The organism is Aerococcus agrisoli (genome assembly GCF_003797145.1).
Classification (GTDB): domain Bacteria; phylum Bacillota; class Bacilli; order Lactobacillales; family Aerococcaceae; genus Aerococcus; species Aerococcus agrisoli.
Genome location: NZ_RKMG01000007.1, coordinates 1 through 57,671 on the forward strand (window position 1 = coordinate 1; position 57,671 = coordinate 57,671).

The window sequence follows — 57,671 nt, forward strand, 5'->3', positions numbered from 1 at the left end:
CCAACACTATTTGTAAAAGAACCATAAACAATTGTATTAAAAGTGAACGTAATTGATGATACCTAAGCCAATCATCAAAATGCTGACAGCCAAGTGTAACTTGCGATGCATGAAGAGAATTGCGACAAACTCGCGCACCCAATTGAGTAAACGTTCCGGAAAATCAGCCCGCGCCCCCACACCCGACATTTGGTATAAGCCCTCCATATTGGCGTATAACTGGCTGCGGTAAAGATGATAAGAAGATGTCACAAAAACCGCTTTGACTGTTTGAATCTGCTTGGTGTTGGCCTTGATAATCTTTTTCGCATAAATAAAATTCTCATGCGTATTAGCAGCCTGACACTCCGTCAGAATCGCATCTTCCGGTACCCCATGTTCAATCAGATACTTAGCCATAATCTTGGCCTCACTGACATCAGAGTGGGTCCCAGTTGATGTACCAGATACAATAATCTTCGGCACCTTTTGATATTGGAACTGTTGACGTCCAATATAATCCAGGGCCATATCCAAACGATTTTCCAGCACCTTCGAAGGCTTGCCGTGCTTAGATAACTGCTCACCTAGAATCAAGACAAAATCCTGTTTCCCCTCATCCTCAAGAAGCGTCAACCGCAGCGTCACCACCATGTAGTTGATAAAAGCGAGAACGAAATAGGTCATGGCGAATTGAAAAATACGGACAATCTCTTGATGGAAAAACCCACCCAAGAGGAAGGTCGCGATATACTGCAGTACCGTCCCGGCGATCAACAGGGAAGCCAAGAGTAACCCAACGGCCAGTTGAAGTTTGGAGCGTTCGACTGAGTACACTTTCAATGCATAAGAAATCATCCCAATCCCGAAAATGAGCGTAAATAGTGGCGCAATTAAGCGCACGGTTTGATCCAACCAGTAAAACACATGTTGGAAAACGGGATGATGATTAAAGGTAGGGTCATTCAAGACCGCAATAAATAAAATGATGAAACCCGCTAGAAATAGAAAGTTATCAATCAAATTTCTAGGCGCGATAAAAAACATCAAGATAGCAATTAGAAATAATACGAGTGCTGCTAAATAAGCTATCATAGGGCCTCCTAGATTTCGTGGTATTTGGCGTAAACTTCTCGCTTGTTGATACCAGTTTGTTTTGCTACCTGTTTGATAGCGTCTTTGGTGGACATGCTTTCATGTGTTTCCCACCATTGTACTTGTTCTTTAATCGGCATATCATCTAAAGCTGCTTGCAAGAGACTTTCATCCGTTGATGGGTCATCGTTGCCGGCAATATAGAAACAGATTTCCCCTTTAATGGTTTTATTTTCGTCAAAATGTGCCACCAAATCAGCGAGGCTACCGCGTGTAATTTCCTCAAATTTCTTAGTCAATTCACGTACGACCACTACTTGTCGGTCAGGGCCGAATGCAGATTGGCAGTCTTCCAGTGTTTGGCCTAAACGGAAGGGTGATTCGTAGAACATCATGGTGTATGGAAAATTCACCAGATTGTCGAGGAATGCCTTTTTCTCAGACTTCTTACGTGGTAGGAAACCGATAAAAGCGAATTGGTCGGTTGATAAACCGGACGCAATCAAACCCGTCAAAGCTGCGTTGGCACCTGGTAGTGGCACAACAGTCAGATTTGCTGCAATGGCCGCTTGCACAAGCTCAAATCCAGGGTCGGAAATGGCTGGCATGCCGGCATCAGAAACTTGGGCAATGTTTTGCCCAGCTTCTAGCATCTCGATGATTTGTGGGATGCGGCTTTGGCTATTGTGTTGGTGATAGGACATTTGCCCTGTCGTGATGTCAAAATGATTGAGCAATTTTTGTGTGTTGCGGGTGTCTTCGGCTAAAATTACGTCCACCGTTTTAAGTGTGTTAACGGCACGGAAGGTCATATCTTCCAAGTTACCGATAGGTGTTGGGACGAGATAAAGCGTTCCCTTTGTCCCTTGGTCTGGACCCGTAAATGAATGTTGAATTTGTAACACACTATCCCTCCTCATCTTGGTTTGTGGTGTCATCCGGCATAAAAGTTAAACTGCCCGCAAGACCCTCATCTACTCGGTCTGTCCAAGCAGTAGGTGGCCATACACGGGCAATGCCTTTATCTCTCAGAAAGTTTTCTTTCTCACGCCGGGTAAATTGTTTGAATCGATATTCAGCTGACATAGCCTTGGACTTACTCGTAAAGGCCTTGCTATAGAGCATGTGGACCGGTCTACGATAATCTGGTTGGGTATATTTAGCACCCTTGCCACTATTGTGGACCGCCTCGCGCTTGGTCGGGTCCGTAGTATAGCCTGTATACAAGGTATTGTCGCTACAAGCTAAGACATAGAAATAATGCAATTTTTCGGGCTTCGTTTCGCCCCGTTTTTTGTCTTGGGCTTGGTCCTTAGTCCCCATAAATCAATCGACTCATTTCCGGTGTATATTCATCGTCGGCTGTTTGCGTGTAAAACGGAGGCAAGACGCGTAGTCCCTTGTCGTGGCCGTCCTTCATAAACTCTAACAAAATAGTTTTGGCTTCCTTACCTGGTTTTGGGTACACAAATTGTAACTTCTTCAAGGTTAAACGGTATTTGTTGCCAAGTACAATCAATTCACTCAAACGTTCTGGTCGATGGACAATATATAATTTCCCTCGATTACGTAATACGAATTGGGCTTGTTGGAAAATATCTTCCGCTGTCATCGCAACTTCGTGTCGTGCTAAGGTTTTCGCATCCAAAAGATTAACCCTAGATTCCTCATAGTGTTTGAAATATGGCGGATTGCAAGTAATCACATCCATAGAATCTTTGGCAAAAGTAGTTTTCACCGTCTTTAGATCCATATTATGGATGGTAATTTGCTCACTTAATCCATTGTGCGCCACAGATCTGGTCGCCATGTCGGCAACTTGTGGTTGAATCTCAATGCCGTGTATATGGGCACGGTCCGTCGTTTTCGCAGATAGCAAGAGTGGAATCACCCCGTTACCCGTGCAAAAATCAGCAATCTGTTTAATCCGACTAGACGATACTTGGGCAAAATTGGCCAACAATATGGCGTCCACTGAGAAAGCAAAGGTCAGGTCGCTTTGAATAATCTCTAAATTTTGCGGAATCAAGGCATCGAACCGCTCGCCGTCCAATAGTGTCACTTGATCCATTAAGCTTTGGCCCCTTCATTTTCACGTTCGCCGTATAAGATATCTAGACAGAACATGCATTGTTCATCATTACCACGACGTTGGCCGTAGGAAATATTACAAATATGGAAGCCATCTTCATAGATGTTCATTAAATTTTGGCGTGCCTTAGACATTACTTGAGGAGTGCCATCGTTGTCATCCTCAGTTACTTGTTTATTCTTGGCACTTAAATGATCATTTAAATCGGTCAACTCTTGCACGCGTTCGCGCAAGTAGAAATTTTCCATCTTTAAATTATGGGAAGAGATTAACAATTTATCCCACTCTGCATTGATCGTATCTAATTTGGCGATCATCGTGTGTAAGTCATTTTTTAATAAAGCTATTTCATCTGCAACTTGGTGTTCATCCACTTACCCACACCCACTTTCTACGCTTATTTGTATACTTCTGGCAAAAATGACGATTGCTTCGTACAACCGCAATATCTGCCCTTTTTCATCCTCAATGATACCACATGATGTGCTATACCGACACGGTAAGATGATTTTTGTTAGGGTCAATTATAGCACACCCGTTCGGTCATTTGGGCATCAATCGCAAGTCAGAAATTCTTTTTTCATCTAGCTATGGTAAAATATAGAATGAAAATATTGTTCACGTAACCTTTATCCAATGTATGACAGGAGTCACGCTCATGAAACCATTTACCTTTGAAGATGCCTTTGTTCTAGCCGACACTTATGATGAAACAGAATTATATTATTTTATCGGTAACAGCAAAGTACCAAGTATGTATAACAACAACAAAATTGTCCTAGATTTTGTACCCAGCGCCGAAGAATTGGATATGCTAGAAGAAAACTTTCTAGACTATGCCTATGACCTAAATCTTTCTTATTACAGCTTCGTCATGCCGATGAACCAATCTCTGAGTCCTGAACTCTTTGCCAGTATCGGTGAAGTGGGCTACCAATTATCTATGACCAAATTGATGGTTCTTGATCCAAAAGACTTTAAGGTTTCAAGCAAAGCAATCGATACTTATGGTGACCGTCTTGTCATCAAGGAAATTGACGAAAGCGATATGCAGGCCTATATCGACTTCAATCAAATCCACGACAAAGCAATCGACGCCGAATTTGCCCAACAAAAACAAAATTACTATCCTTGGTTCTTGAAGGAAGAGAATACCCATGCCCTTGCTGCCTTTGTCGACGGCAAATTGGTTGGTTTATCCGATATCATCCGCCACGCACGTTCATACGAAATCGACAACTTCCAAGTGCTTGAAGCATACCAACGCCAAGGCATCGGTTCCTTACTACAAGCTTGGGTTGTGGAAAAAGCATTGGCTGCCGATAAGATGGTTATCCTGGTCGCCGACGCCGACGATTCCCCTTATGAAATGTATATCAAACAAGGCTACCAAGACATCGGTATGGAAATCGAAATCTCACGTAAAATCGAAGAACCCATTATTGCAGATATCCAAGTCTACCAAGCAGACCCCGTGGCTTATATGTTAGAGAACGGCCTTGATGATGAAGACTACGACGATGAAGATTATGAAGAAGAATAGGATGTGAGAAAAAGCGTTCAGCCCTCAACCAGTGGAAGAATAGTGCCGACGATGACGGTAGTCATCGACAAACTATTCTGAAGTGGGCAGAGGGTTGCTTTTTCGAACTCAACTTCATAGGATGTGAGAAAAAGAGGGCTGCATGGCCCTCTTTTCATTTTGGTTTTTAAGCCATAATTGGATGAGCATTACGCTAGAATAAAATGTTTTGTTTAGCTTTTTGGGGATTGTATTTATCAAAGTTAAAATAACCGCTATTTGAACACTTCAGGGCCCTGAGGTGTTCAAAATGAAAAATTTCGCGTCACACAGAGTGCTGTGTGATTTCTTTTTTTGAAGTCGAATCACACAGACCGTTTTGTGAATCATTTTTTCTCATAAAGGTTCACAGAACCCCTTGAAGTAATCAATTTGGGGTTTTATCCATTTTTATAAATAAAATAATGTACTTTTCGCTTTGTTCATCAAGCACCGAAGGGGGCAGAGGGTTGCTTACTGGAACACATATTCAGAATGTGCGAACATAGACTTGCGCCTTTAGCTAAATAATAGACCTTCTTTCTTTCTACAAATTTAATGATCCTATACTTCATCAGGCAGTCACTTGTTGGTGGCTGTATTTTTTTATCAGTTGGTCACCCTATTATAAAAATCTAGTTGACAACAAAATGACATATTGCTAACCTAATATCATATTGAAATTCCATGAAAGGAGCTATTATGACTGTAAAAGCTGATTTACTCGCATATTTATTAGACCATCCTGGGCATTTCTTTGCGGGACCAGATTTGGCTGACCACTTCCAAGTGAGCCGCAACGCCATTTGGAAAGCTGTGAAGCAACTGGAAACTGACGGTTATGAAATCTTGCGTCACCCCAAAAATGGGTATGCCCTGGCCAAACGCAATCAAGCTGTGGATCCTGAACAAATTCAGCATGGTCTGCAACATGTTTGGCCGGAATTACAGGTCTACTATCAAGAGTCAACGACCTCAACCAATGATTTGGGTCGCAAACACGCAACGGATTTTCCCAATCAACCAGCAATTTTCATTGCCAATGAGCAAACAGCTGGTCGTGGCCGCCGTGGTCGTCCCTTCTATTCTGCACTGACTCAGGGCTTGTATTATTCGCTCGTGATCACGCCACCGGCTAGCGCCGACAATGACTTGATAGCTTCTTTCACCATCGCCTCCGCATCTGCCTATGCCCAAAGTTTGAACAAGTATCTGAGCGATGCCATTCAAATTAAATGGGTCAATGATTTATTTTATGATGGGAAAAAGGTGTCGGGTATTCTAACAGAAGGCACATTTGACCTGGAGAGCCAAACGATTTCCCAACTGGTCATCGGAATTGGGACCAACCTGGCGGGGGACTTTGCCAATGAGAATCCAGAAAATCAACACATTGCCGGGACAATTTTTGGTAAAAGCTTACCAAACAACTTCAATCCAAATGACCTGCTTGTCGATTTCCTAACCACCTTCAAAGAATATTACGACCACTTGGCCGACCGTGCATTCCTAGAGTATTATCGTGCGCAGCTGCTTGGCAAAGGACAGTGGGTGACCTACCAAGAAAACGGTCAAACCTTAACTGGTAAGATTCTCGGTGTGACAGATGCTGGGCATTTACGCATTGAAGATCCGCAAGGTCGTGAAAAGCATTTAATCTCTGGCGAGGTTAGCTTTAGTAGCCAACAATTTATATAACAAAGTGTGACCAAATGCGTATAGATTTTTCTGAAACGCAGTCAAATCTGCATTTGGGAACAGGTTTTAACAGAGTGCGACCAAAGGCGTTGAGGTTCGTCGAAAATTTCGTTGGCCCTAGTGGTTGGCGAGTCATGAGGATAACCACCTACCCGCGCATGTGGGTTTGGTGGGGATTTTATATAGAAAAATTTTTTATTTTTACCAATGGTCAACCGATTACCAAAATAAGGTGACCAATACATCAAAAGGAGCATATTTATGAATACATCTACTACTTATAACTGGGTTTTGGCGGCTTTGATGGCGGTCATCACACTCATCGCATCGTATATCGTCGTGCCATTTGGGGCAATTCCGTTTACCCTACAAACAATGGTTGTTGTGCTAACTGGGTTGTTGTTACCCCGCAAATATGCGGTTGTAGCCATGTTTATTAATGCCATTTTATTATTTGTTTTTAAGGGCGCCTTTATTTACAGTCCTTCATACGGCTTCATCATCGGTTTCATCGTGGCCATGGTATTTGCACGCTCGGCTGGTAGTTTGAAAAATGAGGCATGGCAACAATTCACTTTACGCGCACTGGGTATGAACGCGATTATCTATATTTTCGGATTAGGTTACATGTACCTAGCCTTGAATTTCTTATTGAATACGCCGATAACATGGGCGCAAACTTTCATGTCAGGTATGATCATCTTTATTCCAACTGACATCATCAAAAATGTCGCAGCCATCGCCTTAGCCGTGGCCTTAAACAAACGTATTGCAAAATAATGAAAAAATGCAGGGGGAAAGTAGTCGGTGTGCCGACTTTCCTCCTGCATTTTTATGTACCACTATAAAGTTGAGTTCCAATAAGCAGACCCAACTCCACTTCAGACTATATTGCGCCACACTGCGTGCGTCACTGCTATAGTCTTCCAGTGTTTGGGTCTAAACGCTTATTGTCACATCCTATTTTTTCCAAAAAGCTAAGACTAGATACTCCATCGCCGCTTGAGGGGCTACATTGGCCCGAATCATGCGTTGCGCCTTCCCAACTAGGTGCAAGCCTTTAGTAATCAGGGCCGCATCCAGATGGTTCAGCATGGTTTGATATTTGCCCAAATCATTAGGGAAAACGAGTTTATCCATCAGACTTTGGTCATCTTCGGTAGCCATTTTCAAATACAACAAATCATGGAAATGGAAACCAACCAAGTTCAAGGCCTGAATCATGGATTTTCGACTAGGTTTATCTTTGACCCAATCTGACTGCACCATGGTTAAACCTCGAGGATCGCCCTTCACCATAAGGTCAACCCACTGAATCGATTGCCCAATTTGGATTTGAAAGGTTTCATTATCCGCCAAATTTTTGGCCTCATCAACATCATTGGTCAAATAAGACAAGGTCGTCGCCAAGCTGGCTTTAATCCCTGCTGCCTCAAAAACCTGCTTCACTTGTGCTTTACGCAACTCAGGGAAATGTATCATTTGGCAACGTGACAGAATTGTCGGTAAAATTGCATCCTGATTTGATGTAATCAAGAAGATATGCATATTTTCATACGGTTCTTCGATAAACTTCAAGAGTGAGTTTGCTGCACCCGTCGTCATTTTCTCCGCCTCATGAATCACAAAGATTTGATAGTCACCCTCAGTCGAAGACATCGACATCCGGTGCTTCAATTCACGGACTTGGTCAATCTTGATGGTATTAGATTCTGGTTTTGCCTTCTCTTCAGCCTCTTTTGCTTCTTCGATTTCTGCTTCCGTTTTGAAAATATCGGCCTTATCTTTGCTATTTTCCTTGTCGTCACCTGGTCGGACATGCAAGACATCCGGGTAATCCTCACGCAAAATGCGGACACAGTGATTGCACTCGCCACAAGGTTGTCCCGTTGCACTTGGATTCAGGCAGTTCAAGCCTGCTGCCAAATACGTAGCCATATCCTCTTGACCTGCACCAACCATGCCCTCAAAAATATAGGCGTGGCCTAGACGCTTGTTGGCCACAACCCGGTCCATCATGGCCGTTAAATTGCCTTGCTTTTCAATAATATCAAATGCATCTAAACCCATTGATGGACTCCTTTCTGTCAGTTAAACACTTTATATTAAACGACAATTAAGCGAAAAATTGAGGGAAATGACTTTGCACAATACGCAAAGCTTCATCCTGCATAGCTTCCGGACTTTGTGTCGCATCAATCACTTGAATTCGGTCAGGATACTGTTCACGCAAAACTTGGTAGCCTTGGTGGACACGTTGATGGAAATCAATCGTTTCCACATCCAAACGATTTTGGTCAGCCTCACTACGATTCGCTTGAATACGACGAATCCCCTCTTCAGCTGTAATATCTAAATACAAGGTCAAATCAGGTTGACGACCATCCGTAGCGAATTCATTGATGGCTAAAATACCAGCCTCACCAATCTCGCGACCATAACCTTGATAGGCAATGGAAGAGTCCACAAAACGATCGCACAAAACCAAATGACCCGCCGTTAAAGCAGGTAAAACCGTATGTATCAGATGTTGACGACGACTGGCCGCATACAACAAAGCCTCCGCACGTGGGTCAAGCGCCGTATTGGCTGGATCTAAGATGATGCGGCGAATTTGTTCCGCAATCGGGTCGCCACCCGGTTCACGCGTCAAGACCAAAGGCACCTTTAAACTTGCCTCTAACTTAGCCGTCAAACCATTGATGAGTGTCGTTTTTCCCGCACCATCTGGCCCCTCAACTGTAATAAATTTGCCTAGTAATTGCTCTGAATCCATATCGTCTCCCCTAATTCCTTCCATTTCGGTCCACTCGCTACGCATCTATTGAATATCGCGACGGCCCTCTAAAGCCCGCAATAAAGTCATTTCATCCGCATATTCAATATCACTACCCACAGATAAACCATAAGCAATACGCGTTACCTGAATGCCTGCTGGCTTAATCAAACGTGACAAATACGTCGCCGTAGCCTCACCCTCAGCCGTTGCATTGGTCGCCACGATCACTTCCTCAACCGTCTCTTCCTGCAAACGCACCAACAACGGTTGAATATTCAAGTCCTCTGGCCCCGTACCTTCCATCGGTGACAAGACCCCATGCAGCACATGATACAAACCATGATACTCACGCATACGTTCCATCGACACCACATCACGCACCTGCTCAACCACTAAAATACGCGAACGGTCACGCCCCTCATCCGCACAAATCTCACACGGATCAGACTGCGTAATATTGCCACAAACCGAACAATAACGAAGCTCACGCTTGGCATCCACCAAAGCACTCGCAAACTCTAGCACATCCTTCTCAGGCATATCCAACACAAAGAAAGCCAGCCGCGACGCCGTTTTGGCCCCAATCCCTGGCAACTTACTAAAACTATCAATCAACTTGGCAATTGGTTCTGGATATTGCATCTTAACTCTCCTACCTACTTACGCACTTTATGAAAAATATCCCTACTTACAAAGATACAGACCCCTTCACCAGACTAGACCAGGTCAAGACACCAAGCCTCAAACCCGCCAACTCCTGGTAGCGACAAGAAAAATACCATGCGTAGTCAAACCTACCCATGGTAAAGACGGTCATCTAGATAAGCCTGTAGCCTTGTTTCTATTAAAGACCAGGGATACCTTTTGTATATTTGCCCATGGTGTTTGCTGTTTCAGCATCCACTTTTTCAAGGCCATCATTGACTGCAGCCAACAATAAATCTTGTAACATGTCGACATCTTCTGGGTCAACTGCTTCTGGATTAATATTGATTGCTTTCAAACGACGGTCACCTGTTACAGTCACTTTAATCATGCCTGAAGGTTCTGAACCTTGAAACTCTTTTGTTTCTAAGCTCTTTTGTTCTTTTTCCATCTCTGCTTGTAATTTTTGCATTTTACGCATCATTTGTTGCATATTTGCCATTCCGCCTGCCATATTCGACACTCCTTTTTATTCGTTTTTCATTATATTATTTATAAGTTATTTATTTTAGCTAATCGTCTACTATTGTAACATTTTCTTTGCCAAATAGTGAAACAGCTTGGTCTACTTGATCTTGGCGCATACGTGCCTCTTCATCTTCTAGGCCGTCCGCTAGCATGGCGTCATTAATCGCATCACTATTTTGGCTAAAGGCTTCCGCATCTGTAGCCGAACCCTTGTCAGCTACTGCACCAGCACCATCACCTACTAAATCACCTAAGCCACCATTCTTCATGGCTTTCACGTAAGTTTGGCGTGCTTCTTGCCATTGGTCACTTGTTAAATAGTACATTTTCGTTGGGTGACCCAAACGATTCGACAACATTTGTTCTACTTGACGGCGTAATTCCTCATCATCGTCCACTTTTTTACATAGGACTTCATAATCAAAACGGACAACGAAAGCCGTTGGTGATGCCGCTGCTGGGAAAGTTGCCTTCAACATGGCTGCTTGCATACCAGGTAGACTAACGACTAATTCTTCCCATAAAGACGATACATCATTTAAATCTTTTTTGGTTGCTTGATTCAAGACTTGGAAAATCTTGGTCAAGTTTGGCGTAAAGCCTGTTGAATTTGAACGTTTCATTGGTTTGTTGTTGGTTGCTGGTTTCGCCGCTTGTCCTGAGCCATTTTGTAATTGGCTAGATAAAGTTGCTACCTGCTCTTGAAGATCAGCGATCACCTGACTAATATGTGTTGGGAGTTCATGAGCCACAGGTGCTGCATTGTTGCTTGCAGTATTGCCTGCTGGCGCCATGCTTGCTTTACTAGCGCCGCCCTTTTGACACAACTGTACAGTCGCAACTTCTAGGTAAATGCTTGGTTGGACGGTAAAGCGGATTTCAGCCTGGGTTTCTTTGAAGACGTCCATCATTTGGTACAGCAATTCAAGGTCGATTTCCTTGGCTAGGGCGTAGAAGGCTGTGTCGTAGCGTTGGGTCAAACTTCCGATGGCATCGGTGCCACCACCAATTTCCTTGGCAATCAGTAAATCGCGCACGAAAATGAGTTGCTCTTCAACGAAACGGGCAGCTTCTTGGCCACTATCCAATAATTTGTGTAAGTCGGCTAAAGCGACTGTGGCATCGCCGTCTGACAAGGCCTTGGTGTAGTGAATTAGTTCTTCTTCGGACAAGACACCTGTTACTTGGCGACTTGTTTCCAAGCTAATTGTGCCTTCAGAGAAGGAAATGACTTGGTCTAAGAGTGACAGTGCGTCACGCATACCACCGTTGGCTGCGCGCGCGATAACTGCTAGGGCACCATCTTCATATTGGATGTCGTCTTGTTCCAAAATATAAGCCATCCGTTTTTCGATATCTTGGTGGGAAATACGTTTGAAATCAAAACGTTGGGTCCGGGAAATGATGGTTGCTGGAATCTTATGGATTTCAGTTGTGGCCAAAATAAACAAAACATTTGCTGGCGGTTCTTCCAAAGTCTTCAATAAGGCGTTAAAAGCTCCTGTTGAAAGCATATGGACCTCATCGATAATATAGACTTTATAGGCTGCTTCTGTTGGTGCGTAACGAACATTTTCACGAATGTCGCGCATTTCATCCACACCATTGTTTGACGCCGCATCGATTTCGATAACGTCAGACAAGCTACCTGCATTGATAGCTTTACAGATTTCACATTGATTACATGGTTCACCATCGACTTGATTTGGACAGTTGATAGCTTTAGAGACAATCTTGGCTGCACTTGTTTTCCCAGTACCTCTAGGGCCAGTAAACAAGTATGCATGACTCATTTTGCCGGTTTTGACAGCGTTTTGTAGGGTATGGGCTACGGCTTCTTGCCCTACAATATCCCCAAATGTTTGTGGTCGCCAAACGCGGTATAATGCTTGATAACTCATTGTTGTCTCCTCTCGTTTTTTATTTCATCTCGACCATTATACCATGAATATATGTCATGCTCCATGAGAAGTGGGTCAATCGTAATCGAGAAAAACTGTCAAAAATATGCAGGAAAGTCCTTTTTACACGTGCCTTTCTTGATAAATCATGTATAATGAGTAACGTTACAATAAATTATTCCCGATAGGGTTTGCGAGTACGCAAAGATTCCTTGTAACCATAAAATTTATATTTTGGGGGAAACAAAATGAATAAACGACTATTTACTTCTGAATCAGTCACAGAAGGTCATCCAGATAAGGTCGCTGACCAAATCTCTGATGCGATTCTTGACGCGATTTTAGCACAAGATCCACAAGCACGTGTTGCCTGTGAAACAGCCGTCAATACAGGACTTGTCCTTATTTTCGGGGAAGTCACTACGTCAGCATACGTAGATATCCAAAAAATCGTTCGCGATACAATCCGTCGTATCGGTTACCACTCAGGCCAATTCGGCTTTGATGCGGATTCCGTTGCCGTATTAGTATCTCTAGACGAACAATCACCAGACATTGCACAAGGTGTAGACGACGCTATCGAAACCCGTGAAAACGGCGAAGACAGCAACAAGCTAATCGGTGCCGGTGACCAAGGTATTATGTTTGGTTACGCAACTGATGAAACACCTGAATTTATGCCTGTTGCCATTGCCCTTAGCCACCGTTTATCTCGTCAATTAGCCAAAGTCCGCAAAGACGGTACCATTGACTACTTAGGACCAGATGGAAAAACACAAGTAACAATCGAATATGATGAAAACAATCAACCACAACGTGTGGATACAATTGTTATCTCAACACAACATAAAGCTGGCATTGAGCTTGATCAAATCCGTAAAGATGTGATTGAACATGTCGTAGACCCAATTATTCCAGCTGCTTGGTTAGATGAAAATACGCGTTATTTTATCAACCCAACTGGTAAATTCGTATCTGGTGGTCCAGAAGCCGATTCAGGTTTAACTGGTCGTAAAATTATCGTCGACACTTACGGTGGTGCTGCGCATCATGGTGGTGGTGCCTTCTCAGGTAAAGACGCTACTAAAGTAGACCGTTCTGCTTCTTATGCAGCACGTTACATTGCCAAAAACATCGTTGCTGCTGGTTTAGCCCACAAAGTGGAAATCCAATTAGCATACGCAATTGGTGTTGCGGAACCCGTTTCAATTGCCATCGATACATATGGTACTTCTGAATTAACAGAAGGCGAATTAGTAGCATTGGTTCGCGAAAACTTCGACTTAACGCCAAACGGTATTATCGACATGTTATCCCTACGTCGTCCAATCTTCAGCAAAACTGCTGCATACGGTCACTTCGGCCGCGATGATGAAGACTTCACATGGGAACGTACTGATAAAGTAGACCTATTGAAAAAATAATATTGTATTGAAAAAGAGGGCCTCGGCCCTCTTTTTTTATTACAGGAAAACATCCACCATAAATTAGAAGGATATTCGCAAGCCATCTCGCATTATGCCGAAATATCTTTCATCAGAATATAGTCGACTTGGCGGTCATCGCCAACCATAAAGACATGCTCGCCTCGACGTTGGAAACCATTTTTCGCATAGAATTTTTGCGCATTTTCATTATGCTCCCAGACACCTAGCCAAATATGAGTTAAACCCATTGACTTAGCCGTTTCAATGGCATGGGTCATCAAAAATTGGCCGATACCACGGCGTTTAAAAGCAGGTCGAACGTAAATACGTTCAATTTCTAAACTAGCTTCCTCGAAAGCTTCCGTTTGTGCATCATTCAAGTTCAATTTCAAATAAGCCAATACTTCGCCACTTGTAGCGTCTTTAACAAAGTAAAAGTAACTATCTTCTGTCTGTATTTCTTCTTTTAATTTAGCTGGATCATAGCTAGTTTCAAGATAAACCGCCAAATCTTCCGGCGTATTATATGAGCCAAAGGTATCCGTAAAGGTTTCAATACTAATTGCTCTTAAAGCATCTAAATCCGCTAATGTGACTTGTTCAAGGGTCATATTTTCCATAAACAACCTCTTTTCTGTAATCATTTCGATTTTCGTGAATGAATATAGACTACCTTGTTTGCCCACTATTTACAATAAAAATAGATAAGAAAAAAAGCACCTCATAAGAGATGCTTTCTTTATATATGCCGGCTAAAGGACTTGAACCCTCGACCCTCTGATTACAAATCAGATGCTCTACCAACTGAGCTAAGCCGGCGTATATATTATTCATAAAGAATATGACCCGTGTAGGATTCGAACCTACGACCCACTGATTAAAAGTCAGTTGCTCTACCAACTGAGCTAACGAGTCATGGTGGAGGATGAGGGGTTCGAACCCCCGACATCCTGCTTGTAAGGCAGACGCTCTCCCAGCTGAGCTAATCCTCCATCACGTGTTGCATTTGTTTAAGACAACTATTAAATAATAGCATCTGTTTTCGATACTGTCAATACGATTTCACTAGTTTTTTCGATTTTTTTAAAAAAACACGTATATATATCATGAAGGGAGTGAAATCTATGCTTTATATCTTATATTACACCATTCTCGGCCTCTTATTTGCCTGCTTAGCATCCTTTTTTATGGTCGTTGGCGCGCGTACTGTTCAAAATCAATCATTTATTATGGGCCGTTCTCATTGTGACCATTGTCAAAGACCCATCCCACCCCTAGCCTTGATTCCCATCCTAGGTTATCTACTTTCAAATGGACGCTGTCAAAGCTGCCAGCACAGTATTCCAATTAAGTATCCTATTTGTGAGGCCTACTTCGCCATTTTTAGTCTCATACTCTTTATGACCTTCTCGCTATCGGAATCCGTGTTTTATATCATCTATTTCGCCATACTAACCATCATGGCCGCCAGCGACTGGTCAGATCAATGGATTCCCGACCGTTTTCAAGTCCTGCTTCTCCTCTTTGTGATTGGGCAATTCAGCCTCAATCCCAGTGGCCGTATACTCACACATAGCCTTTTCGCCGTGGGGATATGCCTCTTATTTATCCTGCTCAATTTCCGCTTCACCAACGGCATTGGTGGTGGCGACATCAAAACCATCACCATCTTGGCGCTAGCCCTAGGACCCTATCAAACTGCCTGGTTGCTGTTCGTTGCCACTAGCTTCATTCTCTGCCACATCATCATAGACAAATACCGGGGTCGTCCCCTAGCCAAGGGTTTTCCTTTTTTACCCTACATCTTCTTTGCCTATCCCTTAATCTTCTATATACTATAAGTAACAACACAGAATGCGAGGGACCGACATGCAAATTCAACATACATTTATTCAAGGGAAATTCGACGATCCGACCCAATGCGAGGATGCCATTTTTTATAACGACCACTTTGTCGCGATTATCGACGGGGTCACTGCCAAGTCCGATTATCGTTATGAGGGCTTGAAGACTGGAAAAATAGCGTCCCTGATTATTCAGGACTATCTTGCGACTGTTGACCCGACAGCCAGCATTCAAGAAATCATTCATGGCATCAACACGGCGTTCGAAGACCAATTTTACAATAAAGTGGATTTTCCTTTGGACCGCGTGTCTCATGGTCCCCAAGCTGCCATGATTCTATACAGCAATTTCCATCATAAAATCTACATCATCGGTGATTCGCAAGCCTTGGTAAATGGACAACTCCACACGCAACCTAAGGCTTCTGACGAGATTTTAAGCAACTTCCGGTCTCTGGTCTTGCATATCGACCCAAGCCAGCATGAAGAGGCTAGAGCGGCCATTTTGCCCTATTTGATATCTAGCAACACCTTTGCGAATACCACGGGCACCCGTTTTGGTTATTCGGTCTTAAATGGCCAGGAAATCCCTGATGCCTTAATTAAAGTCATCGATATCAAAGACGGTGACCATATCATCTTTACTTCTGACGGTTATCCCACAATTAAAGAAGATTTTGCAGCGACAGAAGCTTATCTACAACATATCCTAACGAACGATCCCGATTTAATTACAGAATACCTATCCACTAAAGGCCTACAAGAAGGACAAGTATCCTTTGATGACCGGTCTTATATCGAATTTGTCGTGGATTAACTTTATGGACATAATAGCTGAAAAAATATTCTAGAGATTTCGATGTGACCAGAATTATTGTCACATCCTAAAGTCGAGCTCGAAAAAGCAACCCTCTGCCCACTTCAGAATAGCTTGTCGATGACTACCGTCATCGTCATCACAATTCTTCCACCGGTTGAGGGTTGACCGCTTTTTCTCTCATCCTAAAGTTGAGCTCCAATAAGCAGACCCAACTCCACTTCAGACTATTTTGCACCACACTATGTGCGTCACTGCAATAGTCTTCCAGTGTTTGGGTCTAAGCGCTTATTGTCACATCCTATACAAAATTAAAAGCCTTAGGCACGCGGCCTAAGGCTTTTTTCTCGTCTGAATATTCATTAATTACATTACATCATGTGATGGATTAGCTTTCTTTGATACTAGTGTAGTCAATTTGGCTAATGTCATCTTCTTCGGCTTCTTCGCCATAGATTAATTGTTGTGTGTCACCGATTTTTTTCGGTTCCATTTCACGGTAACGAGCCATACCTGTACCTGCAGGGATGATCTTACCAATGATAACATTTTCTTTAAGTCCTAATAGGTGGTCTTCTTTACCACGGATAGCGGCATCAGTTAAGACCTTAGTTGTTTCTTGGAATGATGCAGCAGATAAGAAGCTGTTTGTTTCCAAGGCTGCTTTAGTGATACCTAATAATACTGGACGCGCTGTTGCAGGTAGTTCACCTGAACGGATTGCTTCCGCATTGGCATCAGTAAAGTCAGCTGTATCCATTAATTTACCTGGTAACAAGTCTGTTGAACCTGGATCAAGGACACGTACTTTACGTAACATTTGACGAACCATTACTTCCACGTGTTTATCATTGATGTCTACCCCTTGAGAGCGGTATACACGTTGAACTTCATCTAACATGTAAGTTTCAACAGTTAATGTATTTGTCACACGTAACAAGTCTTTAGGGTCAATTGAACCTTCAGTTAATTGTTGACCACGGTGTACTAAGTCTCCTACTTCAACACTCATACGAGAAGTGTAAGGCACTTTGTATTCACGTGAGTCAGTAATACCTTTAACGAAAACAGTCTTCGTACGGCTTGCTTCATCTTCTTCAATTGCTTCGATTTCTCCGGCAACTTCAGTGATTACAGCACGACCTTTTGGATGACGTGCTTCCACGATTTCTTGGATACGAGGAAGACCTTGAGTGATATCATCACCGGCAACCCCACCAGTATGGAATGTACGCATTGTTAATTGAGTACCAGGTTCACCGATTGATTGAGCGGCGATAGTACCAACTGCTTCCCCTACTTCTACTTCTTGGTTAGTAGAAAGGTCGCGACCATAACAATGTTTACATACACCATGACGTGTATTACATGTAAATGCTGAACGGATAGTAACTTTTTCAACACCTGCATCAACGATACGACGAGCAGTTGCTTCATCCACTAATTGGTTGTGGTGTGCAATGATTTCGCCTGTTTCTGGGTGACGTACTTCTTTTTGTAAGTAACGGCCAGTAACACGTTCTTCAAGTGTTTCAATTACTTCGTTACCATTCTTGATAGCTTCGATATCTAAACCACGGTCAGTACCACAGTCTGCTTCACGAATGATAACATCTTGTGCTACGTCAACTAGACGACGAGTCAAGTAACCTGAATCGGCTGTCTTAAGGGCTGTATCGGTCATACCTTTACGAGCACCGTGAGTAGAGATAAACATTTCTTGAACGGTCAAACCTTCACGGAAGTTTGAAAGGATAGGCAATTCGATGATCTTACCGTTAGGACCGGCCATCAAACCACGCATACCAGCAAGTTGCGTGAAGTTAGAGATGTTACCACGGGCACCTGAGTCTGACATGATGAAGAATGGGTTACTTTCATCAAGTGAGTTCATCAAGGCAATTTGGATTTCATCTTTTACTTTGTTCCATGTATCGATAACTTGGTCGTAACGTTCGTCATCTGTAATCAAACCACGACGGTATTGTTTTGTAATCTTATCAACACGGTCATGACCTTTTTGAATAGATGCCGCTTTAGATTCCAAGTTCGTGATATCTGCGATACCTACGGTGATACCTGAACGAGTAGAGTATTTGAAACCTAAGTCTTTCATCTTGTCTAAGATGATAGAAGTTTCAGTAATCTTAGATAATTTGAATACTTGCGCGATGATACGTGCTAAGTATTTTTTCTTGAATGGTGCAACCATATCTTGACGACTGATGAACTCTTTGACATTTTCACCTGGTTCAAGAATGAACTTATCAGGTAATTGTTCTTCTAAGTTTTCAGTAGATGGTTCATTAATGTATGGGAAGTTTTCTGGCATGATTTCATTGAAGAATAACTTACCAATTGTTGTAACCATTAATTTACCTTTTTGGTTTTCAGTCCAAGGTTTATTTGGCATTGCATCTGTTGGGAAAGCAACACGTGTATGTAATTGAACATAACCATTTGTGTAAGCAATATGTGCTTCGTTGATTGAAGAAACGATCATTCCTTCACCCATAACTTCTGGTTCTTCCATTGTTAGGTAGTAGTTACCTAAAACCATATCTTGAGATGGTGTTACAACTGGTTGACCGTCTTTAGGGTTAAGGATATGTGTAGCAGCTAACATTAATAAACGTGCTTCTGCTTGCGCTTCTTCACCTAATGGTAAATGGACCGCCATTTGGTCACCATCGAAGTCGGCATTGTAGGCTTCACACACTAATGGGTGAAGACGGATTGCTTTACCTTCAACCAATACTGGTTCGAACGCTTGGATACCTAAACGGTGTAAGGTAGGTGCGCGGTTCAATAGCACTGGATGTTCACGGATGATTTCTGCTAAAACATCCCAAACATCTTCATCATGATGTTCGATTTTACGTTTTGCATGTTTCACGTTGATTGCCATGTCACGCGCTACTAATTCACGCATTAAGAATGGTTTGAATAATTCAAGCGCCATTTCTTTTGGCAAACCACATTGGTACATTTTTAAAGATGGACCAACAACGATAACTGAACGTCCTGAATAGTCAACACGTTTACCAAGTAAGTTTTGACGGAAACGTCCTTGTTTACCTTTCAACATGTGTGACAATGATTTCAATGGACGGTTACCAGGACCGGTAACAGGACGACCACGACGACCATTATCGAATAAAGCATCAACTGCTTCTTGTAACATACGTTTTTCGTTTTGAACGATGATATTAGGCGCATTTAAGTCTAATAAACGTTTCAAACGGTTGTTACGGTTGATTACACGACGGTATAAGTCATTCAAGTCAGATGTAGCGAAACGGCCACCATCTAATTGAACCATCGGACGTAATTCTGGTGGGATAACTGGAATAACATCCATTACCATCCACGCTGGATCGTTACCAGATTTACGGAAAGCATCTAAAACGTCTAAACGACGGATTGCACGTGTACGTTTTTGACCTTTAGCTGTTTTCAATTCTTCTTTTAATTCAGCAACTTCGCTATCGATTTGTACTTGAGAAAGTAAAGTCTTGATAGCTTCTGCACCCATACCAGCTTTGAAGCCTTCACCGAATTCGCGTTTGTTATCGCGGTATTCTTTTTCAGACAACAATTGTTTGTATTCTAATGGTGTATCACCTGCGTCAGTTACTACGTAAGAAGCAAAGTAGATAACTTCTTCTAGTGAACGAGGACTCATGTCTAACATTAAGCCCATACGAGATGGAATACCTTTAAAGTACCAAATATGTGTAACAGGTGTAGCTAATTCAATATGACCCATACGTTCGCGACGTACTTTTGAACGTGTAACTTCAACGCCACAACGGTCACAGACAACACCAGCGTAACGAATACCCTTGTATTTACCACAAGAACATTCCCAGTCTTTTGAAGGACCAAAGATTCTGTCGTCAAAAAGACCTTCTTTTTCTGATTTAAGTGTACGGTAGTTGATGGTTTCAGGTTTCTTAACTTCACCAAATGACCAAGAACGGATCTTGTCTGGTGATGCTAACCCGATACGCATGCTTTCAAATCTATTTACATCTACCAAGGGGCCAACCTCCCTTATATAATTTGCCCTAATGCTTCAATTGTATTATTTCGTGTTTATTTACTGTGTTCATCAAAATCGAAAAACCGAGAAGGCTGATTAGCCTTCTACGATATTTTCATTTGTTTCTTGTTCTTTTTTAGGGAAGCTAGGTGTAATTTCATCCAAGTCACGTAAATCAATTGGTTTCTTATCGATGTCTAAGACTTCAATGTCTAGACCTAAAGATTGCAATTCTTTTACTAATACACGGAATGATTCAGGTACACCTGGTTTTGGAATTGGTTCGCCCTTAACGATTGCTTCGTATGTTTGTACACGACCAACAACGTCATCTGACTTGTAAGTCAAGATTTCTTGTAGTGTGTATGCAGCACCGTAAGCTTCTAAGGCCCAAACTTCCATCTCACCGAAACGTTGTCCACCAAATTGTGCTTTACCACCTAATGGTTGTTGTGTAACTAATGAGTAAGGTCCAGTTGAACGTGCATGTAACTTGTCATCAACCATGTGAGACAGTTTCAAGTAGTACATAACCCCTACAGATACACGGTTATCAAATGGTTCACCTGTACGACCATCATAAAGAACTGATTTCGCATCGCTAGCCATACCAGCTTCTTTGATTGTTTCCCAAACGTCTTCTTCACGCGCACCATCGAATACTGGTGTTGCGATGTGGATGCCCATTTCACGTGCAGCCATACCTAAATGCAACTCTAATACTTGTCCGATGTTCATACGAGAAGGTACCCCTAGAGGGTTCAACATGATATCAACTGGTGTTCCGTCTGGCATGTAAGGCATATCTTCTACTGGTAAAATACGAGAAACTACCCCTTTGTTACCATGACGTCCGGCCATTTTATCCCCAACTTGGATCTTACGTTTTTGGATAATGTAGACACGTACTAACATAGAAACACCTGGTGATAATTCGTCGCCGTTTTCACGGTAGAATACTTTCACGTCGTTAACGATACCGCCGCCACCGTGAGGTACGCGTAATGATGTATCACGAACTTCACGTGCTTTTTCACCAAAGATTGCATGTAATAAATGTTCTTCTGCTGAAAGCTCAGTTACACCCTTAGGCGTTACTTTACCAACTAAGATGTCACCATCTTTAACTTCAGCACCGACACGGATAATACCACGGTCATCCAAGTTACGTAGTGAATCTTCACCAACGTTAGGAATCTCACGTGTGATTTCTTCAGGTCCAAGTTTTGTATCACGTGCTTCAGATTCTAATTCATCGATATGAATAGAAGTGTAGACGTCATCTTTTACTAAACGTTCAGACATGATAACCGCATCTTCATAGTTGTAACCATCCCAAGTCATGAAGGCAATCAATGGGTTTTGTCCTAAGGCCATTTCACCTTTTTCCATTGAAGGACCATTCGCAAGGATGTCACCTTTTTCAACTGTTTCGCCAGTTGATACTTCTGGTGTTTGGTTGTATGAAGCTGACGCATTTGAACGGTGGTATTTGATTAATGGATACTTGTCTAAAGCACCATCTTCACGACGAACACGGATTTCACGTGCATCAACGTATTCAACTACCCCACCACGTTCAGCAACAACAGCTGCACCTGAGTCGGCAGCAGCTTTATGTTCCATACCTGTACCAATTAATGGTGCATGTGGTTGTAACAATGGCACTGCTTGACGTTGCATGTTGGCACCCATCAAGGCACGGTTGGAGTCATCGTTTTCCAAGAAAGGAATAGATGCAGTCGCAACAGATACTACCTGTTTAGGTGAAACGTCCATGTAGTCAACGCGTTCAGGTTTTACTTCGATATTTTCTTCAACGTAACGAGCCATTACCATTTCTTCTGCGAAAGAACCATCTTCGTTTAAGATTGAGTTCCCTTGAGCGATAACAAAGTTATCTTCTTCATCAGCAGTTAAGTAGTCGATACGGTCTGTTACTTTATGGGTATTCCAGTCCACACGACGGTAAGGTGTTTCGATGAAACCAAATTCATTAATTTTTGCATATGATGCCAAGTTATTGATCAACCCGATGTTAGGTCCTTCAGGTGTTTCAATTGGACACATACGACCATAGTGAGAATAGTGAACGTCACGAACTTCGTAGCCGGCACGGTCACGAGTCAAACCACCTGGCCCTAAGGCAGATAGACGACGTTTATGTGTTAACTCACCTAATGGGTTAGTTTGGTCCATGAATTGAGACAATTGAGAAGATCCGAAGAATTCTTTAATTGACGCAACAACTGGACGAATGTTGATTAATTGTTGTGGTGTAACCTTTTCAATATCTTGAATAGACATACGTTCACGAACAACACGTTCCATACGAGATAAACCGATACGGAATTGGTTTTGTAACAATTCACCAACTGAACGAATACGACGGTTACCCAAATGGTCGATATCATCTGTTTTACCAACGCCTTCGTACAAGCCTAAGAAGTAGTTTAGAGATGCTAAAACATCAGCTACTGTTAAGGCACGGTCTTCTTTACCTGGTGCAGCATTACCAATTACATTGATAACACGTTCAGGATCTTTAGGTGCTTGGATTTTAACTACTTGGATATCCACTGGATCTGTTAAAACAGCATCTTCGTTTGGATATAAAGTAATCACGTTCAAGCCATTGTCAAAGTAAGACTCTAATTTATCCATTACTTCACGGTTTAATTCAGTACCTTTATCAGCAAGAATTTCACCAGTTTCAGGGTCAACTAAAGTTTCAGCTAAGATTTGGTTAAATAGACGGTTTTTGATATCCAATTTTTTGTTGACTTTGTAGCGACCAACGGCAGCTAAGTCATAACGACGTGGATCAAAGAAACGTGCATTTAATAAGTTACGAGAAGAGTCAGCAGTCTTAGGTTCACCTGGACGTAGACGTTCGTAAACTTCTTTCAAAGCTTCTTCTGTACGAGAATCAGATAAGTCTTTGTGGACATCTTTTTCTAACGTTAATTCTAATGTTTCACTTTCACCAAAGATTTCGCGGATTTGATCATCAGAAGCGAAACCTAAAGCACGCATCAATACTGACATAGGTACTTTACGCGTACGGTCAATACGAACGTATGAAACGTTTTTGGCATCTGTTTCCATTTCTAACCATGCACCACGGTTAGGGATTACAGTTGTACCAAATGATTGGCGGCCATTTTTGTCTACTTTATCGTGGAAGTAAACACCAGGAGAACGAACTAATTGAGAAACGATAACACGTTCCGCACCGTTGATGATAAAAGTACCACCATCGGTCATTAGTGGGAAATCACCAAAGAATACTTCTTGGTCCTTGATTTCACCTGTTTCCTTATTCATCAAACGCAATTTAACATAAATTGGTGCTGAATAGTTGGTATCATGTGCACGAGCTTCAGCTAAGTTGTACTTAGGATCTCTAAAAGTGTAGTCGACAAATTCTAAGGCTAGTTTACCAGCGTGATCTTCAATAGGAGAAATGTCCGCGAACATTTCTTTCATCCCTTGATCCAAGAACCATTTGTATGAGTCCGTTTGGATTTCAATCAAGTTTGGCAATTCTAGCACTTCATTAATACGTGAGTAACTGCGGCGAACGCGATGTTTACCGAAATTGACATTATGCCCAGTCATTAAAAGCCACCTCTCCGAAAGTTTAATTCTAAGAATTTAATGAGATTTCACTAAGAAATTACTCATCAAGGCATTTTTACCCTAAAAATAGGCAAAAAAATAACAAAAGAATAATTGACTTCCGTGTCACTTTCTTTTGTTTTCGCCAAGAAACGCATCCGGACAATATATCGGGCGTTCCAATCCATTTAATAATATACGGTATTTATTATACGCTCCCTAGATAAAAAGTCAAGCATCAATCATCAGCTGTCAAAATAAATCTATTATATAGTAGAAAATTTCATTTTTTCCATGAAAAAAGCACTAGAAACCCTTGTTCTAGTGCTTTTTTAGCCTGTATTCTTAAGCTACTTTATAGATTGATGTTGATACCACCAGTAACACCGTAGATTTGTCCCGTTACATAACTTGATTCTTTAGCTGCTAAGAAGACATAAACAGGGGCTAACTCTACTGGTTGACCAGCGCGTTCCATAGTAGAATTTTGGCCAAATTCAGGTAGTGCACCCGGTAATTGACCATTATCTAATTGTAGTGGCGTCCAGATTGGACCTGGTGCCACCCCGTTTACACGGACACCTTTTTTACCAAAATATGAAGCTAGGTTGACGGTCAAACTAGAAACGGCACTGTTGGTTGCGGCATAATCCATCAAGCTTGTACTTGGATCAAATGATTGCACTGATGTAGTTGTAATAATCGTACTACCTGGCAATAAATATTGCTCGGCGGCTTTGACCGTTTCAAACATACTGATGACATTCACCTTAAACGTGTCGTTGACTTGCTTCATTGATAAATCTGCGAGCGATGATTGTGCGATTTGTTGTGCAGCATTTAATACAAGAATATCTAATTGACCGAAAGCCTTAATCGTTTCCTCAACGACTTTGCTCGCTTCCCCGTCATTTCTGAAATCACCCGGAATAGCGATAGCTTTGACGCCTTCTTTTTCCAATATGCTGACAACTTCTTGGGCATCGGCTTCTTCACCTGGTAAATAATGAATGGCTACATTGGCCCCTTCTCGACCATAGGCAATGGCAGCTGCGCGACCAATACCAGAGTCACCACCTGTGACAAGGGCATTGCGACCTTTTAATTTGCCTGAACCTTGATAAGAAGTTTCACCACAGTCAGGAAGTGGTGTCATCTCTTTTTGTAAGGCTGGGCTTTTAGCCTCTTGTTCCGGAAAGTTTTCCTTGGTATACATGTTTCTTGGGTCAATTAAGTGTTCAGTCATGATAATCCTCCTATAAGCTTAGTTGGCATCTTGCTTCTTCCTTATGTAATATCCACTACAATTTATAGTATAAGTTATATAAGTGTATCCTTCAAGCATTCCGCTCTGACATAGACAAAAAAGCGATGTAAGACACTGCTAAACGCAAGCCTCACATCACTTTCTTCTATATATTTTATTTACCTAACCATTCATCCACAGTATCTTGGTTGGCTTCCACCCATTTTTCAGCTGCTTCTTTAGGATCTGTACCGGCTTGTACATCAGCCATAACAGATTCCATATCTGCAACTTCCCAGTGGAAATTATCTAAAATTTGATTTGCTTCTGGCATATCTTCAGCAAAACCTTGACGTACAAAGGTGTTAATCGTTTCCCCATCACCAAATGTACCTTCAGGGTCTTCTAGATATTTCAAGTCATATTCTTGGAACATCCAGTGTGGCGACCAGCCTGTGATGACAATTGGTTCTTCATTCGCAATGGCTGTTCCTAAGGCTGTGGTCATGGCACCAGATGAAGATGTTTGTACTTGCCAATCACTTAAGTTATCGTAATCTTCTACAGCTTGTTCAGCTGCCGCTACAACCCCAGCACCAGGTTCAATCCCGGTAATGGTTTTGTTGGCTTGGTCGCTTAAATCAGCAATTGAATTGACGTCTTCCATATAGGTTGGCACAACAATCCCTGTGACCGCACCCTCAAGGTTTGGTCCTAAGTCAGTCATTTGTGCGCCGTATTGTTCCAATTGGCTCTTGTGGGTATTTGGTAACCAAGCACCTACCATAGCGTCGGCTTCACCTGTTGCTACAGATGACCACATAATGGCGTTATCCAAAGGTGTCAAAGTTACATCATAACCTGCTTGTTCTAAAGCGACAGCAATCACGTTAGTCGATGCGATTTCTGTATCCCAGGTCACGTATGACAGGTTGACGGTACCCTTACTTTCTCCGTCGCCACCAGCGGTTAGACTGGAATCAAAAGCCCCTTCTGACCCGAAGGTAAATAGCAGTCCGACGATTGCGGCGATGACAAGTAATGTATTTTTCACTAAATTCTTCATAAGCTCCTCCTTTCTGGATGTTTATTTATTGGTAAATCGATTGGTTAAGCGGTCGATTAGGATTGCTAAAACGACAATCGCTAGTCCGGCCACGAAACCTGATCCGACTGATGCGCGTTGTAGGGCAGTCAGTACTTGACGACCTAGGCCTGGTGCACCAATCATTGATGCAGTCACGACCATTGATAGGGCTAGCATGACGGATTGGTTGATACCGGCCATAATGGTTGATTTGGCTAATGGTAATTCAACTTTAAATAGTTTTTGACGTGGCGTTGACCCGAAGGCATCGGCTGCTTCGATTAATTCTTTTGAAATTTGGTTGATACCAAGTTCGGTAAATCGTACCGTTGGTGGTAAGGCGAAAATAACAGACGCGAAGGCACCTGGCACGATCCCAATACCGAAGAAGGCTACTGCTGGAATCAAGTAAACAAAGGCTGGCATTGTTTGCATGAAATCAAGCAAGGGTTTTAGGATATTGTGGACAGTCGTGTTTTTTGCTGACCAAATCCCAAGCGGTACCCCAATCAAGATAGAGATGATTGATGATACGAAGACTAGGGTTACGGTATTCATTAATTCGGCCCACAAACCTTGGTTTAAGATATAACCTAAGCCGACTAGAGCGAAGGCTGATAGTGATAAACGGCGTTTGCTGGCAAAGTATGCCACGATGGCGATGAATAGAATCATGGCAAACGGTGGTACCAATAGTAATAGGTTGGTAATCCCGTTCATAAAGGCTGTCCCACCATTTTGGATGATATCGAATAGGCCACTAAATGTGACGGTTACCCAATTTGTTGCACTTTCAACCCAGGCGGCTACAGGCAATTGCGGGATTGGAAACATGGCTAAATTAAGCATTTGTTACTTCCTCCTCTGCTGTATGTGTCGCGTTAACTGTTTCTTCATTGTTATTGTTGTCTTCATCAGTGTCAGTCGCAAGACTGTTAATCACCATTTTCGAGCTGACCATACCAAGTAAGTGGCCACCTTCGTCAACAACAGAAATTGGCATGTTGGCGTTACCCATCACGTCATAAATTTCATTAATTGATGTGTCAGGCGCTACGACTGGTTGGTCGGTACGAATTAATGAAGCCACTGATAATTGTTCTTGGTTGCGGTTCTTTTTCACATAAGCGGCCACATCGGTACCACGGACATAACCAAGTAATTCGCGTTTGTTGTTGATAACCATCAAGAAAGTATAATCTTCCTCTTCCATACGGCGTAAGGCCATACGTGCACCTTGGCGTTCAACGTTCAATAAGAATTTTGGTTTTTCCATCGCATGTTCTGCGGTTAAGACTTTGGAACGGTCAACGTTTTCGATAAAGCGTTCGACGTAGTCGTTGGCTGGGTTGGTTAGAATTTCTTCACCAGTACCCACTTGTACAACTTCACCGTCTTTCATCAAGGCGATGCGGTCACCAATACGTAAGGCTTCATCCAAGTCATGGGTAATAAAGACGATGGTTTTATTTAGTTTCTCTTGTAATTCGACCAATTCGTCTTGCATGTCGCGACGAATCAATGGGTCAAGCGCTGAGAAAGCTTCGTCCATTAATAGAATTTCTGGATCGTTGGCTAAGGCACGTGCCAAACCAACACGTTGTTGCATCCCACCTGATAATTGGTTAGGATATTGGTCTTTAAAGGTTAATAGACCAGAGTTTTCTAAGGCTTTTTCGGCTGCCTTTTGACGTTCCGCTTTGCCAACACCTTGAATTTCCAAACCAAATTCTGTGTTCTCAAGAATGGTTTTATGTGGGAATAAGGCGAAGTTTTGGAAAACCATGCTGACTTTCTCTCGACGAATTTGACGTAACTTGTCTTTGCTTGTACCAGTTACGGGTTCGCCAAAGATGCTAATTTTACCGGCTGTCGGTTCGATTAAACGGTTGATCATGCGTAGCATAGTCGATTTCCCTGAACCAGATAGCCCCATGATGACGAATGTTTCACCTTGGTTGATTTCAATATTGGCATTGTGGACACCCACGGTTGCCCCTGTTTGTTTCACAATTTCTTCTTTTGTCTTACCTGCTTCTAGCATTTTTTTGGCCTTGTCTGTGGCACTACGAGAACCATAAATTTTGGTTAGATTCTCAATTTTAACTGCTGTAGTCATCTTCTTCCTCCTCCTATGTTCAAACTTTGTTCAAAACTCGAAAATAATCACCATTTAACCCTAACACATAAAAGATATATGATTCAAATGAACATGGTTCAAAAAGGTTGATTTACCGCCATTTTCATGAAAACGAATGAAAATAACAGGTCAGCTGAGGACTATGAGAGTCAAAATGGAAGGGCTTTATTTCACAAACTTTGTGAAATACAAGGATTGTACTATATTTTGTAAGTTTATTGTGTTTGCTGATGATATACGGAGCTATTAAGACGGCGGTCTATTTTGGCATATTCACACCTCTTGACTAGAATTTCTCATTAGAAAAAGCAACTAGATTAGACACCATAAAAAAACTAGGACATAACATCCCAGCTTCTCTTGACTACAATATGCAATTTTTAATGATATACGGCCGTACGTTTTAAGAAGTTTTTTGTTCTTTCTTCTTGAGTATTGTCGAAGACTTCTTCAGGTGTCCCTTGTTCGACGATGACCCCGTTTTCCATAAAAATGACGCGATCAGCTACTTCATAAGCGAATTGCATTTCATGGGTCACAATGACTAGTGTTGACCCTTCGTTAGCAACTTGTTTGATGACACCCAATGTTTCTCCTACCAATTCAGGGTCTAAGGCTGAAGTTGGTTCATCGAATAGGATTACTTCCGGGTTCAAGGCTAGTGCTCGCGCAATGCCCACCCGTTGTTGTTGACCCCCAGACAACTCATGTGGATAGTGGTCTTCTTTGCCTTCGAGGCCGACTTTGGCTAAAAGGTCGCGTCCTTTTTCCACTGCAAGTTTCTTAGGTACTTTACGGGCAATAACCAAACCTTCGATGACGTTTTCCAAGGCGGTACGATTTGAAAATAGGGCGTATTGCTGGAAGACCATGGCAGTTTTCTTGCGGATGTCTAAAATTTCTTTCTTGCTGACTTTTTCAAAATCGACTTCTTTGTCGCCAATACGTAAGGTCCCTTGGTCGGCGCGTTCTAAAAAGTTTAGGCAGCGGAGGAAGGTCGTTTTCCCTGAACCACTTGGGCCAATAATGACCACCACTTCGCCCTGTTCAATCGTTAAGTCGATGCCTTTTAGGATTTCATTTTGATCAAATTTTTTGTGGATATTTTCTACTTGGATCATACGATACTCCCCTTCACAAATTTTCTGGTATGGTTGCGTTCAAATAGGGCTGAAGCTTGCTCAATCACGATGGATAAGCCCCAATAAATAATGGCTGCGGCAATGTATGATTCTAGGAAAGTATAGCTTGTTGTTGCCGTGATTAAGGCGCCATTTAGTACGTCCACCACGGATACCAATGATACTAGCGACGATGCTTTGATTAAGACAATCAGTTGATTACAAATCATCGGTAAGGCGATTGGTAACAATTGCGGGAAAACCACGCGGCGAATGGTTTGGAATTGCGTCAAACCGATTGAAGCTGCTGCATCCCATTGGTCTTTGGGAATGGACGTTAGGGCTCCGCGGAAAATTTCCGACAAACTGATGGTTGCCGTAATGCTTAGGACGAAAATCCCAATATATTCACGATTGAAGTTGCTAAAACGAATGTCCAAGTTCAAGCTAGTAGCCACTTTATCAAACAAATCTGAAAATAAAAGGTAGGCCACCATCAAGGTCAACACGACAGGTATCCCTTTCCCAACCGTAATGACACCTGAAAGGAAATTTGCCAGCACGGGCACGCGGTAAAACCGAATTAGCGCGATGATAAAGCCCAGGACAATCCCAATAAATAAAGGAATGAAGGCTAATCTTAGGGTCACGGGAATATAGGGCACCGCCGCCGTAAAGGCATCAACAATAGCTGAAACATCAATTTGCATATCACGTACCTACTTTCTTATTTGGTATAGTCATCTCCTAGGAATTCAATGGACAGGTCTGATAAGGTACCTTCGTCACGCAATTCCTTGATGGCACCATCGACAGCTGTTTGTAATTCTTCATCCCCTTTGTTGAAGATGTAGAAGATACCGGCTGTTTTCAAGGCTTCATCTGACGCCTGCAAGTTTACATTAAATTGTTCGTTGTATTTGTTCGTATCAAATTTCGTTAAGATAGCAGCATCGGCTGTCCCATTTTGTAGGCCTTGCACCAATAATTCGCCACTGGCTTCAGAATAGACAATCTCGATTGCATCGTTATTTTCGGCATTATAGGTTTCTAAAATGTAGGCCACTTCACTCGCCGGCGCAGCGAATACTTTTTTACCTTGTAGGTCATCTAAACTTTGGTAGACTTGGCCAGTCGACTCGTCTACCACAATGTGGTGGGCATAGGTATTATAGGCTTCTTCACCGTATAAATATTTCGCCCCACGTTCATCGTTGTAGGCAAAGTTGTGGGCTGCCAATCGTACTTTACCAGCCGATAATGAAGTCAATACATTTTTAAAGTCCATTGATTCATATTCAAAGTTATATTGGTCCAGTTTTTCATCCACTGCTTTTAAAACTTCAATGTCATAACCTTGTAAGTCTTCATTTTTATCTAGATAAACGAAAGGTTGGTAGGCATTTCCTGTCCCAACAATGACCGTTTCCGCATCCGGATTAGTCGTTGCTGCCGCTTCTTCGGTTGCTTCAGCACTGCCACAAGCTGCTAAAACAGCAGTCGCCGCTAAACTCAATAAACCAAACTTCACAAAACCGCTCTTCAATAATTTTTTCATTCCTTTTCCCCCACTCCTTAGGCTTATGTGCCTTGCTTACTTGGTATAATCGTTGCCTAGTACTTCAGTCGAAATTTCAGACAAGGTACCCTCGTCAATCAATTCTTGTAAGGCACCGTCAACGGCTTCTTTCAATTCATCATCACCTTTGTTATACAAGAAGAACGTTTTGGAAACATTAATCGGTTCTGTTGAAAGCACTATTCCCGCATCAAATTGTTTGTTGTATTTGTCTTGGTCATATTTGGTGATTAACCCAGCATCATAAGTCCCATTTTCTAGGCCTGACACGAAGATTTCACCCGAACCTTCACCATAGATTATTTCGATTTGTTGGGCCTCATCTGTGTGTGCCGTATTGTATTGTTCTAGTAGGTAGGCTACGTTACTCCCTTGAGGTGCATAGACTTTTTTCCCTTGTAAATCGTCTAAAGTAGCAAAATTTTCTTTACCACCACTTGTCACAATAAACAAAGTGTAGTCTGTATAGCCGACTTCACCATATAGGTATTTGGCAGCACGTTCGTCGTTATATTCATATTGATGGGCCGCCAAATCAACCTTATCCGCTGACAATGACGTCAGGACATTTTTAAAATCGGTCGCTTCATACTCAAAAGTATATTGATCTAATTTTTCATCGACTGCTTTTAACACTTCGATATCATAGCCTTGCAATTCATTGTTTTCATCTAAGTAAACGAAAGGTTGGTAGGCATTTCCTGTCCCCACAACAATTGTTTCTGCATCCGGATTATCTGTAGTTGCCGTTTCCTCTGTTGCTTCAGCCGTTCCGCAAGCTGTTAAAACTGTAACTGCTGCCAAACTCAATACACCAAATTTTGTAAACCATAACGTCTTCTTCATTAGTAAGTCTCCCCTTTGCCTTCTTTCAGCGTATAGCCTCTGAAATATTGATCATCCTCAACTTGTAACGCCGCTGCCTCGACAAGCGGTTTTTGTTTTGCTTGTGCCTTAGATTGAAATTGGAAACGTTTGGACAACCAAGCGAAGACTCTTTCTAAGACGATACTCAACACAATAAATATAATTGCGGCGATAAAGTAACCTTCTAGCGAACGATAGGTTAATGCAGCCAAGGTTTTCACCTTGCCGATGACATCGATAACCCCTAAAGAAAAAGCTAAAGATGTATCTTGTAACAAGGCCACAATCATTGTCCCCGTTGCCGGAATCGCAATACGCACTGCCTGTGGCAAAATAATGCGGCGATACGTTTGCCCCTTACTTAAGCCAATAGAGGCTGCCGCTTCTTTTTGATCGGCCGGTACACTTGAAATCGCAGACCGGAAGATTTCCGAAAAGAAGGCTGCTGTGTTTAAACCATAGGTAATATAGACAAAATCAATATTTTCGATATTGGCTAATGCGGTAAAAATAATGGGTAACCCATAATACACAAGGAATAATTGCACTAAAATTGGGGTCCCTCTCACAAAAGAAACAAAGACCTGACTAATCTGTGACAAGACCGGCACTTTTTCAATACGGACCAGCGCTAAGACCAAACCCAGCGCCATCCCAATCGCGGTGGCTACCGCAACAATAGCTAAGGTCACTGGTAAAGCGCCTAATATTTTGGGGAAAAATGAAATCACATATTCCCATTTAAAAAATTCTGACATGGCTTTCCCTCCTCAAAGGTATAATCGTGATTGAACACTTCAATCACACTGACTTAATCTTGATACTGAAATTCGGCTTGCTCAACGCGTAGGATATTGTCATCAAATCGTTCTGGTATCAAGACCTTGAACAAGGAAACCGTTAAATCATCATCATTTTCACGGGTGGCTAATACTTGGAAACCATTGCGTAGATACATGTCCAACAACCAAGGATGTTTCTTGCCCGATGTGCCTAGCACATAGCCTGGTGCTTTCAGTGTATTCACCAAAAACTCTTGCTCAACTTGCTCTAGGAATTTCAATCCTACACCTTGACCGCGGTAGTCGTTAGCAGTCGCAAACCACCACAAGAAGGGATAATTAGAAATTGGTGTTTCGCTCTCCCATGGTTGGCGAATGGTAATGGTTGAAATCAAACGTCCGTCCCGCTCTAATACTAAAGCAATGCCAGTTTCAATATTTTCCGTTACCGATTCTAGGGTTGCATTGGTTGATGGCCAATCAATCCCATAATCCTTCACCTCTTGGAAAGCCTCTTGAATTAATTGTAAGTAAGCCGGTGCATCCTCTTTTGTCGCAATTCTTAAACGATCTTTTCCCATCTTGCTACCTCCTTGATTTCTACATGTCCTAAACGACGTGATAATTGTGCAATTTGAGCATCAATCCGTTGTTTCACACTGTCTTCAACAATAAAACTGCTGCCATTTTTAATAACTTGGTCTTGCGTTGCAAAAGTCGATTGCAACAATTCTTCAGTCCCTAACTCTTTTAACACTGGTTCCAACGCATACTGCAAAGCCAACAAGTGATGTTTGGATCCGCCTAAACCTAAGGCATAGACAACCTTATCCGCTAAAGCCTTTTGTGGCAACAAGTCGAGATAGGTTTTTAAAATCCCAGAGAAGCTACCCTGATAGATTGGCGTAAAGACGATGACGCCATCTGAACTTAGCACCTGGTCAGTGACCGCTTGAAGACGCTGATCTGATACATCCGCCGTCAATAATGATTCCGCTGGTAACATGTGCACTTGAATGACCTGTGTTTGGATCTGATGGTCCATCAACACTTGTTGGGTATACTCTACTAAACCGTTTAATCGTGAAGTTAGCGAATTGGCGCCTGCAATTAATGTCACTTTCGTCATATCTATCCCTCTTTCCTAATCTCTACTTGTTGTCATTTTTACAAAATCGTGTCTGTTTGTCCTTGTGAAAAAGAAAAACCCCTCCTTAATAAACATACTCGTCTATTAAGAAGGGGCGATTGGTATCATCGCGGTTCCACCCTTATTCAAATTGCCTTCGCAGACAATTTCTCATCCAGTAAATACTGAAAGGGATAACGACCCCACCCGTCTACACAGCTTTCACTATCTAGATGCTCCAAGCTCATTTTCATTACCGGCAAGCGTCTGTTCTCATCAACTCAGACTTTCTGTGGATTGCACGCATAATTACTCTACTCATCAACGCGATTTTGATATAAAAATATTTGCTATCTTTGCTTGCAGTAAATTTAACAAATCCATCCGCCTTCGCACAAGATTACCGCCTAAGAAAAACATTGTCGTACATCCACGAAAGCGAAAACTGGAAATTCCAAAAAAACTTCAAAAGCCTTATGCTATATAAGTTTTGAGCATGTACACATTTTTCGTCAATCGTTAACCGCTATCATTACTGATATAGAAGAGGATAAACCGGTAATGAAAAGTTTTACATATAAATACAATATTTGTACTTTTATTACTATCTTTTAGAGGAAATCCATGTCAAAAGCTTATAATTTCGTCACTAATGCAATGACCGGTACAAAAAATTTAGCAATTTTTCGGATATCATTTGCATTTATCCAGTGATAGGTTTAGACGTTTAAGGCTGTTACCAAAAAAGCGAAACCCAGCTGAGCAGATGCCTTTTACTTGCTAAAAATTCTGCTGAAAACTATCCACAACTTCTCCCAAACACAAAAAACCAAGCAACATGACATTGCTTGGTTCAAAATGTTTATTCATATTGTGGATAAATACTAGTTTTTCACACTACGTAAAATCCAATAACCTTTACGACGCTCAATTTCTTCCACATTACCGAAGACTTCTTCAAGTTTCTTCATTGCAGAGGGCGCCCCTTGTTTTTTCTGTAATACGACATAGATTTCTCCACCTGGTTTTAGGTAATGAATGGCTTCACTCATAAAATGATGGACCGTTTCTTTCCCAGCACGCACTGGTGGATTCGTCAAAATCACGGCAAAATCTTTTTTATCCACATCTGCATACACATCAGACACCGCGAATGTCACGTTATCCACATGATTATTAGATGCATTTTGTTTAGCTAAGCCAATCGCACGTTCAGAGATATCCACACCATAAATGTGTCGATCAGGTAAAACTGTCCCCATAATCACACCTACCGGACCATAGCCGGCACCTAGATCTAGGATATCACCTTCGGGTAGGCTGTCTAAATCCAAAGCTTCTAGCATAACACGTGTACCAAAGTCTAAGTTACCGCGTGAAAATACACCAGAATCTGTTGTAAATTTAAATTTCTGATCAAAGATGACCGTTTCGTATGATTGAATATCATGTCCTAGGTCTTCGTTGTTTTCAAAATATTGATGACTTTCTTTCATGAATAGCCTCCGTTCTTTCGTCATGTGCACCTTTTTCACAAAAATATCCTACAAGTTCGGCACATGTAACACTTTCCTTCTTATTTTAAAGGTGTTGGGCCATTCTCACAAGTCATATTTGACGGGCAAATAACCTGTGAAAACAAAAAAAGAGCTCGGATAACCGAGCCCCCTTCATTTGAGATTTAAGATAATCAATAAAGATTATTTTAATTCTGCAGTACCGCCAGCTTCTTCGATAGCAGCTTTCAAAGCTTCTGCTTCTTCAACAGGTAGAGCTTCTTTAACTACTGCAGGAGCGCCATCTACTAATGCTTTAGCTTCTTTCAAGCCTAAGCCAGTAGCTTCACGTACAGCTTTGATAACTTTGATTTTAGCTGAACCAGCTGAAGTTAACTCAACGTCAAATTCAGTTTTTTCTTCAGCAGCTTCACCAGCACCAGCACCAGCAGCAGCTACAGGAGCAGCAGCAGATACACCGAATTCTTCTTCAATCGCTGATACTAAGTCAGCTAATTCTAAAATTGTTGATTCTTTTAAATCAGCAATGATTTGTTCAATATTTAAAGCCATTATATTATTCCTCCATTTTTAAATGATTTGTTTTGTTAGATTAAATTGGTAATAAATTATGCAGCGTCTTCGCCTTTTGCATCTGCAATAGCTTTGACAGCGTATGCCACGTTGCGGACAGGAGCTTGCAATACTGATAATAGCATTGAAAGTAGACCTTCGCGGTTTGGCAATTGTGCAATTTTCTTGATTTCGTCTTTTGAAAGTACTTTACCTTCAATGACACCACCTTTAAGTTCTAACGCATCTGCTGTTTTAGCAAAATCTGAAAGAATCTTAGCTGGGGCAACAGCGTCTTCCATACCAAACGCTACAGCTGTAGGGCCTTGGAAAACTTCTTCGTGGTAGTTTAATTCTAATGTATCTAAAGCACGACGCATGATCGTATTTTTGATAACTTTGAATTCTACACCTGCTTCACGTAATTGTTTACGTAATTCAGTAACTTGTGCTACTGATAAACCTAAGTAGTCAACGACAACGATAGAATTAGCTGCGTTCATTTTTTCAACGACTTCATTTACTTCTTGTTGTTTTCTTGCAATTGCTTGTTCACTCACTTATATTTCACCTCCACTGATTTTCTAAGAGTTTTTTTATAATAAAAAAACTCTATGTCACTGAAGACATAGAGGATTAAAGTCCGTCATCTAGTAACGAACAACGTCTCTCCCTCGGTTGGCAAAATTAAGGCAAGGCCACCAACTGTCTTCGGTAAGCTATATAAATAACCTCACTCATACTACCAAAATAGTATGAGTCGGTCAAGTGTTTTTTTAGATTGACTGTGGATCGATTTGGATACCAGGACCCATTGTAGATGTTACTGATAAGTTCTTGATGTAAGTACCTTTAGCAGCAGCAGGTTTAACACGTAAAACCATTTCGTTAACAGCTTTGATGTTTTCTGCTAATGCTTCAGTAGTGAATGATACTTTACCAACTGGTAAGTGTAAGTTACCACCGTTATCAGCACGGTAAGCTACTTGACCAGCTTTGATATCATTAACTGCTTTTGTAACATCCATAGTTACAGTACCAGTTTTAGGGTTTGGCATTAAGCCTTTAGGACCTAATACACGACCTAAACGACCGATTTGACCCATCATGTCTGGAGTTGCAACGATTACGTCAAATTCGAACCAACCTTTAGAGATTTTTTCGATGTATTCGTCGTCACCAACAAAGTCAGCACCAGCGTCTTTAGCTTCTTGAGCTTTTTCACCTTTAGCAAATACCAATACAGTTTGGTCTTTACCAGTACCGTTAGGTAATACCATAGCACCACGGATTTGTTGGTCATTTTTCTTAGTGTCGATACCTAAACGGTAAGCCACTTCTACTGATCCATCAAATTTAGCGTAGTCTACTTCTTTTAATAATTCAATTGCTTCTGTTAAAGCGTATTTTTGTTTTTTATCAACTTTAGCTAATGCAGCTTGTTGATTTTTAGTTTTTTTCGCCATTATTTCTATTCCTCCTATGTGGTTTTAGCGGATAATCCTCCCACTCACAAATCAAGATGATTTGCGGCGCATGGGTATTATGTATTACAGTCTGACAATTAGCCTTCTACTACAAAGCCCATTGAACGTGCAGTACCTTCAACCATACGCATAGCAGCTTCTACGTCTGCAGCGTTCAAGTCTTCCATTTTTGTTTCTGCAATTTCACGAACTTGATCGCGTGTAACTGTTGCAACTTTAGTTTTGTTAGGTTCACCAGAACCTTTAGAAACGCCAGCAGCTTTCATTAATAAGTTAGCAGCTGGAGGTGTTTTAGTTACGAATGTAAATGAACGGTCTTCGAATACAGTGATGACAACGGGAATAACCATACCCATTTGATCTTGTGTACGCGCATTGAATTCTTTAGTGAATCCCATGATGTTCACACCAGCTTGCCCTAATGCAGGACCTACTGGAGGAGCTGGACTTGCTTTACCAGCTTCAATTTGTAATTTTACGATTTGTTGTACTTTTTTAGCCACGAAACATTCCTCCTTGTTTTTCGCGTTGTGGTTTAATGGAGATGAAATTTCTCCTCCCACTACATGTGTCTACACACAGTATCCTATTTAACCATACCTTTTATGTAATTGCAAGTATTTTTACCAAAAAAATTTAAAGAAAAATTTTGCCATTATTGTGTCATTTTTGTAAAGGTTTCCATCATTGTTTTGTTAAGGTTTTGTAAATGACAAAAAATACATCATGTGCTATAATGCATTCTTAGGACAAATAAAGTACACTGTAAAGGAGTGATGAAGATGGAACGTCCAGTAAGAAAAATCTACGATGACCAACTAAAGACTTTGGAGGGTATGCACGCTAAGCTCGGCTTTGCGACTGCAGCGATGATTGAAAACTCTTTCCAAGCACTAAAAACGATTGACCACACAGCAGCACAAACTGTTATTGATAGTGATCATGAAATTAATAGCCTTGAAAAGGATATCGAACGTTATGTTATGCGAATCATTGCCCGTCAACAGCCAATTGGTACCGACTTACGAATGATTCTATCTGTTTTTGCTTCAAGTTCTGATTTAGAACGCGTTGCTGACCATGCAACGTCAATTGCAAAAGGTGTGAAACGTGTTGACAGTTTAGCGCCATTCGACCCTATTATGGAAGATGTATTTGCAATTGGTGAAATCGCTAAGAATATGATTGGCCAAGCAATTGATGCTTTCAGCCAACATAATGTAGAACGTGCCAAAGAAATTGCTGCCATGGACGACGAAGTTGATGCAGCCTTTAAAGAACTTGTAGACCAAACATTAGCTATCATGCAAAGCAATCCAGAAGCAATCCCATCTGGTTCAGCAATTAATGCAATCTTACATGACATCGAACGTATCGCTGACTACGCAACTAACTTATGTGAACGCGTAATCTATACCGAAGATGCTGACATCGTAAACTTAAACGACTAGTCATTTTACTTATGTTTATGTAAAAAGCTCGAAACCTCGTGTTTCGGGCTTTTTTGTTGTATTGGAAGTAAAGTCATTTTGCCCAGTACCTATTCATGGCGATTACAGAATGGCCGCTGGTTCTGGATAAATTTGCGAAAATTTACAGAATAAAATCTCATTCAGGACAAGTCTCAAAATTCCTACAGAATAAAAATCCATTCTGTACAAGTTCAAATAGGCTTACAGAATGGCCGCTGATTCTGTACAAATCTTCGAAAAATTACACAATGAAATCTCATTCTGTAAAAACAACGAACCCGTATACGACAGACTAATGTCCTCTCAAATAAAAAAGGCTGATGCCACCGCATCAACCCACCTACTACAAATTCATATTACTTCACTAAAATAGCCACTAAGTCTTCCGCTACTACTGGCCCAAAGTAAGGCGCCAAATCGATACTGTTCAAAGCCTCCAACAAGGCTTGTTTTTTCAAGGCAACACCAACCAAGACTGTTTCAACATCTTCAATCTCGGCTTTGCCGAAGAAATCACCGTAAATTTTGCAGGTCTCCAACCAACGCGATGACGAATACGGCAGCCAAAGCCTAGAAAACCGCGCACGCTTTGGACTAGAAGTCTTCAAAGAAGTACAACGCGTCATTGACGAAGAAGCGCCTGAAGGATTCATCCTTGGCCTCCGCGGCACGCCCGAAGAAACCCGTGGTCAAGACGTCGGTTACACGGTTGAAGAATTCAATCAATGGCTAGACTGGATCCTTGAAACCGCCCGTCTCGACTACGTAGCCATTGCCTCTTGGGGTCAAAATATCTACAAACACACCGTTCGTAGCGCGGGCGAAAACTATGGGCAACCCGTCAATAAGATTGTCCACGACCACTTGAATGGACGCGCACTCATGATGGCAACTGGTGGTATCAACTCACCTGAAAAAGCCCTTGAAGCCATTCAATACGCCGACATGGTGGGTATGTCCTCACCATTCATCACCGAACCCGACTTCGTCAACAAATTAGAGGCCGGCCAAGCCGATGCCATCGACCTATCCCTACTCAACAAAGATATCGATGACCTGGCTATTCCACACGCAGCCTTCAAAGACATCGTCCGCATGATGGACTACGGCAAAGGCCTACCCCAAGAATCCCGCGACAAACTACGCGAACTTGAGAAAAACTATGAAACAAAATAAACGTATATACAGAAAAAGAAAGGGTTGATGCCATGGCATCAACCCTTTCTTTATATAAACGACGCTTGCTTAGGCAAGCCCCTATTTTAGAATTTATCTACTTGGTTGTAGTCTACTTCTGCTAATGTTTCACGACCGAACATTTCAACTGTTAACTTCAATTTGCCGTGTTCTGCATCGATTTCTTGAACGCGACCTTCCATACCATCAAAGGCACCGTCGATAACTTTAACAACTTCATCTAATTCGAATTTCATGTTACGGTTGTAGCCGCCGTCACCTAAGCTTGATAAGATATTTCGAACTTCATCAGGCAATAAAGGTGTTGGTTTTGAACCTTGACCGTGAGAACCTAAGAAACCAGTAACACCTGGTGTATTACGGACAACGAACCATGCTTCATCAGACATGATCATTTCTACTAATACGTAACCAGGGAAGTTTTTGATTTTAACAATCTTTTCTTTACCAGTTTTAGTGATTTCTACATGCTCTTCTTCAGGCACGATTACACGGAAAATGTATTCTTCCATATCCATTGATGTAATACGCATTTCAAGGTTTTGTTTTACTTTATTTTCATATCCAGAGTAAGTATGTAGCACATACCATTGTTTTGCTTGTTCGATTTCTTCTGCCATCGTTATGCTCCTTTATCTTTCACTTCTTATTTTTACGCAAATTAAAAAACCTTCCCTAAGATGAAAGGTTTTTCGTTCGATTTATTCGTGCTCATTATAGCACACTACTCGCGTAACGGCTATAGGAACTTTCAATTATAGGTTAATAAACCACGCAAAGGCCCATTGCGCAATACTATCTACAATACCTAGGAAAATCGCAACTAGGATAATAGTAGAAAGAACAATACCCGTGTAGCGCATTAATTCGCCACCAGTTGGCCATGTTGTAAGTCTCATTTCGTGCCATACATCTTTAATGAATTGCATTTAAACGCCCACCCTTGTCTTTGCCTATTTTGTTTCTTTATGAATCGTGTGTTGGTTACAGTGTTTACAGAATTTCTTCACTTCTAAACGCTCTGTACGGTTGCTTGCATTACTATTTGTTGTGTAATTACGAGAACCACATACAGAACATGCAAGTGATACTTTTTTTACTGGCATATTGTTGATCTCCTTGTTTCAAATTCATTGTACATGGTACGCACTCTGACGGTCAATGTCAATTTTTTTCGTTCATCACTTTACATTATAACATATTTTTGGCGAAAAAAAGAAACTGGCGTCAAAGACACCAGCTCCAAATTCTAATCAAATAAGTCTGACAAAATCTTCTTATACTTCTGCTTACACTTCGAAATCAGCGACTGCAGTTGTTTTTTAGACAAACCAGCAAGCTCTGACATCTCTGTATAAGATAAACCAGCTTTGAAATATTCAAAGGCCTTGCGTTCCATTTCAGACAAACTGTCCTCATAACGCGTAATACTCTCTTTGAATAAAAAAGCATGATCTGGTGGAAACTCATTCGTTTGTAGGAAGTTTTCAAGACTGTTATCATCACTTTCAGTCTGAAACAATTGCATCTTTCGATCAATTTTGTAATTAGCTATCCGCTTATCCGTCATATGCATCCGGCGAATATCCAGCAAACGATTTTTAAACACATTTGAAAAATACGTAGTAAACAAAGCTTTACTATCCAGTTTGTAACCGTCAACCGCCTGCATCAAACACATCCTGGCTTCTTGATAATAATCATCATTCTCCAAGATATTTTTAGGAACACGCCATCTATTGGCGTACAAAACTGGCTTAACTTCCTCATACAAAGCTTCGAAAATTTCTTCCGTGAGGGCTTTTTTACCCTCAGCGACTAAACCCAATACCCGTGTCTGATCTCTTTGGTACATTTCCTTTGCCACAGAACGTCCTCCCATAGACCCTCCAGGCTCAATCCAAAAATAACATGCACAAAATATACTATTATTCGTCTTTTTTATCCGTCAAATTCTTATAAAAGTTCCCTAACTTGTCTAACTGATGGACTGACCATGGTATGGATCGTTGATATTTATTATATTCATAATCATTGCTACCATGTGTGATCTCAATATTAGTCTTTTGAATGGCGCGATATAACTCTTGCGCCGATTGTCTCAAAGCGCCTTTTTGGAATACCATTCGTTGTTCAGCCAGGTCACTAGTCGCTACCGTGACATTATGAATCGGGCTCACAAGATCAGCAATCATTTCCTCGATATAAGAATCGGCAGTTTGACCCTCACTCGTAAACACGACATGTAGGTTAAATTGATCATAAGATTTGGAAATACCAGGAACGAACATCGCATCAAAAACGACCCACGTCTCAATCCCGTGATAGCCTACATAATTAGACAACTGCTCCAGCAAACTATCCCGCGCCTCTTCAATTTCGTCACGATTCTTTAGTTTTACTAATGCTGGCCAGGAACCAATCATATTATAGCCATCCACAATTAAACGTTCTTTCTTTAATGCCATATCGTTCCCTCCCTTCTCTTATGAAAAAAATATTATCCCTTGTTTGTCATTCGATTTTGATAAATTTGATACATCAATAAGCCGGCCGCCACGCTGGCATTTAAACTTTGCACGTGCCCACGCATAGGAATCGTTATCATACCATCAAGATGCTTTTTAACCCCTGGTGACACGCCTTTTCCTTCGTTACCAATGACAACAGCAATTGGTAAGGTTGCGTCCATTTGCCACATTGATTGACCTTTCATGTCGGTACCAAAGACCCAAACACCGCGTTCTTTTAATGTTTCAATAGTGTTTGAAATATTCGTTACACGCACAACAGGCACATGTTCAATGGCACCCGTTGACGTTTTGGCTACAACTTGTGTCAAACCAACCGCGCGACGGTTTTGAATGATGACACCGTGAACACCAGCTGCATCTGCAGTTCGTAAAATTGAACCCAAGTTATGTGGATCTTCAATCCCATCAAGAATCATGATGATTGGATCTTCCTGTGCTTCTTCAGCCTTGGCGAAGATATCATCTAATTCAGCATATTTATAAGCCGCAACTGCGATGACCACACCTTGGTGGTTACCGCCATCAGATAAGGTATCTAGTTTTTCCTTTGGTACATTGGATACTAGAATATTTCGTTTGTTGGCTGCTTTTAAAATCGCTTGGGCATTTTTTTCATTTAAACCAGTTTGTAAGAAGACCTTGTTGACGTCGTGGTCGCTCTCCAAAACTTCCATTACGGCATGGAAACCGTAGATGAAATCAGGCGCTTGACCATCTAATTCAGCTAGGTCCTCAGCTGTTAATTCCGGTGCTGATTTGCGGGGTTGACGTTTCCTGCGATTCTCTTGGAATCCTTGATTATTTCGTGCCATGTGTTGCTTCCTCGTTTCCTTGCGCTTGGTCAATGTTGTCGATACAGAATTGGGTAATCGTGTCAAAACGTTCCTTATCCGTCAAATAAACGTAGCCCATCAAGGCTTCAAAGCCTGTCGCAATCCGGTATGTATGGATATCGGCATTTTTAGCGCTTGAATGACTTTTGGCATTACGGCCACGTTTAAACACGGTGATTTCGTCTTCAGTCAGGAAACCTGGTGTATTTTCCATCAAAGTAATTAAGGCTGCTTGCCCCTTAGCTGACACAAAGCTGGTTGCTGCCTTGTGCAAGTCTTTGGGTTTGGTAAGCCCTTGGTTGACAAGGTAGCTGCGGACAACGACCTCCCAAGAAGCATCCCCAAGATAGGCTAGGGTAAGACCACTTAATTGATTGATTTGATTACTAGATAAGGACTTATTTTCTGACATATAGACGACTCTTTTCTTTGTTCATTTGTTTAATTGGTTGATGACACATTAGGCTTCTTCTCGTTTCCAACGTGTACCTTGGGCTGTATCATCTAAGATAATGCCTTGGTCTTTCAATTGGTCACGAATTTCATCCGCACGGGCAAAGTTCTTGTCCGCACGCGCTTGGTTACGTTCATCGATTAAGGCTTGAATATCATCCGCTAGTAATTCTTTCTCGTCTGATAATGCCACCCCAAAGATGGCTAATAGGTCGACAAAGCTTTCTTTCATTGCTTGTAACACTACTTTAGATACTTCAGCTTCATTTGTGTAGATATTGATTTCACGCATTAAACGATAGACTTCCGTCAAACCATTTGGTGTATTGATATCATCATCCATGGCTTCACTGAAGGCAGCTTTGATATCTTCAATCGCTTGTAAATGATCTGCATCATCGGCAAGACTATCTTTAGCGTCTTCAAAACGGTAGTTCAAGTTCGCATACGCTGTCTTCAAGTTGTTTAAATTGTTGATAGCATCTTGAATGTTTTCTTCGTTGAAACGTAATGGTGAACGGTAGTGGGCAGATGCTAAGAAGAAACGAACCACTTGTGGGTCTACTTGTTTCATCAAATCATGCGCTAACACAAAGTTTCCTAGTGATTTAGACATTTTTTCATCGTCATCACCCATGGTCACAAATCCGTTATGCATCCAGTAGTTGGCGAAAGTATGACCTGTATGTGCCTCTGATTGTGCGATTTCATTCTCATGATGAGGGAAAGTTAAGTCATGGCCACCACCATGAATATCTAAAGTGTCACCTAAAAATTTAGTAGACATTACAGAACATTCAATGTGCCAGCCTGGACGACCTTCACCCCAAGGAGATGACCAAGAAATTTCACCTGGTTTCGCCGCTTTCCATAAAGCAAAGTCAACGCTATCTTCTTTTTTGGTTTGGCTATCAGCTTCCACACGTTCAGAAGCACCTGCACGTAAATCATCGATATTTTGATCAGATAATTGACCGTAATTTTTGAATTTACGTGTTCTGTAGTACACGTCACCCTCTACTTCATAGGCATACTCTTTTTCGATTAGATCTTCCACAAAGGTGATGATATCATCCATATTTTCCATGACACGTGGGTTTTTCGTCGCACGTTTCACGTGTAAAGCATCTGTATCTTCATAGAAAGCTTCAATATATTTATCCGCGATTTGTTCCGGAGTTAAGCCCTCTTCATTGGCACGTTTAATAATCTTGTCATCCACATCTGTAAAGTTGGATACGTAGTTTACATCAAAACCACGGTATTCAAAGTAGCGGCGTACTGTATCAAAAGCGACCGTAGACCGGGCATTCCCAATATGAATGTAGTTATATACCGTTGGACCACACACATACATTGAAATCTTGCCTGGTACTAATGGTGTAAATACTTCTTTCTGATTGGTTAGCGTATTGTAAATTTTTAACATAATATTTGCCCTTCCTATGTCCGAGAATTGAATCAGTGATTGCCGTCGGTCTATTCTAGAGCGATACGAATAAGCCGTTTGCATGCTGGTACGGGTTCCTTCGTATACGCTTATTATAGAAACAGTTTGACTATAATTTCAAACCGCCAATTTTCTAAAAATGGCAATTTGATGAGAGTGTTTTTTACTGTTAAATCCCCTTCATTCTAACACATTTCACGCCATACTAGAAATGAATGCTTGTTTATATATCTGTTATAGGTGATAATCTTTACAATTAATGATGGCCAAAAAAGCAAAATAGTGTGTTTTATATCTTTCGAGTTAAAGGTTGCAAAATGCTCTCATTTTATTTTAATATAAATCTCATGAAAACCATCATTTTAAGCCTTTTTGTACAAAAAGATTGTAAATTATACAAAAAATCAAAATTTTGAAATTTTATGTCATTGTATTTTTGGCTAATCTTACCATCAACCCTTGCAAATATCCCCTATTTAGCTGAGAAAATTCCTGATAAAAACAAAAAATGTATTATTATATTTTTGTAATAAAAAACGACCCGATTGCTCGGGTCATTTTCTTTTATTATTAGTTTGAAGTACCACTTGGTTGTGGTGCGCCGTCCCAAACTGGGATGCTTGAGCCTGCTGACATTTCGTCGATGATGGCTGCGACTTCGTCTGTTTGGTAGTATTCTAGGATCGTTTTGTATGTTTCGTTCTCTGTTTGATCTTCTTGAACAGCGATGACGTTGTAGTAAGGTTTTGATGTATCTGCTACTGGTTCAAGGAAGATGGCATCTTGTGTAGGGATGTAACCTGCGTCTGTTGCCATGTCGTTGTTGATGACTGAGATGTCTACGTCACCTAAAGCACGAGCTGTTTGGTTTGAAGCCATTTCTTCAAATTGTAAGTTTTTAGGGTTTGATGTGATGTCACTGACAGTTGGTAGGTTACCTTTTGAAGGGTCTACTTCGATTAAGCCAGCTGTTTGTAATAGTAATAAGGCACGTGAACCATTTGATACGTCATCTGGAATGGCTACGGTTGCGTTATCTGCTAAATCGTCTAGGCTTTCAATCTTTTCAGAGAAGACACCCATCGGATTTAAGGTTGTGTAACCTAAAGTTGTATTGGTGTAGCCTGCTTCTTCATTGATTGAATCCATGTAGATTTCGGTTAAAGCTGCATGCATATCGATTGAACCATCTTGTAAGGCTTCAATTGGTTGACGGTAATCCGTAAATTTTACCAATTCAAGTTCGATGTTTTCTTCTTCTAATAACACTTCTTGTAGGTATTCCCATTGGTCTGCCTTGTCACCGACTAAACCAACTTTTACTTTTGTTGTTTCTTCTGTTTGACCACAAGCTGCTAAAACTAAAGCAACTAATGCTATAGCAAGTAATCTAAAATATTTTTTCATGTGTTCGTCCTCCCAGACTCTATTTCATTACTCTATTGTAGAAAACCGCAGTGTTCATTACAATGCATCAGCCGATATCGATATCCCATTACAATTGATATGTTTTACCTATCATAGGTTGCCATGTATCGATTCCATTTATCTATATAAAGAAAAACACCTAAGGGAGGTGGACCCTTAGGTGTTGTTTGGAACACGTAAATTATTTCTTCACGCCATGGAAGAAGGCATTTAATAAAACGACGGTGACGGCACCGGCTACGATACCGCTTGAAGTTAGCCATGATAACCATTCTGGTAATTGCGCAAAGGCATCCGGTACGATAGATACACCTAAACCAATGGTAATCGCGGCACCAATCATTAATTGGTTGCGGTTATCGCTAAGGTCTTGGGCACCTAATACACTGATACCGTATGACAATACGTTACCGAATAGGAAGATCATTGCCCCACCAAGTACTGGTGCGGGAACGGCTGTTGCGATGGCACCGATTTTAGGTAGTAAACCACAAATCAACATCAAGATAATCAAGTTGATGAAGATAGATTTACGTTTTTGACCAGACATTTGGACAACCCCAACGTTTTGTGAGAAGGCTGTTTGTGGTGAGGTATTGAAGATACCCGCTAACATGTAACCAATCCCTACTGAGAAGTATGAGCGACGTAAGTCAGCTTCGTCGATGTCTTTGTCGTACATACCAGCCAAAGCGTAATCAATCCCGGTTACTTCGATCATTGAGATAATCCCAACAATTGTTAGGCTAATGATGGCTGATAGGTTAAAGCTTGGTGCTGCAATAGCGAATGGCATCGGTAGTTGGAACCATGATGCTTCTAGGATTGGTTGCATATCCATTTTTCCCATAAAGATGGCAATAATCATACCTGCTACAAGGCCGATTAGGATTGAGATAGATTGTAGGAAGCCTTTGGTGTAGCGATATAGGAAAAGGATGATTAGGAAGGTTATCAAGCCTAGTACTAAGTTGTCGATGTTGCCGAAGTCGGCACTACCTTGGCCACCAGCGAGGTTGTTGATGGCTACGGGAATTAATGTTGCACCGATTAGGGTAACGATTGTTCCGGTTACTAATGGCGGGAACAAGTGTGATAGTTTGGCAAAGATTGGCGCTAGTAGCATGATGATGACACCTGCTGCTAGGATTGAGCCGAACATAGTAGATAAACCGTATTGTGAACCTACTTTGATCATTGGGCCAATGGCAGTGAAGGAACATGCCATCACGACTGGTAGGCCGATACCGATGAATTTACCACGGTATAGTTGTAAGAAGGTCGCAATCCCTGAAATCACGATATCTGCGGATACCAAGTATAGGGTTTGGGCGGTCGTAAAGTTTAGGCTGCTAGATACGATTAGGGGCACAACGATGGCACCGGCGTACATAGCTAGTAGATGTTGTAGTGACAAGAAGGTTGTTTTGGCACCGAAGATATCTTTGAAGTCGATATTTTTCACTTGTGGCACCTACCTTATTCTGCGTCTTCGTCGACAAATGTTACTTTGTTGTCAGCTAATGAAGCGATACGGCAGATTGAATATAAGTCTACGCCTGCTTCTAGTAAACGTTGACGACCTGGTTGGAATGATTTTTCCACACAGATACCAACACCGACTACTTCTGCGCCTGCTTGATTAACTAAGTCGATTAAACCTAGGCTTGCTTCGCCGTTAGCTAAGAAGTCATCAATGATTAGGACTTTGTCGTCTGCGTTTAAATATTCTTTTGAAATGATGACATCAGAATCTTTGTCTTTAGTGAATGAATGTACGCGTGTTGAGTATTTACCTGTTGCTGCTAATGTCGATGGTTCTGATTTTTTAGCGAATAACATTGGTACTTGGAAGTGTGATGCCACCATGATTGCTGGTGCGATACCGCTGGCTTCGATTGTTAATACTTTGGTAATTTCACGTGATTTGAAGTAATCAAAGAAGTTACTTTGGATTTCATGCATCACTTTCGGGTCGATTTGATGGTTTAAAAATGAGTCGATTTTTAAAATCTTTTCGTCGATAACTGTTCCGTCTTTTAGGATGCGTTCTTGTAAGTAGTTCATTTTGTATAAATCCCCTCTTCTTTGCTGTCTTTTCATTTTTTTACATTACTTATTGTACGAACAATGAAAGGTAATTGCAAGGTATTGTTCGTTTTGAGATTTGTATTTATTCTCATCATCGTGAAAAATACGCTTTATGTTAGCTTTTGGTTCTATTTTGTATTTTTTGTGTGAAACAAAAATCCCCCGAAGTGTTTGCTTCGAGGGATTTTCTTTGTTATTCGTATTTGGCGAAGGTTTCTTGGATGATGCTGTATGATTCTTTGAGACGTTCTGCTGTTAGCGGTACTTCCCAGTTATCCCATGTGTAAGCCTTGGATGGGGCTTGGTATAGGACTTTATCATTGTCATCTAAGTAGGCTGCGCCGATGGTCATGTTGTCGATATTGATGCTGGCACCTAGGCCGTCTGCCATGATGTCGCCTTGGAATTCCTTACGGCTTGGATCTTTGGCGGATAGTAGTAACCATGGTAAACGTACTTCGATGATGCCGGCTTCTTCGTTGACGTAGTAGTCAGCAAGTGAATTGTAGTCTGCTGACGTTGGGTCACCGTTACCTTCAACAAGTTTACCTGTTTCGTAGGCTTTAAATGGCTCCGTCTTATCTTCATCAACGTTATAGTAGCGTTTGTTTAGGGCTAGTTGAATTGGGCTAAAGTCCCCAGTATTTTTATCTGGTGCGGCTATTTTTTTGCCTAATAAAAAGTCACTATCAATCGCATATTGTTTGGTGAAGAAGTCGTAGTATTTGTCGACGGTTATACGAGATTCATCCGGATTCAAGTTCAAGACGAATTCGGCTTGTTCTGTTAGTTTCAGTCCGTTGAGGCTATTAATCTTGTCGTTCCCTTGTCCTGGTACGGTATCAAAAGTAACAATTGGGTAGCCCTTAGCGGCTGTGTCGTAATCAATACGTAAGTATAGGTAACGTTCATCATAGTCGGCCCATACGGCTTTTAGGGCCTCATCCGGTGCATCTACGAGTTGCACTTTTTCTTCTGAGGCATCCCAGTCTGACGTATCGCCGTTGACCTTAATTTTCAGACGGTCAAAGCTCAAAATCCCGAATTGTTGTTCAGAGGTTTGGGCGTTAGACCAGAATGGTCGACGGTCTGGGTTGTCGTAATCCATGGTGTTCCAAGTTCGTTTGAACCATTCATCTTGCCATGAGAAGACGATACCACCCATCATGCCTTCATTGAGAATTTCTTCATACATGTCGCTAACCATTTGGCCCTGTTCTTCTTCAGTGTTACCACCTTGGTCACGTCCAATCACATTTTCATGGGTAATCCCGCGTGAAGTTGGTAAACCAAATTCAGCGATTAATACTGGCATGTCGTGGGCATTTCTTAATTCGTTCAAGTAAGCGGCGTAAGGGTTATTGTTGCCTCTAAAGTCCTTATATTCATTGTATTTCTTAGTATAGTTCAAGAAATCTGGATAATACGGATATACATGGTAAGAAGCAAATTGCCCGGTTTCATTGGCTTCATTCTTTGTATGAATGAGGTTTGGATTGACGCTGACCATGTCTTCTTTTTCAGATGATTCTGTTGGATGAGACAAGAGGTCGGTTGTTACCCAGTTGGTAAAGCTCATTGGCCGGTGCACGCCGTAGTTGTCGATTTCATAGGCCATGGTGTAATCCATGTTCTCCGCTAGGAAGTGTTCGATTGGACTGGCATCTTTGGTTTCAAAGTATTGTCCAGAATAATCGCCTAGGTCGGCATTTTTCTCATTGGTTCCTTGGATCACATCTGGATCCCACTCGGTACCAATCATAAAGCCAATCACGTATTGGGAGATGTCGGCGTCATACAATCCATAGGCGTGGCCTGGTACGGCTTCGATCAGTTTGTTACCGTGGATGACATCGACGGTTGAGGTCATTTGTTCTCTGAAGTCAGATAAAGTAGCTTCATCATAGACATTTTGGGCTTCGACGGACATTTCTTCATTCATCCACACCCCATGGAAGAGGTAAATTGGGGCATCTTTATGGTTGTTATTGTAATCCAGTAAGGCTTGGTAAAATGCTGGTGGATGGATGGTGTAGACCCGAATGGTATTGGCATTCATCTCACCAATTTGTTCGAACCAACGAGCATATTCGCTGTAGGTTAGGGCTGCTTCACCAGGGAAGTGGCCGCCATCTGCCATACCAATGTTTACCCCTTTAATGGTAATTGCTTTCCAACTACCGTCTTCTTGTAACACTTCGAAGCGGTCGCCGGCTACCTTAAATTGATAAGGTGCACTGGCTACGGTATCTTTTTCTGGTTCACTTGTCACTGGGTTGGCCTTCATGTCTTCAAATCCTTTCATGATTTGGCCCATCATTGGTGCATACGTTGACCAATAGAAGTCGCCATCTGTCACTTTGGCTACCCATTCTTGAATCTTGGCCATGCCTTTGTATTGATAATATGGGGAAACGCTTGTTGTATCATTATAGTCCCCTGCAAAGTAGTAACTTTGATGGTGATCTGTCACCAACTGAGTTACTGCTGCAGGTTGAAGAGCAATTTCATGGTTGACCAAGATTTCCTTGGCTGCATCCGTTAGACCAATGTCATAGTTGGCCAAGACGGTAGTGTCGGGATTTGCTTCAATCACATCAAACCAATAATCGTAACGTGTTGATTTTTTCATACCAAAGAAGTCTTGACCCTCTTCGGTATAGTTCAGGATAATCCCTTCACTTGAGAAGTCCTCTCCTTCATCTAGCACGACATAGTCTTGGGTAATGTCGTTGACAAAAAGCATACCTGGGCCATCGTGGTCCCAATCGGTGATGCTATTTTCTTCTAACCAGTTGGCCACGTCAGAATCGACGTTGGGGTCTAAACTGTTAAAGTAACGCGCCACCCATCCATTCCAACTAATCCCTAAGTACCGCAGCATTGAATCACGCACGGTTGCATCAGTTGGAGATGCAAAGGTATTATATTCAGCAACCAATAAACTTGGCTTGTCATCCGCAAAACGTTTAGACATACTTTGCCATTCCGCTAGGGTAAGACCACCATATATTTTTTCTGAGCGTGCCCCAAATTGGTCGGAATGCACATTATCGGTTGGGTCTTTGTACACGCCATAGGTATCCGCAAGATATACGGCATCATAATCGCTATAATCTGTCGGTAGTGGCATTTCGGTATATTCTTCAGTTGTTTCATCGTAAGTGATACCAAAATAGTCTCTCGTCTTATCATAGGGTTTGCCATCTAGATCGGTAATTTTTAAATAATTCAGCACCCAGCTGACGCCGGCATGCTCACGGTAATCATTTTGGCGTACTGTCTTATCAATCACCGCAACACTGATATCCGGACTCGGTTGTAAGTACCAAATGGCAATGGGTAATAATAGTAAGACTATAACGGTAATCATGATTGTGTAGTATCGTTTCATTTTTTATCAGCCTCTTTATTAAAACCTATACGTTCCATGACACCCCACTCGGTATTCCCGCGAATCGTATTGTAAATACCTTCTAAACGCCAGAATACATTCAGTGGTCGGTACCAGAAAAATTCAGTTAGGGAAATAATGACCATACGGAAAAGTCCGCTGGTAGAAATATAAGTTTGCGTCGTAATACTGTCCAACATCAACGCACCAATCGTATAAATGGCACTGTATATCAGGAATAGAACCGCCAGCAAGACGGCTACCTCTACATAAATGTTGCCGTAGAAGAAAGATACAATAATAAAGACAATACTGAACATTTCAATCACAGGCCCGATTGCTTCCACAATCCAGTAGTATGGCATAGAAATCATGCCGATAGCGCCGTATTTGGGGTTGAAAAGCATGTCAATGTGTTTGATGAGACTGGCCAATAAGCCTTGATGCCATCGACGTCGTTGACGGCGAAGGATGCTTAATGACTGCGGTGCTTCCGTATAACAAATCGGGTCCGGGACAGAGATAATCTTTTTATCCGATTTACGATCTTTAATTAGTTTATGAATTTTGACGACGAGTTCCATGTCTTCCCCAATCATGTCGGTTGAGTAACCGCCGGCGTCGACTACCCATTGTTTGTCGAAAATGGAGAAGGCACCTGAAATGATCAGTAGTAGATTGAACTGACTCAAGGCGATCCGACCAATCAGGAAGGAACGCACGTATTCAATCGATTGAATCAATACGAGTGGAGACGAATAGCTTTCGGGCTCTTCGAATGCACCTAGTTCAACGCGCATTTCGTTAGCTGTCCGAATCGTGCCTCCCGCTGCGACAACTTGACCGTTTGATGCGACAACTGGTTCCATTACATGGATCAGCGCGTCACGGTGAAGGATGGAGTCGCCATCGATTGAGCAGACGTATGGGTAATGAGATAGGTTAATGCCGGCATTTAGCGCATCGGCTTTCCCCCCGTTGACCTTTTCAATCAGGTACAAATGTGGGTGCAAGCGTGATTGGAATATTTGTAGAATTTCTTTTGAGGGAATTTGTAGGCGAACGGCCTCGAAAATCGGAATCATATCAAATTCTTTGATCATCTTTTCCTGAGTATCATCTTTCGAACCGTCATTGACCACGATAATTTCAACCATGGCATAGTTTAAGTTTAATAGGGAATGGACACTACTTAGAATCCCACTTGATTCGTTGTAGGCCGGCACGATAATGGAAACTGGCTTCAAGGCATCCATACTTTGATTACGACGGTTGGTATCTTCGCGGTCTAGACCGACGAAACGGCGCAAACTGAAGAAGGCGGTCACCAGCATCCAAGCGTAACTAATAATAACAATTGCCATATAGATGGATAAAATGACACCTATGACATTTAAGGTTTGCTGCATTAAGCAATACCTCCTTTCGTTTTGAGCAGAAATGCTCGGCTCACATCAACGGCGTATTTATCATCGGAATTTTCCATGATATCACGTAAAACAGCACGCCCATTGTGGGTTAAGGATAGTACGCGCGCAGCTTCATTGCGGACCCACCAAGTGGGGTCTTCAATCAAGTTGCGATACACTGTTTCATTTTCACTAATCGGACGTTTGGCGAAAATCTTCGCCACCATTAGGCGTTCTTGCCAAATGTCGGAATCCATAAAGGAAAGAATTTTCTCTCTATCTGAAATAATTGTCCCCTCACTCATGGCTTTTAGTGCCCGGATGCGAATTTCTTGATCTTCATCATCCAATAGCGCCATCAAGTTGTAATGGTCTGAAAAAGTCGGATGTTTGCCCGCAATATCGATAAAGGCATATTGACCAACCTTATTTAATGATTGGAACATCGGAACAAGCATATTTTTTATCTGTTGTGACATACCAATAAACAGTTGTTTAAATTGGTATTCCGAAAGATTATCTTGATATTTGATCAATTGATCTACAAATTCTTCCGGTAAGATTTCTTGGTAAATTTGCAACAAGGTAAAGGTTTCATCTATTGATTTAGGTTTATCCATCATGTCACGTAAGACCGTATTCAAGGTCGTCATGTGGAAACCCGCCACGCGCCGTAAGGTATTCATACGCACTGACCAGCGACGATTACTCAATTTTTTTTGGTAGTCTTCAGTCAGGTATTTATCCGCAAAAAATTGCGTTTGATCACGAATGACACTGTCCTGTGTATTTCGGTTGTAGGATAAAAGAATAGATTCAATGGCCTTCAGTTCGGCCGTATTTTCCCACAATAATTGCTTATCTAATGGCTCTTTTCTGTATAGAAAATTAAACCAAGCACGGTGATTTTTTTGAATATAAGCATCCCTGATATCTTTTTCGATGCGCTTTTGTTTACGTATATGCGCAAAATAGAAAAAGGATAGGATAATAGCCACGGTTAAAGCGGCCATGGTATAAAGGGTAACACTAAAGAATAGGTTCATCGTCATCACTAAACCTTTCTATGACACGCTCCATATAAGCTTGTAACACACGTAGATTAAAAGGTCGATTCAGAAAATCATCGATACCTACTTTAAAGGCATGAATAATTTCTTCTTCAGTAATCCCCATCGACATCATGATAATAAATATCTGCTTATACTGCGGCAATTCTCGCGCCATTTTTGTCACATCAAAACCATCTAGTTTACTTAAGTTATCATTAACCAAAACGATCTGTTTTTCCCAGCTGTCAAAAATTGGGGACTGCACGTAAGCCAGGCCATCAGCGAACAAGCGGATTTATAAATCAACGCCGTCCACATGAATATCCTCCGCCAACAAGCGTAAAATATCTGCAAATACTTCGTCATCATCGATGATTGACAAGTGAATTTTTTGGTTAGTCATAATAATCCCCCACAAACACGTGCTTTTTGTTTTTTCTTTTCTTAATTTAATTATAAAGGTTCAGCTTCTTCTCCGTCCATTTTAACTTAAAATATATCAAAAGATAGTTAGAAAACCCCACTGTATACGTTTCCAATTATAGCATACATAAAGGCTTTATTGGCCTTTATGAAAATAAAGATTAATACAAAAATACCCACAAATTTTGCCAATCATTTCGGCACATTTGTGGGTAAAAAACGTATAAATTATTAGAAGGAATTGAGAACGGCTTTTTCTCTCATCCCAAGTCGAGCTCGGACCTCTCATCCTTTAGTTGAGCTCGCTTGGGCAGACAGGTCTCCACTTCGGAAATATTTGCAGCAAGTTGCACTTGCTACTGCATATTCCCTCCAGTGCTACCTGTCTTAACGCCCGCGCTCACATCCTTATTTAAAAGTCGTAGTCGTCTTCGTCCATGGCTTCTGATTCACCCATTAGGTATGAGTTCCCTACTTGTGAGAAGAAGTCGTGGTTGCTTGAATCGGTTGAGATACCGTTCATAACGATTGGATTGACATTTTCAGCCATTCCGTCTGGATAGAAGGCTTCAAAACCTAGATTTTGCAAGGCTTTATTGGCATTGTAGTGTACAAAAGTATTTACTTCTTGTGTCCAACCAACTTGTGTGTAAATTTCTTCTGTATATTTTTCTTCATTTTCCATCAAGTCGAATAATAAAGCGTACATCCAATCTTTCAAGGCGTTTTGTTCTTCAACTGGTAAAGCATTATAGCCTTTTTGGAATTTGTAGCCTAAGTAAGTCCCATGAACAGACTCATCACGGATAATCAATTTGATGATTTCCGCTACATTTTCTAGTTTGTTGTTACCTAGATACCAAAGTGGCGCATAGAAACCTGAGTAGAATAAATAGGTTTCTAGGAAAACACTGGCTACTTTACGTTGTAATCCCGTACCGTTTTGGTAAATTTCGTTGATTCTTCTAGCTTTGTATTGTAAATATTCATTGTTGTTGGCCCAGTCAAAAATTTCATCAATTTCACGACTCGTATTCAATGAAATAAAAATTGTTGAATAAGATTTAGCATGGACTGATTCCATGAACAAGATGTTGTTTAAGACAGCTTCCTCATGTTGCGTACGCACTGCGTCACGCATCACATTTGCGCCCTCTTCAGACTGCAAAGTATCCAAAGCGGTTAACCCAGCAAAAGCTTTATTTACAACATCACGTTCTTCATCTTTTAATAAGCGCCAGTCGTCACGGTCATTAGAGACCGGAATACGTGTGTCCAACCAAAATTGGCTGGTTAATTTTTCCCAAGTAGACTTATCAATCGCATCCTCTACCCGGTCCCAGTCAATCGATTTATAGTAAGTAACATTGTCATTGGTCGGTTCTCCGCCAATAATTTGATTAAAATATTTTTTCTCCGTCATGGTGATGGTGTCCTCCTAGATCCTGTGTGATGATAACCTGCAGCAACAAATCCTAAATTAAGCATGACTCACATTGATCTACACCAATCTCTTTGGCGAAGTCATCGGTGTATGTACGCACATAATAAATCGATTTGATCCCTTTTGTCCAGGCGTAGTTACGTAAGCGGTTTAAATCGCGTGTGGTCATCTTATCGGTGCTGCCATTTTTCCATTCATACAAACCTTCTGGAATCGTCGATTTCATGAATAAAGTCAGTGACATCCCTTGGTCAATATGTTGCTGTGCCACGGCATACGTATCAATTACCTTCCGCATATCAGTGTCATAAGCAGACTCATAATACTTAATTGTGTCGTTATCCAAATAAGGCGCAGGATAATACATAGAACCAATATTTGTTTCTTGGCGATTCTCAATCAAATGCACAATTGGATGCAATGATGAAGACGCCTCATTGATATAGGAAATTGATCCCGTCGGTGCAACCGTCAATAGGTAGGCATTATATAAGCCATCTCTCATAATATCTTCGTTTAGTGCCGCCCAATCATCCGGCGTTGGCACAGGGATATTCGCAAAGATTTCTGCTACTTTTTCTGACTTGAAGGTAAAAGGACTTTGCCCATCGATATAGCGTTCACGGATATAAGACCCATCAGCATAAGCTGATTTGTCAAATTCAAAGAAGCTTTCCCCACGCTCGTGCGCGATACGGTTGCTGGTTTTCAATGCGTAGAATCGTAAGACACGGAAGTAGGCGTCAGTTAATTCTAGTGCTTCTTCTGAACCATAGTGAATATGGTTGGTCGCAAGTGCCGTATGCAAGCCCATAGCCCCTAAGCCAACAGAATTGTAGGCCGCATTACCGCGTTCCACACTCGGAACTGCTTTGATGGAAGTCATATCTGATACTGCGGTTAAGGCACGGACAGCAATATCAATTGATCGTTCAATATCCCCTGTTTTCAA

The 57,671-nt window shown here is 41.5% G+C and carries 53 protein-coding genes, 3 tRNA genes, 1 pseudogene, 1 riboswitch and 2 other annotated features (1 of these 60 running past the window's edge); of the genes and pseudogenes, 8 read left to right on the forward strand and 49 right to left on the reverse strand.

Translation table 11 applies throughout. The features are described 5' to 3' along the window. Positions 1–36: 36 nt before the first annotated feature. The 5 genes from EF384_RS03175 to EF384_RS03195 are packed head-to-tail and all read right to left on the reverse strand — an operon-like array spanning position 37 to position 3,540. On the reverse strand, positions 37–1,074 hold the full coding sequence (locus EF384_RS03175) for a YdcF family protein (protein WP_123779548.1): 1,038 nt from the start codon (positions 1,072–1,074) through the stop codon (positions 37–39). Positions 1,075–1,082: 8 nt separating this feature from the next. Further along, positions 1,083–1,979 (reverse strand): 16S rRNA (cytidine(1402)-2'-O)-methyltransferase, encoded by an 897-nt coding sequence (gene rsmI, locus EF384_RS03180; RefSeq protein ID WP_439647006.1) that lies wholly within the window; start codon positions 1,977–1,979, stop codon positions 1,083–1,085. 1 nt (position 1,980) lies between these two features. Further along, positions 1,981–2,397 (reverse strand): GIY-YIG nuclease family protein, encoded by a 417-nt coding sequence (locus EF384_RS03185; RefSeq protein ID WP_123779549.1) that lies wholly within the window; start codon positions 2,395–2,397, stop codon positions 1,981–1,983. After that, complete coding sequence (locus EF384_RS03190) at positions 2,387–3,145, reverse strand: tRNA1(Val) (adenine(37)-N6)-methyltransferase (protein ID WP_123779550.1); 759 nt, start codon at positions 3,143–3,145, stop codon at positions 2,387–2,389. Before EF384_RS03190 ends, EF384_RS03185 begins: the two co-directional genes overlap by 11 nt. Beyond that, positions 3,145–3,540, reverse strand: a complete 396-nt coding sequence (locus EF384_RS03195) for an initiation control protein YabA (RefSeq protein WP_123779551.1) — start codon at positions 3,538–3,540, stop codon at positions 3,145–3,147. The genes EF384_RS03190 and EF384_RS03195 overlap by 1 nt, the downstream gene beginning before the upstream one ends. Positions 3,541–3,824: 284 nt before the next feature. Between EF384_RS03195 and EF384_RS03200 the strand changes: the two genes are divergently transcribed. The 3 genes from EF384_RS03200 (at position 3,825) to EF384_RS03210 (ending at position 7,205) form a co-directional block, all read left to right on the forward strand. Beyond that, positions 3,825–4,709, forward strand: a complete 885-nt coding sequence (locus tag EF384_RS03200; protein WP_123779552.1) for a GNAT family N-acetyltransferase — start codon at positions 3,825–3,827, stop codon at positions 4,707–4,709. Positions 4,710–5,429: 720 nt separating this feature from the next. Continuing rightward, a complete protein-coding gene (locus EF384_RS03205; protein ID WP_123779553.1) occupies positions 5,430–6,425 on the forward strand; it encodes a biotin--[acetyl-CoA-carboxylase] ligase in 996 nt (331 codons plus the stop codon). Positions 6,426–6,686: 261 nt separating this feature from the next. Continuing rightward, complete coding sequence (locus tag EF384_RS03210) at positions 6,687–7,205, forward strand: biotin transporter BioY (RefSeq protein WP_123779554.1); 519 nt, start codon at positions 6,687–6,689, stop codon at positions 7,203–7,205. Between the two features lie 180 nt (positions 7,206–7,385). Here EF384_RS03210 and holB read toward each other — a convergent pair whose 3' ends face one another. The 5 genes from holB to dnaX form a co-directional block, all read right to left on the reverse strand. Further along, on the reverse strand, positions 7,386–8,495 hold the full coding sequence (gene holB / locus EF384_RS03215) for a DNA polymerase III subunit delta' (RefSeq protein WP_123779555.1): 1,110 nt from the start codon (positions 8,493–8,495) through the stop codon (positions 7,386–7,388). Between the two features lie 46 nt (positions 8,496–8,541). Then, positions 8,542–9,201, reverse strand: a complete 660-nt coding sequence (tmk, locus tag EF384_RS03220; protein WP_123779556.1) for a dTMP kinase — start codon at positions 9,199–9,201, stop codon at positions 8,542–8,544. 45 nt (positions 9,202–9,246) lie between these two features. Then, on the reverse strand, positions 9,247–9,846 hold the full coding sequence (gene recR, locus EF384_RS03225) for a recombination mediator RecR (RefSeq protein ID WP_123779557.1): 600 nt from the start codon (positions 9,844–9,846) through the stop codon (positions 9,247–9,249). A 202-nt stretch (positions 9,847–10,048) separates the two neighbouring features. After that, entirely contained in the window at positions 10,049–10,363 is a 315-nt protein-coding gene (locus EF384_RS03230; protein ID WP_123779558.1) for a YbaB/EbfC family nucleoid-associated protein, read from the reverse strand. A gap of 58 nt (positions 10,364–10,421) precedes the next feature. Next, positions 10,422–12,278, reverse strand: coding sequence for a DNA polymerase III subunit gamma/tau (gene dnaX / locus EF384_RS03235; RefSeq protein WP_123779559.1), 1,857 nt, complete (start codon positions 12,276–12,278; stop codon positions 10,422–10,424). Positions 12,279–12,438: 160 nt separating this feature from the next. Continuing rightward, positions 12,439–12,529: riboswitch (SMK box riboswitch) on the forward strand. Here dnaX and metK point away from each other — a divergent pair. Next, on the forward strand, positions 12,527–13,702 hold the full coding sequence (gene metK, locus EF384_RS03240; RefSeq protein ID WP_123779560.1) for a methionine adenosyltransferase: 1,176 nt from the start codon (positions 12,527–12,529) through the stop codon (positions 13,700–13,702). It overlaps the preceding riboswitch by 3 nt. A gap of 92 nt (positions 13,703–13,794) precedes the next feature. Here metK and EF384_RS03245 read toward each other — a convergent pair whose 3' ends face one another. The 4 genes from EF384_RS03245 to EF384_RS03260 form a co-directional block, all read right to left on the reverse strand. Continuing rightward, positions 13,795–14,325 carry a GNAT family N-acetyltransferase gene (locus EF384_RS03245; protein WP_123779561.1) on the reverse strand — a complete coding sequence of 177 codons (531 nt, stop codon included), beginning with the start codon at positions 14,323–14,325 and terminating at the stop codon, positions 13,795–13,797. Positions 14,326–14,451: 126 nt separating this feature from the next. Then, positions 14,452–14,524 (reverse strand) — tRNA-Thr (locus EF384_RS03250). A gap of 23 nt (positions 14,525–14,547) precedes the next feature. Next, a tRNA-Lys gene (locus EF384_RS03255) sits at positions 14,548–14,620 on the reverse strand. Position 14,621: 1 nt separating this feature from the next. Further along, a tRNA-Val gene (locus EF384_RS03260) sits at positions 14,622–14,697 on the reverse strand. Positions 14,698–14,829: 132 nt separating this feature from the next. On the opposite strand from EF384_RS03260, the gene EF384_RS03265 reads away from it, so the two are divergent. Both EF384_RS03265 and EF384_RS03270 read left to right on the forward strand, forming a co-directional pair. Next, positions 14,830–15,546 carry a prepilin peptidase gene (locus EF384_RS03265; protein WP_123779562.1) on the forward strand — a complete coding sequence of 239 codons (717 nt, stop codon included), beginning with the start codon at positions 14,830–14,832 and terminating at the stop codon, positions 15,544–15,546. 28 nt (positions 15,547–15,574) lie between these two features. Then, the gene (locus EF384_RS03270; protein WP_123779563.1) at positions 15,575–16,366 is read left to right on the forward strand and encodes a hypothetical protein; all 792 of its coding nucleotides are present in this window, start codon (positions 15,575–15,577) and stop codon (positions 16,364–16,366) included. 388 nt (positions 16,367–16,754) lie between these two features. On the opposite strand, the gene rpoC is transcribed toward EF384_RS03270, so the two are convergent. The 17 genes and pseudogenes from rpoC to rplK form a co-directional block, all read right to left on the reverse strand. Then, the gene (rpoC, locus tag EF384_RS03275; RefSeq protein ID WP_123779564.1) at positions 16,755–20,408 is read right to left on the reverse strand and encodes a DNA-directed RNA polymerase subunit beta'; all 3,654 of its coding nucleotides are present in this window, start codon (positions 20,406–20,408) and stop codon (positions 16,755–16,757) included. 99 nt (positions 20,409–20,507) lie between these two features. Beyond that, positions 20,508–24,032 (reverse strand): DNA-directed RNA polymerase subunit beta, encoded by a 3,525-nt coding sequence (rpoB, locus tag EF384_RS03280; protein WP_123779565.1) that lies wholly within the window; start codon positions 24,030–24,032, stop codon positions 20,508–20,510. Between the two features lie 355 nt (positions 24,033–24,387). Beyond that, a complete protein-coding gene (locus EF384_RS03285; RefSeq protein WP_123779566.1) occupies positions 24,388–25,278 on the reverse strand; it encodes an SDR family oxidoreductase in 891 nt (296 codons plus the stop codon). Between the two features lie 175 nt (positions 25,279–25,453). Further along, positions 25,454–27,199, reverse strand: a pseudogene (locus EF384_RS09755) (ABC transporter permease/substrate binding protein). Positions 27,200–27,206: 7 nt separating this feature from the next. Continuing rightward, the gene (locus EF384_RS03300; RefSeq protein ID WP_123779569.1) at positions 27,207–28,484 is read right to left on the reverse strand and encodes a quaternary amine ABC transporter ATP-binding protein; all 1,278 of its coding nucleotides are present in this window, start codon (positions 28,482–28,484) and stop codon (positions 27,207–27,209) included. A gap of 401 nt (positions 28,485–28,885) precedes the next feature. Next, positions 28,886–29,626: an amino acid ABC transporter ATP-binding protein gene (locus tag EF384_RS03305; RefSeq protein ID WP_123779570.1), complete on the reverse strand. Its 741-nt coding sequence runs from the start codon at positions 29,624–29,626 to the stop codon at positions 28,886–28,888. Further along, positions 29,623–30,336: an ABC transporter permease subunit gene (locus EF384_RS03310; protein WP_123779571.1), complete on the reverse strand. Its 714-nt coding sequence runs from the start codon at positions 30,334–30,336 to the stop codon at positions 29,623–29,625. The genes EF384_RS03305 and EF384_RS03310 overlap by 4 nt, the downstream gene beginning before the upstream one ends. Before the next feature lie 17 nt (positions 30,337–30,353). Beyond that, a complete protein-coding gene (locus EF384_RS03315; protein WP_123779572.1) occupies positions 30,354–31,184 on the reverse strand; it encodes a transporter substrate-binding domain-containing protein in 831 nt (276 codons plus the stop codon). Positions 31,185–31,220: 36 nt separating this feature from the next. Beyond that, positions 31,221–32,051 carry a transporter substrate-binding domain-containing protein gene (locus tag EF384_RS03320; protein ID WP_123779573.1) on the reverse strand — a complete coding sequence of 277 codons (831 nt, stop codon included), beginning with the start codon at positions 32,049–32,051 and terminating at the stop codon, positions 31,221–31,223. Further along, positions 32,051–32,830, reverse strand: a complete 780-nt coding sequence (locus EF384_RS03325) for an amino acid ABC transporter permease (protein ID WP_123779574.1) — start codon at positions 32,828–32,830, stop codon at positions 32,051–32,053. The genes EF384_RS03320 and EF384_RS03325 overlap by 1 nt, the downstream gene beginning before the upstream one ends. Before the next feature lie 53 nt (positions 32,831–32,883). Next, entirely contained in the window at positions 32,884–33,435 is a 552-nt protein-coding gene (locus tag EF384_RS03330) for a GNAT family N-acetyltransferase (protein WP_123779575.1), read from the reverse strand. After that, entirely contained in the window at positions 33,417–33,983 is a 567-nt protein-coding gene (locus tag EF384_RS03335; protein WP_123779576.1) for an NAD(P)H-dependent oxidoreductase, read from the reverse strand. The genes EF384_RS03330 and EF384_RS03335 overlap by 19 nt, the downstream gene beginning before the upstream one ends. Positions 33,984–34,091: 108 nt before the next feature. Then, positions 34,092–34,317: a binding site (T-box leader), on the reverse strand. Between the two features lie 550 nt (positions 34,318–34,867). Continuing rightward, complete coding sequence (locus tag EF384_RS03340; RefSeq protein ID WP_123779577.1) at positions 34,868–35,479, reverse strand: class I SAM-dependent methyltransferase; 612 nt, start codon at positions 35,477–35,479, stop codon at positions 34,868–34,870. A 204-nt stretch (positions 35,480–35,683) separates the two neighbouring features. Then, positions 35,684–36,052 (reverse strand): 50S ribosomal protein L7/L12, encoded by a 369-nt coding sequence (gene rplL / locus EF384_RS03345; RefSeq protein WP_123779578.1) that lies wholly within the window; start codon positions 36,050–36,052, stop codon positions 35,684–35,686. A 56-nt stretch (positions 36,053–36,108) separates the two neighbouring features. Continuing rightward, a complete protein-coding gene (rplJ, locus tag EF384_RS03350) occupies positions 36,109–36,612 on the reverse strand; it encodes a 50S ribosomal protein L10 (protein ID WP_123779579.1) in 504 nt (167 codons plus the stop codon). A 34-nt stretch (positions 36,613–36,646) separates the two neighbouring features. Further along, positions 36,647–36,785: a sequence feature (ribosomal protein L10 leader region), on the reverse strand. Between the two features lie 43 nt (positions 36,786–36,828). Further along, entirely contained in the window at positions 36,829–37,518 is a 690-nt protein-coding gene (rplA, locus tag EF384_RS03355; RefSeq protein WP_123779580.1) for a 50S ribosomal protein L1, read from the reverse strand. 98 nt (positions 37,519–37,616) lie between these two features. Then, the gene (gene rplK / locus EF384_RS03360; protein ID WP_094518725.1) at positions 37,617–38,042 is read right to left on the reverse strand and encodes a 50S ribosomal protein L11; all 426 of its coding nucleotides are present in this window, start codon (positions 38,040–38,042) and stop codon (positions 37,617–37,619) included. 279 nt (positions 38,043–38,321) lie between these two features. Here rplK and phoU point away from each other — a divergent pair, with 279 nt between their 5' ends. Continuing rightward, positions 38,322–38,990 (forward strand): phosphate signaling complex protein PhoU, encoded by a 669-nt coding sequence (gene phoU, locus EF384_RS03365; protein ID WP_123779581.1) that lies wholly within the window; start codon positions 38,322–38,324, stop codon positions 38,988–38,990. A 377-nt stretch (positions 38,991–39,367) separates the two neighbouring features. On the opposite strand, the gene EF384_RS09710 is transcribed toward phoU, so the two are convergent. Next, positions 39,368–39,550: a lipoate protein ligase C-terminal domain-containing protein gene (locus EF384_RS09710; protein ID WP_158607401.1), complete on the reverse strand. Its 183-nt coding sequence runs from the start codon at positions 39,548–39,550 to the stop codon at positions 39,368–39,370. Between EF384_RS09710 and EF384_RS03375 the strand changes: the two genes are divergently transcribed. Continuing rightward, complete coding sequence (locus tag EF384_RS03375) at positions 39,537–40,187, forward strand: oxidoreductase (RefSeq protein ID WP_233570021.1); 651 nt, start codon at positions 39,537–39,539, stop codon at positions 40,185–40,187. The genes EF384_RS09710 and EF384_RS03375 overlap by 14 nt on opposite strands. Before the next feature lie 86 nt (positions 40,188–40,273). Here the strand turns inward: EF384_RS03375 and nusG are convergent, their stop codons facing one another. The 17 genes from nusG to nrdE form a co-directional block, all read right to left on the reverse strand. After that, positions 40,274–40,828: a transcription termination/antitermination protein NusG gene (nusG, locus tag EF384_RS03380; RefSeq protein WP_123779583.1), complete on the reverse strand. Its 555-nt coding sequence runs from the start codon at positions 40,826–40,828 to the stop codon at positions 40,274–40,276. A 135-nt stretch (positions 40,829–40,963) separates the two neighbouring features. Next, positions 40,964–41,137, reverse strand: coding sequence for a preprotein translocase subunit SecE (secE, locus tag EF384_RS03385; RefSeq protein ID WP_123779584.1), 174 nt, complete (start codon positions 41,135–41,137; stop codon positions 40,964–40,966). Between the two features lie 24 nt (positions 41,138–41,161). Continuing rightward, on the reverse strand, positions 41,162–41,314 hold the full coding sequence (gene rpmG, locus EF384_RS03390) for a 50S ribosomal protein L33 (RefSeq protein WP_094518243.1): 153 nt from the start codon (positions 41,312–41,314) through the stop codon (positions 41,162–41,164). A gap of 143 nt (positions 41,315–41,457) precedes the next feature. Then, positions 41,458–42,075, reverse strand: a complete 618-nt coding sequence (locus tag EF384_RS03395; RefSeq protein ID WP_123779585.1) for a sigma-70 family RNA polymerase sigma factor — start codon at positions 42,073–42,075, stop codon at positions 41,458–41,460. Between the two features lie 61 nt (positions 42,076–42,136). Next, entirely contained in the window at positions 42,137–42,676 is a 540-nt protein-coding gene (locus EF384_RS03400; protein ID WP_123779586.1) for an NYN domain-containing protein, read from the reverse strand. Between the two features lie 32 nt (positions 42,677–42,708). After that, a complete protein-coding gene (gene rlmB, locus EF384_RS03405) occupies positions 42,709–43,554 on the reverse strand; it encodes a 23S rRNA (guanosine(2251)-2'-O)-methyltransferase RlmB (RefSeq protein WP_123779587.1) in 846 nt (281 codons plus the stop codon). After that, complete coding sequence (locus tag EF384_RS03410) at positions 43,541–43,987, reverse strand: Mini-ribonuclease 3 (RefSeq protein ID WP_123779588.1); 447 nt, start codon at positions 43,985–43,987, stop codon at positions 43,541–43,543. The genes rlmB and EF384_RS03410 overlap by 14 nt, the downstream gene beginning before the upstream one ends. Positions 43,988–44,035: 48 nt before the next feature. Next, positions 44,036–45,457 (reverse strand): cysteine--tRNA ligase, encoded by a 1,422-nt coding sequence (gene cysS, locus EF384_RS03415; protein WP_123779589.1) that lies wholly within the window; start codon positions 45,455–45,457, stop codon positions 44,036–44,038. 591 nt (positions 45,458–46,048) lie between these two features. Next, complete coding sequence (locus EF384_RS03420) at positions 46,049–46,885, reverse strand: MetQ/NlpA family ABC transporter substrate-binding protein (RefSeq protein ID WP_123779590.1); 837 nt, start codon at positions 46,883–46,885, stop codon at positions 46,049–46,051. A gap of 202 nt (positions 46,886–47,087) precedes the next feature. After that, positions 47,088–48,371 (reverse strand): nucleobase:cation symporter-2 family protein, encoded by a 1,284-nt coding sequence (locus tag EF384_RS03425; protein ID WP_233570022.1) that lies wholly within the window; start codon positions 48,369–48,371, stop codon positions 47,088–47,090. Between the two features lie 14 nt (positions 48,372–48,385). Then, positions 48,386–48,973, reverse strand: coding sequence for a xanthine phosphoribosyltransferase (locus EF384_RS03430; protein WP_123779592.1), 588 nt, complete (start codon positions 48,971–48,973; stop codon positions 48,386–48,388). Positions 48,974–49,190: 217 nt separating this feature from the next. After that, positions 49,191–52,391, reverse strand: coding sequence for a hypothetical protein (locus tag EF384_RS03435; RefSeq protein WP_123779593.1), 3,201 nt, complete (start codon positions 52,389–52,391; stop codon positions 49,191–49,193). Beyond that, entirely contained in the window at positions 52,388–53,800 is a 1,413-nt protein-coding gene (locus EF384_RS03440; RefSeq protein ID WP_123779594.1) for a glycosyltransferase family 2 protein, read from the reverse strand. Before EF384_RS03440 ends, EF384_RS03435 begins: the two co-directional genes overlap by 4 nt. Then, on the reverse strand, positions 53,800–54,852 hold the full coding sequence (locus EF384_RS03445) for a HEAT repeat domain-containing protein (RefSeq protein WP_123779595.1): 1,053 nt from the start codon (positions 54,850–54,852) through the stop codon (positions 53,800–53,802). The genes EF384_RS03440 and EF384_RS03445 overlap by 1 nt, the downstream gene beginning before the upstream one ends. Further along, positions 54,830–55,117 carry a response regulator gene (locus tag EF384_RS03450; RefSeq protein WP_255421235.1) on the reverse strand — a complete coding sequence of 96 codons (288 nt, stop codon included), beginning with the start codon at positions 55,115–55,117 and terminating at the stop codon, positions 54,830–54,832. Before EF384_RS03450 ends, EF384_RS03445 begins: the two co-directional genes overlap by 23 nt. A 570-nt stretch (positions 55,118–55,687) precedes the next feature. Further along, entirely contained in the window at positions 55,688–56,698 is a 1,011-nt protein-coding gene (gene nrdF / locus EF384_RS03455; protein WP_123779597.1) for a class 1b ribonucleoside-diphosphate reductase subunit beta, read from the reverse strand. Positions 56,699–56,750: 52 nt separating this feature from the next. After that, positions 56,751–57,671, reverse strand: partial view of a class 1b ribonucleoside-diphosphate reductase subunit alpha gene (gene nrdE, locus EF384_RS03460; RefSeq protein WP_123779598.1) — the final stretch only. The gene runs 1,278 nt beyond the window's last position; 921 of the gene's 2,199 nt are visible here — the last part of the coding sequence; its start codon lies beyond the right edge, outside the window — the gene reads right to left on this strand; it ends in the stop codon at positions 56,751–56,753.

Excerpts from the sequence above, each read along its gene's own strand:
- EF384_RS03175 (WP_123779548.1), bottom strand. The coding sequence starts at position 1,074 with ATGATAGCTTATTTAGCAGCACTCGTATTATTTCTAATTGCTATCTTG.
- EF384_RS03185 (WP_123779549.1), bottom strand. The coding sequence starts at position 2,397 with ATGGGGACTAAGGACCAAGCCCAAGACAAAAAACGGGGCGAAACGAAG.
- EF384_RS03190 (WP_123779550.1), bottom strand. The coding sequence starts at position 3,145 with ATGGATCAAGTGACACTATTGGACGGCGAGCGGTTCGATGCCTTGATT.
- EF384_RS03200 (WP_123779552.1), top strand. The coding sequence starts at position 3,825 with ATGAAACCATTTACCTTTGAAGATGCCTTTGTTCTAGCCGACACTTAT.
- EF384_RS03205 (WP_123779553.1), top strand. The coding sequence starts at position 5,430 with ATGACTGTAAAAGCTGATTTACTCGCATATTTATTAGACCATCCTGGG.
- EF384_RS03210 (WP_123779554.1), top strand. The coding sequence starts at position 6,687 with ATGAATACATCTACTACTTATAACTGGGTTTTGGCGGCTTTGATGGCG.
- holB (WP_123779555.1), bottom strand. The coding sequence starts at position 8,495 with ATGGGTTTAGATGCATTTGATATTATTGAAAAGCAAGGCAATTTAACG.
- tmk (WP_123779556.1), bottom strand. The coding sequence starts at position 9,201 with ATGGATTCAGAGCAATTACTAGGCAAATTTATTACAGTTGAGGGGCCA.
- recR (WP_123779557.1), bottom strand. The coding sequence starts at position 9,846 with ATGCAATATCCAGAACCAATTGCCAAGTTGATTGATAGTTTTAGTAAG.
- EF384_RS03230 (WP_123779558.1), bottom strand. The coding sequence starts at position 10,363 with ATGGCAGGCGGAATGGCAAATATGCAACAAATGATGCGTAAAATGCAA.
- dnaX (WP_123779559.1), bottom strand. The coding sequence starts at position 12,278 with ATGAGTTATCAAGCATTATACCGCGTTTGGCGACCACAAACATTTGGG.
- metK (WP_123779560.1), top strand. The coding sequence starts at position 12,527 with ATGAATAAACGACTATTTACTTCTGAATCAGTCACAGAAGGTCATCCA.
- EF384_RS03245 (WP_123779561.1), bottom strand. The coding sequence starts at position 14,325 with ATGGAAAATATGACCCTTGAACAAGTCACATTAGCGGATTTAGATGCT.
- EF384_RS03265 (WP_123779562.1), top strand. The coding sequence starts at position 14,830 with ATGCTTTATATCTTATATTACACCATTCTCGGCCTCTTATTTGCCTGC.
- EF384_RS03270 (WP_123779563.1), top strand. The coding sequence starts at position 15,575 with ATGCAAATTCAACATACATTTATTCAAGGGAAATTCGACGATCCGACC.
- rpoB (WP_123779565.1), bottom strand. The coding sequence starts at position 24,032 with ATGACTGGGCATAATGTCAATTTCGGTAAACATCGCGTTCGCCGCAGT.
- EF384_RS03285 (WP_123779566.1), bottom strand. The coding sequence starts at position 25,278 with ATGACTGAACACTTAATTGACCCAAGAAACATGTATACCAAGGAAAAC.
- EF384_RS03300 (WP_123779569.1), bottom strand. The coding sequence starts at position 28,484 with ATGACTACAGCAGTTAAAATTGAGAATCTAACCAAAATTTATGGTTCT.
- EF384_RS03305 (WP_123779570.1), bottom strand. The coding sequence starts at position 29,626 with ATGATCCAAGTAGAAAATATCCACAAAAAATTTGATCAAAATGAAATC.
- EF384_RS03310 (WP_123779571.1), bottom strand. The coding sequence starts at position 30,336 with ATGCAAATTGATGTTTCAGCTATTGTTGATGCCTTTACGGCGGCGGTG.
- EF384_RS03315 (WP_123779572.1), bottom strand. The coding sequence starts at position 31,184 with ATGAAAAAATTATTGAAGAGCGGTTTTGTGAAGTTTGGTTTATTGAGT.
- EF384_RS03320 (WP_123779573.1), bottom strand. The coding sequence starts at position 32,051 with ATGAAGAAGACGTTATGGTTTACAAAATTTGGTGTATTGAGTTTGGCA.
- EF384_RS03325 (WP_123779574.1), bottom strand. The coding sequence starts at position 32,830 with ATGTCAGAATTTTTTAAATGGGAATATGTGATTTCATTTTTCCCCAAA.
- EF384_RS03330 (WP_123779575.1), bottom strand. The coding sequence starts at position 33,435 with ATGGGAAAAGATCGTTTAAGAATTGCGACAAAAGAGGATGCACCGGCT.
- EF384_RS03335 (WP_123779576.1), bottom strand. The coding sequence starts at position 33,983 with ATGACGAAAGTGACATTAATTGCAGGCGCCAATTCGCTAACTTCACGA.
- EF384_RS03340 (WP_123779577.1), bottom strand. The coding sequence starts at position 35,479 with ATGAAAGAAAGTCATCAATATTTTGAAAACAACGAAGACCTAGGACAT.
- rplL (WP_123779578.1), bottom strand. The coding sequence starts at position 36,052 with ATGGCTTTAAATATTGAACAAATCATTGCTGATTTAAAAGAATCAACA.
- rplA (WP_123779580.1), bottom strand. The coding sequence starts at position 37,518 with ATGGCGAAAAAAACTAAAAATCAACAAGCTGCATTAGCTAAAGTTGAT.
- phoU (WP_123779581.1), top strand. The coding sequence starts at position 38,322 with ATGGAACGTCCAGTAAGAAAAATCTACGATGACCAACTAAAGACTTTG.
- nusG (WP_123779583.1), bottom strand. The coding sequence starts at position 40,828 with ATGGCAGAAGAAATCGAACAAGCAAAACAATGGTATGTGCTACATACT.
- secE (WP_123779584.1), bottom strand. The coding sequence starts at position 41,137 with ATGCAATTCATTAAAGATGTATGGCACGAAATGAGACTTACAACATGG.
- rpmG (WP_094518243.1), bottom strand. The coding sequence starts at position 41,314 with ATGCCAGTAAAAAAAGTATCACTTGCATGTTCTGTATGTGGTTCTCGT.
- EF384_RS03400 (WP_123779586.1), bottom strand. The coding sequence starts at position 42,676 with ATGGCATTAAAGAAAGAACGTTTAATTGTGGATGGCTATAATATGATT.
- rlmB (WP_123779587.1), bottom strand. The coding sequence starts at position 43,554 with ATGGCACGAAATAATCAAGGATTCCAAGAGAATCGCAGGAAACGTCAA.
- EF384_RS03410 (WP_123779588.1), bottom strand. The coding sequence starts at position 43,987 with ATGTCAGAAAATAAGTCCTTATCTAGTAATCAAATCAATCAATTAAGT.
- cysS (WP_123779589.1), bottom strand. The coding sequence starts at position 45,457 with ATGTTAAAAATTTACAATACGCTAACCAATCAGAAAGAAGTATTTACA.
- EF384_RS03420 (WP_123779590.1), bottom strand. The coding sequence starts at position 46,885 with ATGAAAAAATATTTTAGATTACTTGCTATAGCATTAGTTGCTTTAGTT.
- EF384_RS03430 (WP_123779592.1), bottom strand. The coding sequence starts at position 48,973 with ATGAACTACTTACAAGAACGCATCCTAAAAGACGGAACAGTTATCGAC.
- EF384_RS03435 (WP_123779593.1), bottom strand. The coding sequence starts at position 52,391 with ATGAAACGATACTACACAATCATGATTACCGTTATAGTCTTACTATTA.
- EF384_RS03440 (WP_123779594.1), bottom strand. The coding sequence starts at position 53,800 with ATGCAGCAAACCTTAAATGTCATAGGTGTCATTTTATCCATCTATATG.
- EF384_RS03445 (WP_123779595.1), bottom strand. The coding sequence starts at position 54,852 with ATGACGATGAACCTATTCTTTAGTGTTACCCTTTATACCATGGCCGCT.
- nrdF (WP_123779597.1), bottom strand. The coding sequence starts at position 56,698 with ATGACGGAGAAAAAATATTTTAATCAAATTATTGGCGGAGAACCGACC.